At 62.0% G+C, this 54,058-nt stretch carries 65 protein-coding genes, 1 pseudogene and 1 other annotated feature (1 of these 67 cut by a window edge); of the genes and pseudogenes, 55 read left to right on the forward strand and 11 right to left on the reverse strand.

Going from position 1 to position 54,058, the window contains the following annotated elements; all coding sequences use genetic code 11:
- Positions 1-77: 77 nt before the first annotated feature.
- Positions 78-1,120 (reverse strand): annotated as a pseudogene (locus PCE31107_RS17255) (IS3 family transposase); the annotation flags it as partial.
- Positions 723-839: a sequence feature (AL1L pseudoknot), on the reverse strand. It overlaps the preceding pseudogene by 117 nt.
- Between PCE31107_RS17255 and PCE31107_RS23705 the strand changes: the two are divergent.
- Positions 1,119-1,328, forward strand: a complete 210-nt coding sequence (locus PCE31107_RS23705) for a hypothetical protein (protein ID WP_246181869.1) — start codon at positions 1,119-1,121, stop codon at positions 1,326-1,328. The pseudogene PCE31107_RS17255 and the gene PCE31107_RS23705 sit on opposite strands and share 2 nt — an antisense overlap.
- A 175-nt stretch (positions 1,329-1,503) precedes the next feature.
- On the forward strand, positions 1,504-1,659 hold the full coding sequence (locus PCE31107_RS23710; RefSeq protein ID WP_246181870.1) for an integrase core domain-containing protein: 156 nt from the start codon (positions 1,504-1,506) through the stop codon (positions 1,657-1,659).
- Between the two features lie 229 nt (positions 1,660-1,888).
- Here the strand turns inward: PCE31107_RS23710 and PCE31107_RS17265 are convergent, their stop codons facing one another.
- Positions 1,889-4,066: a TonB-dependent receptor family protein gene (locus PCE31107_RS17265; RefSeq protein WP_150610020.1), complete on the reverse strand. Its 2,178-nt coding sequence runs from the start codon at positions 4,064-4,066 to the stop codon at positions 1,889-1,891.
- A gap of 318 nt (positions 4,067-4,384) precedes the next feature.
- Here PCE31107_RS17265 and hpaH point away from each other — a divergent pair, with 318 nt between their 5' ends.
- The 7 genes from hpaH (at position 4,385) to PCE31107_RS17300 (ending at position 11,496) form a co-directional block, all read left to right on the forward strand.
- On the forward strand, positions 4,385-5,194 hold the full coding sequence (hpaH, locus tag PCE31107_RS17270; protein ID WP_150610021.1) for a 2-oxo-hept-4-ene-1,7-dioate hydratase: 810 nt from the start codon (positions 4,385-4,387) through the stop codon (positions 5,192-5,194).
- Between the two features lie 47 nt (positions 5,195-5,241).
- Positions 5,242-6,027 (forward strand): 4-hydroxy-2-oxoheptanedioate aldolase, encoded by a 786-nt coding sequence (hpaI, locus tag PCE31107_RS17275; protein ID WP_150610022.1) that lies wholly within the window; start codon positions 5,242-5,244, stop codon positions 6,025-6,027.
- 53 nt (positions 6,028-6,080) lie between these two features.
- The gene (locus PCE31107_RS17280) at positions 6,081-7,556 is read left to right on the forward strand and encodes an aldehyde dehydrogenase family protein (protein ID WP_150610024.1); all 1,476 of its coding nucleotides are present in this window, start codon (positions 6,081-6,083) and stop codon (positions 7,554-7,556) included.
- 39 nt (positions 7,557-7,595) lie between these two features.
- A complete protein-coding gene (locus PCE31107_RS17285) occupies positions 7,596-8,459 on the forward strand; it encodes a DODA-type extradiol aromatic ring-opening family dioxygenase (protein ID WP_150610025.1) in 864 nt (287 codons plus the stop codon).
- 12 nt (positions 8,460-8,471) lie between these two features.
- Positions 8,472-9,422 (forward strand): fumarylacetoacetate hydrolase family protein, encoded by a 951-nt coding sequence (locus tag PCE31107_RS17290; protein WP_150610026.1) that lies wholly within the window; start codon positions 8,472-8,474, stop codon positions 9,420-9,422.
- 4 nt (positions 9,423-9,426) lie between these two features.
- Entirely contained in the window at positions 9,427-10,416 is a 990-nt protein-coding gene (locus PCE31107_RS17295; protein WP_150610027.1) for a 2-dehydropantoate 2-reductase, read from the forward strand.
- A 147-nt stretch (positions 10,417-10,563) separates the two neighbouring features.
- Positions 10,564-11,496 (forward strand): LysR family transcriptional regulator, encoded by a 933-nt coding sequence (locus PCE31107_RS17300; RefSeq protein ID WP_150610029.1) that lies wholly within the window; start codon positions 10,564-10,566, stop codon positions 11,494-11,496.
- Between the two features lie 24 nt (positions 11,497-11,520).
- On the opposite strand, the gene PCE31107_RS17305 is transcribed toward PCE31107_RS17300, so the two are convergent.
- Positions 11,521-12,030, reverse strand: a complete 510-nt coding sequence (locus PCE31107_RS17305; RefSeq protein WP_150610030.1) for a hypothetical protein — start codon at positions 12,028-12,030, stop codon at positions 11,521-11,523.
- A 454-nt stretch (positions 12,031-12,484) separates the two neighbouring features.
- Here PCE31107_RS17305 and PCE31107_RS17310 point away from each other — a divergent pair, with 454 nt between their 5' ends.
- Positions 12,485-13,195 carry a dienelactone hydrolase family protein gene (locus tag PCE31107_RS17310; protein WP_150610031.1) on the forward strand — a complete coding sequence of 237 codons (711 nt, stop codon included), beginning with the start codon at positions 12,485-12,487 and terminating at the stop codon, positions 13,193-13,195.
- 292 nt (positions 13,196-13,487) lie between these two features.
- Here the strand turns inward: PCE31107_RS17310 and PCE31107_RS17315 are convergent, their stop codons facing one another.
- Complete coding sequence (locus PCE31107_RS17315; protein ID WP_150610032.1) at positions 13,488-13,796, reverse strand: DUF4148 domain-containing protein; 309 nt, start codon at positions 13,794-13,796, stop codon at positions 13,488-13,490.
- A gap of 151 nt (positions 13,797-13,947) precedes the next feature.
- Between PCE31107_RS17315 and PCE31107_RS17320 the strand changes: the two genes are divergently transcribed.
- Both PCE31107_RS17320 and PCE31107_RS17325 read left to right on the forward strand, forming a co-directional pair.
- A complete protein-coding gene (locus PCE31107_RS17320; protein WP_150610033.1) occupies positions 13,948-14,346 on the forward strand; it encodes a CopD family protein in 399 nt (132 codons plus the stop codon).
- Between the two features lie 123 nt (positions 14,347-14,469).
- A complete protein-coding gene (locus PCE31107_RS17325) occupies positions 14,470-15,261 on the forward strand; it encodes an AraC family transcriptional regulator (RefSeq protein WP_240756092.1) in 792 nt (263 codons plus the stop codon).
- Here the strand turns inward: PCE31107_RS17325 and PCE31107_RS17330 are convergent.
- Both PCE31107_RS17330 and PCE31107_RS17335 read right to left on the reverse strand, forming a co-directional pair.
- Positions 15,209-15,931 (reverse strand): HAD family hydrolase, encoded by a 723-nt coding sequence (locus PCE31107_RS17330; protein ID WP_150610034.1) that lies wholly within the window; start codon positions 15,929-15,931, stop codon positions 15,209-15,211. The two genes, PCE31107_RS17325 and PCE31107_RS17330, sit on opposite strands and share 53 nt — an antisense overlap.
- Before the next feature lie 224 nt (positions 15,932-16,155).
- Positions 16,156-17,403 (reverse strand): hypothetical protein, encoded by a 1,248-nt coding sequence (locus PCE31107_RS17335; protein WP_150610036.1) that lies wholly within the window; start codon positions 17,401-17,403, stop codon positions 16,156-16,158.
- A 413-nt stretch (positions 17,404-17,816) separates the two neighbouring features.
- On the opposite strand from PCE31107_RS17335, the gene rpsL reads away from it, so the two are divergent.
- The 35 genes from rpsL to dsbD all read left to right on the forward strand — a co-directional run bounded on the left by rpsL (position 17,817) and on the right by dsbD (position 39,502).
- A complete protein-coding gene (gene rpsL, locus PCE31107_RS17340; RefSeq protein ID WP_017232358.1) occupies positions 17,817-18,191 on the forward strand; it encodes a 30S ribosomal protein S12 in 375 nt (124 codons plus the stop codon).
- 126 nt (positions 18,192-18,317) lie between these two features.
- Positions 18,318-18,788, forward strand: coding sequence for a 30S ribosomal protein S7 (rpsG, locus tag PCE31107_RS17345; RefSeq protein WP_017232357.1), 471 nt, complete (start codon positions 18,318-18,320; stop codon positions 18,786-18,788).
- Between the two features lie 117 nt (positions 18,789-18,905).
- The gene (gene fusA / locus PCE31107_RS17350) at positions 18,906-21,008 is read left to right on the forward strand and encodes an elongation factor G (protein WP_130027429.1); all 2,103 of its coding nucleotides are present in this window, start codon (positions 18,906-18,908) and stop codon (positions 21,006-21,008) included.
- A gap of 82 nt (positions 21,009-21,090) precedes the next feature.
- On the forward strand, positions 21,091-22,299 hold the full coding sequence (gene tuf / locus PCE31107_RS17355; protein WP_130027428.1) for an elongation factor Tu: 1,209 nt from the start codon (positions 21,091-21,093) through the stop codon (positions 22,297-22,299).
- Between the two features lie 114 nt (positions 22,300-22,413).
- On the forward strand, positions 22,414-22,725 hold the full coding sequence (rpsJ, locus tag PCE31107_RS17360) for a 30S ribosomal protein S10 (RefSeq protein ID WP_017235803.1): 312 nt from the start codon (positions 22,414-22,416) through the stop codon (positions 22,723-22,725).
- Between the two features lie 205 nt (positions 22,726-22,930).
- The gene (gene rplC, locus PCE31107_RS17365; protein ID WP_026132333.1) at positions 22,931-23,587 is read left to right on the forward strand and encodes a 50S ribosomal protein L3; all 657 of its coding nucleotides are present in this window, start codon (positions 22,931-22,933) and stop codon (positions 23,585-23,587) included.
- 2 nt (positions 23,588-23,589) lie between these two features.
- Entirely contained in the window at positions 23,590-24,210 is a 621-nt protein-coding gene (gene rplD / locus PCE31107_RS17370) for a 50S ribosomal protein L4 (RefSeq protein WP_017235801.1), read from the forward strand.
- On the forward strand, positions 24,207-24,521 hold the full coding sequence (rplW, locus tag PCE31107_RS17375; RefSeq protein WP_017235800.1) for a 50S ribosomal protein L23: 315 nt from the start codon (positions 24,207-24,209) through the stop codon (positions 24,519-24,521). Before rplD ends, rplW begins: the two co-directional genes overlap by 4 nt.
- A gap of 2 nt (positions 24,522-24,523) precedes the next feature.
- Positions 24,524-25,351: a 50S ribosomal protein L2 gene (gene rplB, locus PCE31107_RS17380; RefSeq protein ID WP_017235799.1), complete on the forward strand. Its 828-nt coding sequence runs from the start codon at positions 24,524-24,526 to the stop codon at positions 25,349-25,351.
- Between the two features lie 13 nt (positions 25,352-25,364).
- Positions 25,365-25,640, forward strand: a complete 276-nt coding sequence (gene rpsS, locus PCE31107_RS17385; RefSeq protein ID WP_010804133.1) for a 30S ribosomal protein S19 — start codon at positions 25,365-25,367, stop codon at positions 25,638-25,640.
- Between the two features lie 10 nt (positions 25,641-25,650).
- Positions 25,651-25,980 (forward strand): 50S ribosomal protein L22, encoded by a 330-nt coding sequence (gene rplV / locus PCE31107_RS17390; RefSeq protein ID WP_017235797.1) that lies wholly within the window; start codon positions 25,651-25,653, stop codon positions 25,978-25,980.
- 9 nt (positions 25,981-25,989) lie between these two features.
- Positions 25,990-26,796: a 30S ribosomal protein S3 gene (rpsC, locus tag PCE31107_RS17395; RefSeq protein WP_017235796.1), complete on the forward strand. Its 807-nt coding sequence runs from the start codon at positions 25,990-25,992 to the stop codon at positions 26,794-26,796.
- A 2-nt stretch (positions 26,797-26,798) separates the two neighbouring features.
- Complete coding sequence (rplP, locus tag PCE31107_RS17400; protein WP_010804130.1) at positions 26,799-27,215, forward strand: 50S ribosomal protein L16; 417 nt, start codon at positions 26,799-26,801, stop codon at positions 27,213-27,215.
- Positions 27,216-27,229: 14 nt separating this feature from the next.
- Entirely contained in the window at positions 27,230-27,424 is a 195-nt protein-coding gene (gene rpmC, locus PCE31107_RS17405; protein WP_017235795.1) for a 50S ribosomal protein L29, read from the forward strand.
- On the forward strand, positions 27,421-27,693 hold the full coding sequence (rpsQ, locus tag PCE31107_RS17410) for a 30S ribosomal protein S17 (RefSeq protein WP_017235794.1): 273 nt from the start codon (positions 27,421-27,423) through the stop codon (positions 27,691-27,693). The genes rpmC and rpsQ overlap by 4 nt, the downstream gene beginning before the upstream one ends.
- A gap of 265 nt (positions 27,694-27,958) precedes the next feature.
- The gene (gene rplN / locus PCE31107_RS17415) at positions 27,959-28,327 is read left to right on the forward strand and encodes a 50S ribosomal protein L14 (RefSeq protein ID WP_010804127.1); all 369 of its coding nucleotides are present in this window, start codon (positions 27,959-27,961) and stop codon (positions 28,325-28,327) included.
- Between the two features lie 11 nt (positions 28,328-28,338).
- Positions 28,339-28,647 carry a 50S ribosomal protein L24 gene (gene rplX / locus PCE31107_RS17420; RefSeq protein WP_017235793.1) on the forward strand — a complete coding sequence of 103 codons (309 nt, stop codon included), beginning with the start codon at positions 28,339-28,341 and terminating at the stop codon, positions 28,645-28,647.
- A 19-nt stretch (positions 28,648-28,666) separates the two neighbouring features.
- Complete coding sequence (gene rplE / locus PCE31107_RS17425) at positions 28,667-29,206, forward strand: 50S ribosomal protein L5 (protein ID WP_010804125.1); 540 nt, start codon at positions 28,667-28,669, stop codon at positions 29,204-29,206.
- A 7-nt stretch (positions 29,207-29,213) separates the two neighbouring features.
- On the forward strand, positions 29,214-29,519 hold the full coding sequence (gene rpsN / locus PCE31107_RS17430; RefSeq protein ID WP_017235792.1) for a 30S ribosomal protein S14: 306 nt from the start codon (positions 29,214-29,216) through the stop codon (positions 29,517-29,519).
- A gap of 13 nt (positions 29,520-29,532) precedes the next feature.
- Positions 29,533-29,928 (forward strand): 30S ribosomal protein S8, encoded by a 396-nt coding sequence (gene rpsH / locus PCE31107_RS17435; RefSeq protein WP_017235791.1) that lies wholly within the window; start codon positions 29,533-29,535, stop codon positions 29,926-29,928.
- A 15-nt stretch (positions 29,929-29,943) separates the two neighbouring features.
- Positions 29,944-30,477, forward strand: coding sequence for a 50S ribosomal protein L6 (gene rplF, locus PCE31107_RS17440; RefSeq protein ID WP_026132332.1), 534 nt, complete (start codon positions 29,944-29,946; stop codon positions 30,475-30,477).
- An 11-nt stretch (positions 30,478-30,488) separates the two neighbouring features.
- Positions 30,489-30,854 carry a 50S ribosomal protein L18 gene (gene rplR / locus PCE31107_RS17445; protein WP_010804121.1) on the forward strand — a complete coding sequence of 122 codons (366 nt, stop codon included), beginning with the start codon at positions 30,489-30,491 and terminating at the stop codon, positions 30,852-30,854.
- A 13-nt stretch (positions 30,855-30,867) separates the two neighbouring features.
- Positions 30,868-31,386 carry a 30S ribosomal protein S5 gene (gene rpsE, locus PCE31107_RS17450; RefSeq protein WP_010804120.1) on the forward strand — a complete coding sequence of 173 codons (519 nt, stop codon included), beginning with the start codon at positions 30,868-30,870 and terminating at the stop codon, positions 31,384-31,386.
- A gap of 11 nt (positions 31,387-31,397) precedes the next feature.
- Entirely contained in the window at positions 31,398-31,580 is a 183-nt protein-coding gene (rpmD, locus tag PCE31107_RS17455) for a 50S ribosomal protein L30 (RefSeq protein ID WP_017235789.1), read from the forward strand.
- Between the two features lie 11 nt (positions 31,581-31,591).
- Positions 31,592-32,026 (forward strand): 50S ribosomal protein L15, encoded by a 435-nt coding sequence (gene rplO / locus PCE31107_RS17460; RefSeq protein ID WP_017235788.1) that lies wholly within the window; start codon positions 31,592-31,594, stop codon positions 32,024-32,026.
- 23 nt (positions 32,027-32,049) lie between these two features.
- Entirely contained in the window at positions 32,050-33,387 is a 1,338-nt protein-coding gene (gene secY / locus PCE31107_RS17465) for a preprotein translocase subunit SecY (RefSeq protein ID WP_017235787.1), read from the forward strand.
- Positions 33,388-33,396: 9 nt separating this feature from the next.
- Complete coding sequence (gene infA, locus PCE31107_RS17470; protein ID WP_007869286.1) at positions 33,397-33,615, forward strand: translation initiation factor IF-1; 219 nt, start codon at positions 33,397-33,399, stop codon at positions 33,613-33,615.
- A gap of 19 nt (positions 33,616-33,634) precedes the next feature.
- Positions 33,635-33,751, forward strand: a complete 117-nt coding sequence (gene rpmJ / locus PCE31107_RS17475; RefSeq protein WP_010804115.1) for a 50S ribosomal protein L36 — start codon at positions 33,635-33,637, stop codon at positions 33,749-33,751.
- A gap of 35 nt (positions 33,752-33,786) precedes the next feature.
- On the forward strand, positions 33,787-34,152 hold the full coding sequence (rpsM, locus tag PCE31107_RS17480) for a 30S ribosomal protein S13 (RefSeq protein ID WP_017235786.1): 366 nt from the start codon (positions 33,787-33,789) through the stop codon (positions 34,150-34,152).
- A gap of 17 nt (positions 34,153-34,169) precedes the next feature.
- Positions 34,170-34,574 carry a 30S ribosomal protein S11 gene (gene rpsK, locus PCE31107_RS17485; RefSeq protein WP_010804113.1) on the forward strand — a complete coding sequence of 135 codons (405 nt, stop codon included), beginning with the start codon at positions 34,170-34,172 and terminating at the stop codon, positions 34,572-34,574.
- A gap of 152 nt (positions 34,575-34,726) precedes the next feature.
- Positions 34,727-35,350, forward strand: a complete 624-nt coding sequence (gene rpsD / locus PCE31107_RS17490) for a 30S ribosomal protein S4 (RefSeq protein ID WP_017235785.1) — start codon at positions 34,727-34,729, stop codon at positions 35,348-35,350.
- A gap of 105 nt (positions 35,351-35,455) precedes the next feature.
- Complete coding sequence (locus PCE31107_RS17495) at positions 35,456-36,433, forward strand: DNA-directed RNA polymerase subunit alpha (protein ID WP_017235784.1); 978 nt, start codon at positions 35,456-35,458, stop codon at positions 36,431-36,433.
- Positions 36,434-36,598: 165 nt separating this feature from the next.
- Positions 36,599-36,991 carry a 50S ribosomal protein L17 gene (gene rplQ / locus PCE31107_RS17500; protein WP_017235783.1) on the forward strand — a complete coding sequence of 131 codons (393 nt, stop codon included), beginning with the start codon at positions 36,599-36,601 and terminating at the stop codon, positions 36,989-36,991.
- Positions 36,992-37,185: 194 nt separating this feature from the next.
- Positions 37,186-37,518, forward strand: coding sequence for a divalent-cation tolerance protein CutA (cutA, locus tag PCE31107_RS17505; protein WP_150610037.1), 333 nt, complete (start codon positions 37,186-37,188; stop codon positions 37,516-37,518).
- Positions 37,511-39,502, forward strand: a complete 1,992-nt coding sequence (dsbD, locus tag PCE31107_RS17510; protein WP_246181871.1) for a protein-disulfide reductase DsbD — start codon at positions 37,511-37,513, stop codon at positions 39,500-39,502. Before cutA ends, dsbD begins: the two co-directional genes overlap by 8 nt.
- 105 nt (positions 39,503-39,607) lie before the next feature.
- On the opposite strand, the gene hemB is transcribed toward dsbD, so the two are convergent.
- Both hemB and yihA read right to left on the reverse strand, forming a co-directional pair.
- The gene (gene hemB, locus PCE31107_RS17515; protein ID WP_150610038.1) at positions 39,608-40,606 is read right to left on the reverse strand and encodes a porphobilinogen synthase; all 999 of its coding nucleotides are present in this window, start codon (positions 40,604-40,606) and stop codon (positions 39,608-39,610) included.
- A gap of 596 nt (positions 40,607-41,202) precedes the next feature.
- The gene (gene yihA / locus PCE31107_RS17520) at positions 41,203-41,874 is read right to left on the reverse strand and encodes a ribosome biogenesis GTP-binding protein YihA/YsxC (RefSeq protein WP_150610039.1); all 672 of its coding nucleotides are present in this window, start codon (positions 41,872-41,874) and stop codon (positions 41,203-41,205) included.
- Between the two features lie 298 nt (positions 41,875-42,172).
- Here yihA and PCE31107_RS17525 point away from each other — a divergent pair, with 298 nt between their 5' ends.
- The 5 genes from PCE31107_RS17525 to msrQ all read left to right on the forward strand — a co-directional run bounded on the left by PCE31107_RS17525 (position 42,173) and on the right by msrQ (position 48,310).
- On the forward strand, positions 42,173-42,829 hold the full coding sequence (locus PCE31107_RS17525) for a c-type cytochrome (RefSeq protein WP_130027424.1): 657 nt from the start codon (positions 42,173-42,175) through the stop codon (positions 42,827-42,829).
- A 166-nt stretch (positions 42,830-42,995) separates the two neighbouring features.
- On the forward strand, positions 42,996-45,131 hold the full coding sequence (locus tag PCE31107_RS17530; RefSeq protein ID WP_246181872.1) for a cytochrome c biogenesis protein ResB: 2,136 nt from the start codon (positions 42,996-42,998) through the stop codon (positions 45,129-45,131).
- 11 nt (positions 45,132-45,142) lie between these two features.
- The gene (gene ccsB / locus PCE31107_RS17535; protein ID WP_150610041.1) at positions 45,143-46,327 is read left to right on the forward strand and encodes a c-type cytochrome biogenesis protein CcsB; all 1,185 of its coding nucleotides are present in this window, start codon (positions 45,143-45,145) and stop codon (positions 46,325-46,327) included.
- A 204-nt stretch (positions 46,328-46,531) separates the two neighbouring features.
- On the forward strand, positions 46,532-47,530 hold the full coding sequence (gene msrP, locus PCE31107_RS17540; RefSeq protein ID WP_130027422.1) for a protein-methionine-sulfoxide reductase catalytic subunit MsrP: 999 nt from the start codon (positions 46,532-46,534) through the stop codon (positions 47,528-47,530).
- A gap of 27 nt (positions 47,531-47,557) precedes the next feature.
- Positions 47,558-48,310, forward strand: coding sequence for a protein-methionine-sulfoxide reductase heme-binding subunit MsrQ (gene msrQ, locus PCE31107_RS17545; RefSeq protein ID WP_150610042.1), 753 nt, complete (start codon positions 47,558-47,560; stop codon positions 48,308-48,310).
- On the opposite strand, the gene lysA is transcribed toward msrQ, so the two are convergent.
- Together lysA and lptM are read right to left on the reverse strand one after the other, a co-directional pair.
- Positions 48,238-49,506, reverse strand: a complete 1,269-nt coding sequence (gene lysA, locus PCE31107_RS17550) for a diaminopimelate decarboxylase (RefSeq protein ID WP_150610043.1) — start codon at positions 49,504-49,506, stop codon at positions 48,238-48,240. The two genes, msrQ and lysA, sit on opposite strands and share 73 nt — an antisense overlap.
- 88 nt (positions 49,507-49,594) lie before the next feature.
- On the reverse strand, positions 49,595-49,822 hold the full coding sequence (gene lptM, locus PCE31107_RS17555) for an LPS translocon maturation chaperone LptM (RefSeq protein WP_085982717.1): 228 nt from the start codon (positions 49,820-49,822) through the stop codon (positions 49,595-49,597).
- 57 nt (positions 49,823-49,879) lie between these two features.
- Between lptM and cyaY the strand changes: the two genes are divergently transcribed.
- Complete coding sequence (cyaY, locus tag PCE31107_RS17560) at positions 49,880-50,200, forward strand: iron donor protein CyaY (RefSeq protein WP_130027419.1); 321 nt, start codon at positions 49,880-49,882, stop codon at positions 50,198-50,200.
- A gap of 94 nt (positions 50,201-50,294) precedes the next feature.
- Here cyaY and PCE31107_RS17565 read toward each other — a convergent pair whose 3' ends face one another.
- Positions 50,295-52,736: a penicillin-binding protein 1A gene (locus PCE31107_RS17565; protein ID WP_150610045.1), complete on the reverse strand. Its 2,442-nt coding sequence runs from the start codon at positions 52,734-52,736 to the stop codon at positions 50,295-50,297.
- Positions 52,737-52,980: 244 nt separating this feature from the next.
- On the opposite strand from PCE31107_RS17565, the gene pilM reads away from it, so the two are divergent.
- Positions 52,981-54,030: a pilus assembly protein PilM gene (pilM, locus tag PCE31107_RS17570; protein ID WP_150610046.1), complete on the forward strand. Its 1,050-nt coding sequence runs from the start codon at positions 52,981-52,983 to the stop codon at positions 54,028-54,030.
- Between the two features lie 2 nt (positions 54,031-54,032).
- A protein-coding gene (locus tag PCE31107_RS17575; RefSeq protein ID WP_150610047.1) for a PilN domain-containing protein crosses the window boundary here: on the forward strand, positions 54,033-54,058 show its beginning. Its footprint extends 634 nt past the window's final position; 26 of the gene's 660 nt are visible here — the first part of the coding sequence; the start codon lies at positions 54,033-54,035; its stop codon lies off the right edge, out of view.

The raw sequence follows: 54,058 nt of genomic DNA on the forward strand, positions 1-54,058 counted from the left end.
TTCATACCAACTCCTCATCTGAGCTGAGGAGCCATTATCCCTAGATTTGATTGGTACGAAATTTTCAGGACAGGTCACAGGCCGTTGATCGTTTCCGCCAGGGCGTTGTCATAACTGGCGCCGCGGCTGCCGACCGACGGCTCAATTCCAGCTTCGGCAAGTCGCTCGGTGTACCGAATGGAAGCATACTGCGCCCCCCTGTCGGAATGATGGATCAGCGTCCCGTCGTCGCCGGGTTGGCGGGCGTACAGCGCCTGTTCAAGCGCATCAAGTACGAAGTCGGTGCGCATGGTACGACTCACCCGCCAGCCAACGATGCGCCGCGCAAACACGTCGATGACGAACGCCACGTACAGCCAGCCTTGCCACGTCGAAACGTAGGTGAAATCGGAAACTCAGAGCTGATTTGGCCGGTCGGCCTTGAACTGCCGGTTGACCCGGTCCAGCGGGCACGGCGCGGATGTGTCGGGAACCGTTGTTCGGACCCGCTTTCCGCGAACCGCACCTTGCAATCCCAGTCGCTGCATCAATCTCTCGACCGTGCAACGGGCCACCCGGATGTGCTCCCGGTTCATCTGTTTCCAGACCTTATCCGCGCCGTAGACCCGCATGTTGGCGTGCCAGACACGCTGGATATCCGGGCACAGCACGTCATCACGCTTCGCTCGGGCGCAGCGCTTCGACGGATCGCGAAGCTGGGCAGCATGGCGCCAGTAAGCCGACGGGGCAATCCGCAAGACCTTGCAGATCGACTCGACCCCGAAGGTATCTCGATGCTGATCGATGAAGGATTTCAGGACTTGATACGGCGGTCGAGTTCCGCCTGGGCGAAAAACGCGCTGGCCAGCTTGAGAATCTCGTTGGTCTTGCGCAATTCCTTGTTCTCGCGCTCCAGCGCCTTCAAGCGCTCACGCTCGTTCGTGGTCAGGCCGGCACGTTCGCCGTTATCGATCTCGTCGCGCTTGACCCAATCGTTTAATGTTTGCGGCGTGCAGCCGATCATCGGCGCAATCGACTCGACCGTCGCCCACAGCGATGGATGCTCACTACGCTGCTCGCGCACCAGGCGCACTGCGCGCTCCCGGACTTCCGGTGAAAACTTGCTTGGCTTCTTGTTCATGGCCCCATTCTCTCAAGAGTTGGAGCCTCCTTCAAATCCGGGGCGATTCAAACCGATCAAGCCAATGATCGAGGAGTCAGCATCATTTGGTTATCGGACGGTCTTACCTGCTCGGGTCAACGAGAACACCGTGCAGCGGGTCTTTCAATTGAAAGCCTGGCAGGTCAAAAAACCCCAATCGGCTTCCGGCGCCGCATACAAGCGCTGATTGCTCGCTTCGGTACGTTGGGCCGAGTGCCAGCTCCACTCCGGTTACGTAGCGACTACGGGTTGGTCTTTACCAGTCGCAGTTACACCGCGCTGGCACGCAGTTACGGCCTGCGCCAGGAATTCGTCACCCCGATCGTCCACAGTAGAACGGCATAGTCGAGCGCGTCATCCGTATGCTCAAGAGGCAACGTGCACACCGCCATCGCTTCGAGACGCTGCAACACGCCAGCCGTGTGATCGGCGACTGGATTCAGTTCTACAACCATCGACGGCCGCATCAAGCGCTGAAGATGATGACCCTGGCCGAGGCTTTTGCTTTAGCCGCCTGACCTGAGCGGGTTCTGCTGGGTCATTACATCTTTCAAAACGCCGATGATCTGTGCTTCCGTGAACCGTGACTTCTTCATGACAAGGTTTCTCCCGCAGCCCTGTCGCTAACCTTACAGTGGGATATTTCTGTGGGGGAAGGTCCGGGTCATTACTCGATGTCGTTGCGGGATGGTCGCAGGCGCATCGATGGAAGCGGAGATTCTGGTTAATCGTCGCCACCACGCAGTTTCAGAAGCCGAAGTGGCCTTGCACGTAGACCATGCGCGGGGCGCCGACCATGCGACCGGCGTTGCCGTCGACGTTGCGCGTATAAAAGCGTTTGTCGAAGACGTTGTTCAGACCTACCGTGATGTCGGCGCTCCTGTAGCCGGGGATCTTGTACATCGCCTGCAGATTCCACAGGCGGAAGCCCGGGACTTTGCCATTGCTGCCGTCGGCCGATTCCGCATCGGTGTTCGCCAGATCCGAGTACTGCGCGCTCTGGTGTGTGGTTGAGACATTGAATGTCCACGCGCCGATGTCGTAACGTGCCCCGAGCGTGTCGGTGAAGCGCGAGTAGAACGGCACGTCGAGGCCGGCAGTCGCGCCCGATTTTTGAATCGCGCGCGTGTACGTGAAGTTCGCGTACACGTTCAAGCCGCGCAGCACGCTGTCGCGATCGAAGGTGTAATCGACGGCGGTTTCAATGCCGTCGTGGTTCGTCGCGCCAATGTTCTGGAAGACGGGCGGGGTCGAGCCGGGCACTTGCAGAATCTGGTTGTCGAACTTCATCTTGAACGCCGTGAGCTCTGCCTTCCAACGCGAGTCCGACCAGCGGGTGCCGATTTCATAGGTGCGGGCGAGCTCCGGCGTCAGCGGGTTCGCGGCCGACATCGAATTCAACTGCGTGTTCTGCACCGGTCCGAACGAGGTGCTGTAGTCCGCATAGACCGTCCACGCGCTGTTCACCAGGTACGACAGGTTCACCGATGGCAGCGGCTTGCTGTTGTCCGAGCGGAAGGTGTTGCCGGTCGACTTGTCGACGCGCTGCGAGTTGATGATCTCGTAACGCACGCCCGGCGTGAGTCGCCAGTTGCCCCAGGCGATGCGGTCGTCGAGGTAGAACGCGTTCGCGCTGGTGTAGTTGTAGAACGTCCGCGTGGCGGAGTTGCGACCGGTCGCAAGCGTGGTGGTCCAGTTGTTGTCGTCGCCACGCTCGTGCACGTAGCGATAGCCAACGGTCACGTCGTGCGCGGTCGGGCCGACGAACAGGCGCTGTGTGAAGCGTGGCTCGACACCGAACGTCTCGTAGTTGCGAGGCTGGTGCGTGGTCTGCGTGCCCGCTGCGTTGATCAGCGTGCTCTGACGATAGCTCTCGTTGTAGAACGTGCGGATCTCGAATTCCTGCGTCTCGGAGATCGTGTTCAGATAGCCGACGTCGAGGCCGGTGCGGTTGCCGCTCCAGTAGTCGTTCGGTCGCGTGTTCTGGAACGGATCGGCGTTGAATTGCGCAACGCTCAGGCCGCCGGGCGTCTTCGACTTCACGTCGTAATACGAGACCTTGCCGTACACCTGCTGGCTCGACGAGATGTCGTACCGCCATTTCAACGCGAGGTCGTTCACGCGCTCGTCGCTGCCCTTGCGCCAGTCGCGTCCGACCATGCCGGAATACAGCAGCGCGAGTCCCAGGCCGTTGTCCATTTGCGTGCCGAGGAACGCACCGTATTGGGTGTTGGCGCCACCACCGATCGTGTACACGTTCTCACGCACGGTGGCGTCGGCCGTAAGGCCCGGCGTGCTGGGGATCGCGCGCGTCTTGAAGTTGATCACGCCACCGACGTTCTGCGGCCCGTAGCGCACGGCACCGCCGCTGCGCACGACGTCGATGCTCTCGATGTTGAACAGGCTGACCGGCGCAAAGGACAACTGCGGCTGACCGTAAGGTGCGACGGCCATCGGAATGCCGTCGAGCAACACGGTCGAGCGCGGCGAGTAACGGCCGGTGAGGCCGCGCACGCCGATGTTCAGCGAGATGGCGCTGCCCGCGGTACCCGAGTTGTCGCTCGCCTGCACACCGGGGATGCGGCGCATGACATCACCAATGCTCGTCGCACCCGATGCCTCGATCTGCGCCTTCTTCACGACCGTACGCGCCCCGGGGAAGGTCTTCGCGCTGCTGTCGAGACCGGTCCCGAGCCAGTCGCCGGAAACGTTGACTGCGTCGAGTTCGACTTCGGCCCTGGATTCTGCTGCCGTCGCACCTGTGGCCTGCTGCGCATACGCGGTGCCGAGCGTTGTCACGAGCAGCGCGGCGGCGCTGGCGATGGCGTGCGGCAGACGAGGACGGGGGGGGAGGTGGGCGGCGCAGGGGCGGACGCGGGGGGTGTCGGCGGCCACATGTGCGCGGCGACGCAGAGACATCTTCATCTTGGCTGACCTTCTTGACGGCGAGAGTGTGGCGAACCCGAGCGTTGACCGGAACGGCAGCCGACAGCATTCGGTTCGGTTTGCGTAATGCCTTGTAATAAATCGTTGCGGATTATAAATGCAAATCACTCTCATTTCGTAATTAAGTTGGCGATGCCTGACTGGCGGAAGGTATCCGGCGGCGCTCGATTATCCAGTTTTGCTTATTAATAACCCTGAATCGATTGATTGTTCCTGGCGCCGGGGGCCGCAAGAATAGGCGTTATCGACCAATAAGATCGCGTTGCCCGTAGCGGGTGGCGCCATGGAGACCCCCCGATGCCGACGCTCGACGCCGCGACCTGCCAGGCGCTTGCCCGCGAACTGCACGACGCCGAACGCCGTCGCACGCCGGTCATGCAGTTCTCCCGCCGGTATCCCGAGATGACGACGGCCGACAGCTACGCGATCGCACAGGCGTGGCTGGCGTTGAAGTTCGCCGAAGGGCGTCGCGTGATCGGTCACAAGATCGGGCTGACGTCGCGCGCCATGCAAGTCGCCGCCCAGATCACGGAACCCGATCACGGCACGTTGCTCGACGACATGCTTGTGACCGATGGCGCGACACTCGATGCCTCGCGGTTCATCGTGCCGCGTCTCGAAGTGGAGTTGGCATTCGTTCTGGCCAAGCCGCTCAAGGGCCCTGGGGTTACCTTGTTCGACGTGCTCGACGCCACCGCGTGGGTGACGCCGGCGCTCGAATTGATCGATGGCCGCATCGAGCTGTTCGACCGCGACACGAAGGCGCCGCGCAAGGTCGTCGACACGATCGCCGACAACGCGGCGAATGCGGCCGTGATACTCGGTGGACGTCCCGTGAAGCCGGACGCGGTCGATCTGCGCTGGACGGGCGCGCTGCTCTACCGCAACGGCGTGATCGAAGAGTCGGGCCTGAGTGCGGCGGTGCTCAACCATCCCGGCAACGGCATTGCGTGGCTGGCCAACACGCTGGGCGCTTTCGACGAAGGCTTGCAAGCGGGCGAGATCGTGCTCGCCGGGTCGTTTACGCGACCCGTGGCTTGCGCGGCGGGCGACGTGTTTCATGCCGACTACGGCCCGCTCGGTGCAATCGGTGTGCGCTTCGTCTGACGGCGCCTAACGACCCCAATTGTCCGCACCTCACTGGAGAGGTTGTCATGAAAACTCCCCCGAATGCCTTCAAGCAGGCGTTGGCCCGCGGCGAGCGCCAGATCGGTCTATGGTTGGGACTCGCTACGCCGTACGCCGCCGAGTTGTGCGCAGACAGCGGTTTCGACTGGCTGGTGATCGACGGTGAGCACGCGCCCAACGATCTGCGCACGATGCTCGCAACGTTGCAGGCGGTGGCGCCATACCCGACACATCCCGTGGTGCGCTTGCCGCACGGCGACGCCACGCTCATCAAACAGGTGCTGGAAATCGGGGCGACGACGCTTCTGGTGCCGATGGTCGAGTCCGCTGACATGGCGCGCGCGCTCGTCAGCGCAACGCGCTATCCGCCGCAAGGCACGCGCGGCGTCGGCAGTGGGTTGGCGCGGTCATCGCGATGGAACCGCTACGACGACTATCTGCACGCGGCAAACGCGACGTCCTGTCTGCTCGTGCAGGTGGAGACGGCCGATGCGCTTGCGCAAGTCGACGACATTGCCGCCGTCGATGGCGTCGACGGTGTGTTCATCGGCCCGGCGGATCTTGCGGCGTCGATGGGGCATCTTGGGCACGCGACGCACCATGACGTGCGCCAGGCCATCGGAGACGGCATCGCACGCATTCGTCGGGCGGGCAAGGCGGCAGGGATTCTGTGCGCCGACGAGACGCTCGCCCGTCACTACCTCGACGTTGGCGTGACGTTCATGGCCGTGGGCGTCGATACCACACTGCTCGCGAACGCGAGCCGTTCGCTTGCGGCGAGATTCGCCATCGATGACGACGAAAAGCGCTGATCGGTGCGCCAGCCGCCGGGCGCGTCACCCCGACCTTTCCCACGAGATATGGCATGACTGCTATCCGATTTGACGTCGCCGGCGTGGCCGTTTCGCCGGATCACTATATCGACGGCCGGCGCGTGGCGTCGGACGACATGTTCGTGTGCGTCTCGCCCATCGACCAGACGCGTCTGGGTGAGATCGCCAGCGGTAACGCGACGCACGTCGATCTCGCGGTGGCGTCCGGCGCCATGGCATTTCCCGCGTGGGCAGCGCTCGGTGCGACAGGGCGCCTGCCCTATCTCCAGCGCTTTGCCGAAGCGATTGGGCGCCGGGCCGATGCGTTCGCCACGTTGGAGAGCATCGACGCCGGGGTGCTGCGCTCACGCATGGCGCAGGGGGTGGTGCCGCGCGCCATGCAGAACATCACGTGGTTCGCCGAGCATGCGATGACGTTGCAGGACCGTGTGATCGAGACGCCGCAGGCGCGTCATCTCGTGCGTCACGATCCTGCGGGTGTCGTGGCGGTCATCACGCCGTGGAACTCGCCGCTGATGCTCGCGACATGGAAGGTCGGCCCGGCATTGGCGTGCGGGAATACGGTAGTGCTCAAGGCGCCGGAGTGGGCGCCGCTTACGTCCTCGCTACTCGCGGACTGCGCGCACGAGGCGGGGCTGCCACCGGGCGTGTTGCAAGTGTTGCATGGCCCGGGGGCCGTGACGGGGGCGGCGCTCGTGAGCGACGCGCGGCTTGCGCGCATCTCGTTCACCGGCTCGGTCGCCACCGCCAAGTGGATCGCCACGGCGGCGGCAGCCAATCTCGTGCCGTGCAGTCTGGAGCTGGGCGGCAAGTCGGCCTTCATCGTGCTGGCGGACGCCGATCTCGACGCTGCTGCCGCCACCGCCGCGCTGATGTATCGCAACGCCGGGCAGGTGTGCCTGGCGGGCACGCGTCTGCTCGTGCATGCGGATGTGGCGCCGGCGTTTACCGACAAGCTACGCGTGCTGGTCGAGCGCCTCGTCGTGGGGGACCCGCGCGATGGGCAGACCGAGATCGGTCCGATCATCCACCTGCGGCAGCTCGAACGCGTGCAGGGCTTCGTCGATCGGGCCGTGACAACGGGCGCGCGCGTGCTGTGGGGCGGCACACGGCATACGTTCGGCGGGCAGTACTTCGCGCCGACGCTGCTCACCGATCTGCGTCAGCACGATGAGATCGTGCAACAGGAGGTCTTCGGCCCGGTGCTCACGCTGCAAACGTTCGCAAGCGATGACGAGGCCGTCGACATGGCTAACGGCACCGACTATGGGCTGGGCGGCGTTTGTTATGGCGACGAGGCGCACGCCATTGCGGTCGCGCAGCGCGTTCGCACGGGCTTTCTCTGGATCAACAGCTTCGGCATTCGTGATCTGGCGGCGCCGTTCGGCGGCACCAAGCGCTCCGGCATTGGCCGCGAAGGCGGCGACTGGAGCTTCGATTTCTTTTGCGACGTGAAGGATGTCGTCGTGCCGAAACAGCCGTTCAAGGCCAGCTTCAGCCATCGCTGATGCGCCCGCGGCATCACAACGAGAGAAGAGGAGAGCCCCATGGGACAGATCGTCGGCGCGGCGCTGGTCTCGCATCACCCAGGACTGATGCAGTGTGAGGAGTTCCGCGTCCTGCAGGGCGCGGGCACCGATTCGGACTTGATCGCCGGTTATGCGCGGGTGCGTGAGCGCGTCGTGGCGGCGCGTCCGGACGTCATCGTGATTTTCGACTCGCATTGGTTCACCACCGGTTATCACCTGATCGACGGCGGGGCGCATTATTCGGGCATGTACATCTCCGACGAGATGCCCTGGTATCTGCATGGCGTGCCTTACGATTATCGTGGGCATACCGAGCTGGCGCTGAGCGTCGAAGCCGTGGCGCGCGAGCGCGGCGTGCGCGCCCGCGCGGTGTCGCATCCCGACTTGCCGCGCCATTACCCGACGATCAACGTCATCAAACAGATGCGGCTCGACGCGTGGCCGGTCGTGACCGTGAGTTCGTGTCAGAACTGCGAGACGAAGCATTTCCTGCAATCGGGTGACGCGATCGGCGAGGCGATTCGCCGCAGTCCTCTGCGCGTGGTGATGCTGGCATCGGGTTCGTTGAGTCACCGGTTCAACGGCATCGACTGGCAGCCCCGGCATCCGCGCATCTTCCACGAGAGCAATGTGTCGCGCCCCGAGAACATCGAGAGCGACAAGCGTGCCATCGAGGCTTTTCGGGAGGGGCGTCACGACCGGATTCTGGCGAACTGGGACGAGGACTACCGCAAGCGCCCGTGGGAGGCGCACGGCGCGCATTACCTGCAGATGATCGGGGCGCTGGGCGGTGCGGCGAGCCGTCACCCGGGCACGGTGCTGTCCGAATACGAGAACGCACGCGGCACCGGCAACGTGCATGTCTGGTTCGATACGATTTGACAGGACGCGACCATGGACTTCGAATTTCCGCTGCGAGAATTGCCTGCCGTGATGCGCGGCCCGCGCGTCGAGCGTCGTCGCGTATCGCTGGGCGGCAGTGCGTTCTGGGGCACGATCGTCGAGGACGGTCGCGAGCGCGGGTTGTTGCGGCTCGACGATGGACGTACGGTGGACCCGCAGGCGGTGGCGCATCTGCCGCCGGTGGATCCGTCAAAGATCATCGCCGTGCATATCTCGTATCGCTCGCGTAGCATGGAGACGCGCAACCGGCCCAAGCCGACCGACACGCCGACGTACTTCACGAAGCCACCGACCTCGTTGAATGGGCACAACGGCCAGATCCTCAAGCCGGCGGATTGTCGGTATCTGAACTACGAGGGCGAGTACGCGGTGGTGATCGGGCGTACGTGCCGCAATGTGCTTCCCGATGAAGCGTGGGATTACATCGAGGGGTTCTGCCCGGCGCTGGACATGGGTTTGCAGGACTTTCGCGACACCGATCAAGGGTCGATGTTGCGCGTGAAGGGGGCCGATACCCTGTTGCCGATCGGCCCGGGCATCGTGCGCGGCGTGAACCTGTTCGAGCAGACGTTGCGCACCTATCGCAACGGACGCGTCGTGCAGGAAGCGCACATCGGTGACGAGACGATCTGGGGCCCGCACTACGTGATCGCAGACATTGCGCGACATATCACGCTGCTGCCGGGCGACGTGATCCTGATGGGCACACCCTGTCATTCCCGCTCGGTGGACGCGGGGGATCGGGTGGCGTGCGAGATCACTGGACTCGGTCGCCTTGTGGGGCAGGTCGTGGGGATCGATGCACCACGCGCGGCGGCGCTCGGTGTGGGGCACCCGCCGGGCGACAGTCCTGAAGTGCGCCGTGTGGCGCTGGGGTTTGACGAACGTGTGCCGGAGCGATTCAAGGAAAACTATCGACTCGCGGCGCAACCACAGGAGTGAAGGGATGAAGGTGACGATCATTGGCGCGGGCGCCATCGGCGGCTTGCTCGGGGCGCGACTGGCGGCGGCGGGGGAGGCGCGCGTGAGCGCGTTGGCGCGCGGTGCGACGCTGGCGGCGTTGCGCGAGCATGGCTGGCGCGTGAAGCAGGGCGAGACGGTGACGACTGCGCCCGTGGACGCGGCGCATCCCCTAGAAGACGCCAGCAAGCTCGGCGTGCAGGACCTGATCGTTATCGCGGTGAAGGGGCCCGCGCTTGCGCAGGTCGCGAGCGCCGTGGCGCCCCTGCTCGGCCCGCAAACGCTGGTGTTGCCCGCGATGAACGGCGTGCCGTGGTGGTTCTGCAAGGGGGTGGCGCCCTTTGGCGACGATCCGCTGACGAGCGTCGATCCGGATGGGGCGATTGGTGCGGCGATTCCGCTGGCCAACGTGATCGGGTGCGTGGTGCATGCGAGTGCGGCGACAGCGGCGCCGGGGGTGGTCGATCACAAGATGGGGCGTGGGCTCATCGTCGGCGAGCCGGGCGGCGGGGCGAGCGAGCGCGTGCAGCGGCTCGCGGGTTTGCTGACGCGAGCGGGTTTCGAAGTCAAGGCGTCGGAGCACGTGCGTCTCGACATCTGGTACAAGCTGTGGGGCAACCTGACGATGAACCCGGTGTCGGCGATCACGGGCGCGACGATCGACCGGTTGCTGGACGACCCGCTCGTGCGCGCGTTCTGCTCGGCCGCGATGGGGGAGGCGGCGGCGATTGGGGCCAGGATCGGCTGCGCGATCGATCAGTCGCCCGATGACCGGCATGCCGTGACGGCGAAGCTGGGGGCATTCAAGACGTCGATGCTGCAGGACGTGGAGGCGCACCGTCCCATCGAACTCGACGCGCTGGTGAGCGTGGTGCGCGAGATCGGTCAGCGCGTGTCGGTTCCTGCGCCCAACATCGACGCATTGCTCGGCCTGACGCGCCTGTTCGGGCGGGTACATGGCCTGTACCCGCAGTGACGGATTCCTTGGCGCGGACAGTGGCGTTCGGCAGGGCGGTCCTCGCTTCAATGGGAAGTGCGCAAGCCGATGGTGAGCACCACGCGTCTACGGGACAATCCATCGATGCCGGTTTATTCGTAGGCGAGACTTGACCATCGACACGACATGCCCCTGACCCGCATCACGCTCCGCCAGTTCGAGGCGCTGGTGGCCATTGCCGAATTGCACAGCTTCGCCGAGGCGGGCAATCGCCTGGGGCTCACCTCGTCGGCCGTGAGCCAACTCGTTGCCGAACTCGAATCGGTCGTGGGATTTCGGCTTTTCGACCGCACGACCCGACGAGTGGCGCTCTCCAGCGCTGGGCGCGATTTTCTCGCCTCGGCGGAGTCGGTGATTCGGCATGTGCAGGCGGCCGAGAAAACGGCTGACGACGTGCGCAACCGTGCTGCCGGCATCGTGCGCGTGGGCGCGCCGCTGGTGCTCGCGAGCATGGCGCTGCCCGCCGCGATTCGCGCTTATGCCGACCTGCGGCCCAAGGTCGTCGTGCGCGTGGTCGATACGCCGGTCGATGCGCTCGTCGATCGTGTGGCCAACGGCGACCTCGATCTGGCGATCGGTCCCAATCGCGCGACAGGTGCGCATGTTGCCGGGGCGCCAGCGTTCGACAGCCCGTGGGTGTTGTGGTGTGCGCCGGGTCACGCGCTTGCGCGACGCCGGCGCGTGCGCTGGACGGATCTGCGCGATACGCCGCTCGTTGCGGCGGGACGCGATCACGAACGCAGCGTCGCGCAGATGCGCTTGTCTGCGCCGCCCGATGCGCGCATTACACCTATCGACGTGGTCGATAACGTGACGACCGCGCTCGGCGTCGCGTCGCAAGGGCTGGCCGCCACCCTGACACCCGGCTACGTGGCAGCGCTCGCGCCGCCGTTCGGCCTGGTGATGCGCCGCGTGGTCTCGCCCGAGACGATTCGTCAGGTCTGTGTGTACCGACCGCTCTCGCGTGCAGCGTCGCCGGCGGCTGAGGGATTCGCGCAGTTCTTGCTGACGTGGCTGCCGCAATGGAACGCGAAAATCATGGCGGCGTCGCGGGATTGACGCGTTCGTTATCGCGTGGCTCCATCAGCGGCGCTTGGCGTCAAGTGACGGTGACGGTGACGGCGGCGGCGGCAATGCGGCGAGATCCTCGCGCAATTGCGCGCGCAATGTCGCGATGGCTGCCGTGGTGTCGGCCGGCTTCAACGCCTCGCGCGCGATGGCGTCGCGCAGATGACGGCGCAGCATCGGGTCGCGCGTTTGCGTGAGCGTCTCGCGATAGAACGGCAAGACATCTTCGGGATGACCGCCAATACGGTACCAGTGCGCAATTTCGTCGATGGTGCGAATGGCTGCGAAGGCAGGCGCGGGCCCACCCTGCGGACCCGGTCCGCCGACGGGCCGACCCATGCGCGGCGGTGGGGGCGGCATGTCGATGGCGTCGTGCATGTCGTGCTTGTTGTCGGCGTCGTCCGCCGGCGGCGCGCTCTGCGCTCGCGCAGTGCTCGACAACGTGTCGGCCGTGGCAATGCCGGTGGCTGTTAATGCCAGCGACATTGCAATGGTGCTGATGGCATGGCGTGTTGCTATCTTCATGATATGGATTCCGTATTAAATTCGCGCGCGGCAATATCGAACGCCTGTGGCAAGCGTAACGCGCATCCGTCGACCGGCCCGGGGGCGGTAACGACATGTAAGGGGCGTCACAGGGGATCGCGAGAGGGCTAAGGGACGAAACGCCGAAGGGACGAAGCGACGTTGCCTGCTCAGCGTGATCGGAAGGTTTGGGTTCGATCGTCGAAACGGCGCACCTCACCGCATGCGCGATACAAGGAGAGTGAGCCGAGAGATGCGAAAGTGGGCACGCGTCTTGCCCCCTGCAGGGCCTTGTGCGGTGGGCTTGGCCGAGCGCTGTGCGCAAGCGCGAAAGTGCCTATACTGATTCGGCCTGACTGCGCGCGGTCGCGCATGCGTGTCGCGCCCGATCCCTGCAGTGGCTCGGTGGTTGTCGCGCGCGGGCATTTCCCCTTTTTTTGATGGAGCAACTTCCGTGTCGAACAGTCAATGGATCCGTGTCGAAACCGTGGACGGCACCTTCGATGCCTATCTGGCATTGCCGCCGTCGGGGCCGATCGCAAAGGCACCGGGGATCGTGCTGGTGCAGGAAATCTTCGGCGTGAACGAACACATTCGCGGCGTTGCCGATCAATACGCGATGGACGGCTATGTGGTGCTCGCGCCGGATATCTTCTGGCGTGCCGCCCCGCGCGTCGAACTTGGCTACTCGGGCGACGACTGGGCGCGCGCGATGGAACTGCGCCAATCGATCGACATCGAGAAGGCCGTGACCGATATCGAAGCGACGGCCAAGGCGCTGCGCAGCAAGCTTGACGCCCATGCAAAGATTGCCGCCGTCGGCTATTGCTTCGGCGGACTGCTGTCGTACCTGAGCGCCGCACGCGGGCTGGTCGACGCCGCCGTGCCGTACTACGGTGGCGGCATTCACAACTATCTGGGCGAAGCCGCCGGGCTGAACGTGCCGGTGCAGTTCCACTACGGGGCGCTCGATAGCCATATCACGCCGGATATCGTGGCGTCGGTGAGCGAAGCGGTGAAGTCGCGTCCGAACACGGAAGTGTTCGTGTATCCCAACGCCGACCACGGTTTCAACTGCTGGGCGCGCGCGTCTTACCATCAGCCGTCGGCGGCGCTCGCCCACGGTCGCGCGCTCGAGTTTCTCGCGAAGTCGCTGTCGAAGTAAGCGTTGTCCGTCGTCTCATCAACGAGCAGAAGCCCGCTTAGGCGGGCTTCGTCGTTTCCTGTCACGGGATCGCGGGCTTCCTGAAGGCTGTCAGGTCCGCTAAAAAAGCCCGTCGCCGGAGCGACGGGCAAAGTCCTGTGCGTTGAACCACTACGCACAGCGACAGGAGTCTTGGGTCGGGGGGGCGACCGGAGATCACAGTGAGCGCCAGCAAGTGCCGACGCGTCGTTATGCGCAGAACGCGCGCCGCGCCGCGGCCCCTTTGGAGAGGCCCGCGGCGCGGCGAGTTACATTAGGAGCCGAAATAAGTCGAGCCGGCGCTTTGCTGGCCACCGACCGAACCCATCGTGATCGAGGCGCTGGCCGCCGTCGGTTGCGCGCTGGGCGCAGCCTTCGGGTACACGGCATCGTGTTGAACGACCAGGCCGGCTTGTTGCGCCTGGACCAGTTCCTGGCGGACTTGGGCACGACTCAGGACGCTGGTTTGCGGCACCCACGAGAATTCCGAGGGGCCGTCGAACGCGTCGCTGGCGAAAGCCGAGCCGGCCGAGAGGGCCAGCATTGCGGAAACCAGGGCAGAGGTAATGAGGGTGCGTTGCATGATGTTTTCTCCTGTCTTTTGAAAGAGGCGATGTGTTATTCATCGTCGACAGTTGAAGTGTATTGCTGCGCGATTTGGCGATAAAGATGAGTTATGTCAATCAACTGTTGCTGAATTTGAAATTATCAATCGAAGCCCTGAGGAGACCGCAATGCTCTATCTATGGATCAAGGCCATCCATCTGATTGCAGTGATCACGTTTATTGCTGGCCTGGTGGCGATGGCGTTGGGCGGGCGTCTGACGCAGCCCGAGTGGCGGCGCATCGCGCGGCGGGCGGATTACGGACTGGCGTCGCCCGCGTTGATCGTGGTGTGGATCACCGGCCCCGCGATGGCCATCATGGGGAACTGGTGGAGCGCGCCGTGGCTGATGGCCAAGCTGGTTTTGGTGGTGATCGTCTCGGGATTGCACGGACGCCTGTCCGCCACGCTCAGGCGACTAGAGCGCGATGGCGTGACGACGTCCCCGGCGCTCTTTCGGCGAGCGCTCCCCATTACGCTGGTCTCGATGGCCGCGATCGTCTTGCTCGTGATCGTCAAGCCGTTTTGAGCCGTGTTGGCTTTGCGCCGACGCGGCAAGGGATTCGGTTTGGTGGGCGGCGCTACCCGGTGTTACGCTGGCGGGATCGCCTAAAACGACCCAAAAATTACGCCTTTGAAAGGCCTGGTGCCGATGCCGATCACAAATGGGGTACCCCCGGGATTTCAGGGCCAAGACCGCCCCGTGGGCGCGTTGGCGAAGGATTACCCGGATGGCTTCGTCGTGCGCCCGCACAGCCACGGGCGCGCGCAACTGATGTACGCGAGTGCCGGCATTCTCGAAGTGCGCACCGAGACGTCGCTCTGGGTCATACCGCCGCAACGCGCGCTGTGGATGCCGGGGGAAGTCACGCATGAAGTGCGCATGCGGGGCCGAGTCGAAATGCGTACGATCTACGTCGACGTGGCGCGATGCGGGATGTCGGCGCCCAGCGCGCCGGTGGTCATCGGCGTATCCGCGCTGTTGCGCGAGTTGATCCTGCGCGCGATGGCGCTTCCTGCCGATTGGTCGCCCGACGGCAAGGACGCCCTCGTCATGGCACTGTTGCTCGAGGAAGTGGAATGGAAGAGCGAGTCGCCGCTGCACTTGCAGGTGCCGCGCGACGCCCGTCTGCGCAAGATCTTCGATATCTACCTGAACACGCCTTCGGATCCCCGCAGCCTGCAGGATTGGGCGCTGGATGTCGGCGCATCGAGCCGCACGTTGGAGCGGCGCTTTACGACAGAGTTCGGCTTGCCGTTTCGGGAATGGCGTCAGCACATGCGCCTGCTGGGTGCGCTGCCAATGTTGGGGGCTGGGCGGCCCATCACGCAGGTGGCGCTCGAAGTCGGTTATGACACCCCGAGCGCGTTTTCCACCATGTTCCGCCGCTTCATGGGCGTGACGCCAAGCGAATACCTGACGCGCGTCCGCGGCCCGGCGTGAGCCAGTGCATGGCATCCCACATATCGTCGTAGACGGGCACCCCTTCGGCGCATAGCGGCGAGCGCGAGCGGCGTGAGCCGATCCCAACGAAATCGATGCCGAGACGGCGCGCCACTTTCAGGTCCCACATCCCGTCGCCGATCGAGACGACCGCACGCGGATGCGTAATGCCGTAGCCGGCTTGTGCCCGCTTGATCGCCTGCGCGACGAGTTGTTCGCGTGAACTGTACTCGGAGGAGGTGATGAGCATCGCGTCGGTGTATTCGATGGCGACGGAACGCAGCTTCCGATGGCTGACCTGCCGGATGCCCCCCGTGGCGAACACGACCCCCCAGCGCGAGCGGTGTGCCGCGTCGACGAAGGCGCGAGCACCGGGGATTTCGGCCAGACCGTGCGCGTTGAGCAGCGCGGTGAAGCGCTCGTCGATCTCGTGCTCGAAGCGCGCCAGATCGTGCGGCTGCGGCAGCGCGCGTCCGTGCTCCGCGTGGGCGTGAATCAGAATGCCGGTGTCGGTGTGATGCGGGTAGCTGCCCCAGTCGGTGTTCAGGTCTTCGAATTCCAGCGACGTCATGGCGCCGAGCAGCGCGCGCTGATGAATTCGCTCCGAATCGGTCAGAGTGCCGTCGACATCGAGCACCAGAATGCTGTCTTTTTCGAAACTCGCCTGCATGGCTGATAGTGGGCTCGTGTCAGGGCAGGAGGACTCACCGCCTAAACCTCCGAGTGTACGAATTCGCGCCTCCGTGAAAAACGCGCGAGATGACACCACCTACGCCGGACACGACAGGCGAGGCTGCGAGATTTGATAGGGCGCGCAAATCTCCCCTCGATCGCGGCCTGGGCCGCGACCCCGCCCGTCATCCCTGGCGTGCGCCGGGCCAAGCGTTGTCCTGCTCAGCCGAAGCGAGGGCGTCCCAGCAAACGGTATTGCTTGTCCAGACGCTCAAGCATCGCGACGGCTTCCGCGATTTCGGCGACCGAAGGTTGTCGATCGCGCGGTGAACGGGCGAGGATCGGGGGCGCGCCAGTCTGTGGTGGCGTCTCGGCCTGCACCAATGCTTGGGCCTGGGGCGGCGTGCGTGCGGCGGTGGATGTTCGTGGCGGGGTGGCCGGGGGGCATGCTGGCTGTATGACGTGGCGATGCGATTCCGGTGCGAGACACTCGCGCGTTTCGCCGCGGGCGAAGTCGCGATAGCGTTGATGACCGTCATGAAGCCACTCCGCGAGTGTTCGTACGATGTCGTCGCCCGGCGCTACCGTGCGCATCTGCAAACGAGTGGCCTGCAAGTAGTCCGGAACGTCGCCGAAGAAGGCCGGCAGGTGCTCATCGGCGTGGGTGCGCGGATCCTGGCGAATCCGCTCAACGGTATTTGGCGTGGCGAGCGAGACGAGAAACGTGTGGACAACACCCCCGATCGGGAGACGGATGTAGGCGCCGAGCATGGTGTCGCGCACATCCGGGGCGCGGGTGACGTGACGAATGGACGGGGCGGTGAAGGGCGTCCTGACATGGTGGCGTCGGGCTTCGTGCTCGCTGGCCAGCACGCGCACGAACGTGACCCGCGGCATCTCCAGGTAGACGTCGGCGCGACGCAGCAGGTGATGCATGCTCGGCGATATCTCTCGAAGGCGCTGGGTGATCCGCCGCTCGATCTCCGAGACGGAGAATTTCCCCTGCGACTCCGCAGCGTAGGTCTCGGAAAATGCGTGCTCAAGACCGCGGGCATCGCGTCCGTCGCGCGCTAGCGCCGCGCGGACCGGCGCAGGGAGCGACGCTTCGCAGCCCGCCAGCATCAGACGACTCGCACTGACGTCGACGTTCGCGCCCGGTGTGAGGTCGAGCAGACAATTCTCACTGTCGTTGCGGCTGCCGACCACGCAAACTGGCCGCACGTCCGTCAGTCGCTCGGCGAAGACCCGTGCGCGGGTCGCGGGGGGCTGCGACCAGTCGAACGACGTGTCGTTGGCGACAGCGTCCGGACGGCGAGGTGTGACGCGTTGGGCGCTGGCTGAGACCGGCGCCGACGTGATCTGCCTGAGATCGGTTGTCATGCTGTGCGTGTGCGCGGCAAGGGGCGGATACGGCATTGCGTTCGACATTGCCAGCGCGGTCGTGAGCCATTCTCCAATCGCAAAATACATTGCGGTCACTCCAAGTTAATGTCACAGGACGCTTCCCGTGGTGGCCCGGAGTATTCCTGTTGCAACGAATTCGGTTGTCGCGTCGGGACGCCGACGTTTGCGCTTTGGCACGTGCGAGGATATTCCCCCGGCCCATGCCGACGCGTGGCGACCCAAGGCGGCGCTCGGCAACGCGTTAACAATCAACGACTTACGGGGCGAATTTGCGTACAAGTGCATTGACACTTGCCCTGGCCAGAGGTATAGTCGCAGGCTCCGGTTTTTCCGGCGGTATTCGCGTGTCCAATGCAAAATGCTTATGCATCAAGCGTTTAGGTGCGGGTAATCCGCAAGAATTGCCGGGTGAATGCGCAGTAAATCTGCATGACGGCCCGCCTTGGTTTTCATGCTTTTGACACATTTAGGAAATCACAATGCCAACGATTAACCAATTGGTCCGCAAGCCGCGCACCTCTGCTCAAATCAAGAGCAAGAGCCCGGCCCTGCAGGACTGCCCGCAGCGTCGCGGCGTGTGCACCCGTGTGTACACGACGACGCCGAAGAAGCCGAACTCCGCACTGCGTAAGGTTGCCAAGGTGCGCCTGACCAACGGTTTCGAAGTCATTTCGTACATCGGCGGTGAAGGCCACAACCTGCAGGAACACTCGGTCGTGCTGATTCGCGGCGGTCGTGTGAAGGACTTGCCGGGTGTGCGTTACCACATGGTGCGCGGTAGCCTCGACACGCAAGGCGTCAAGGACCGTAAGCAGTCCCGTTCGAAGTACGGCGCGAAGCGTCCGAAGGCCTAAGCGGCTCAGCGGACATACGTTCGGTGATGGTGGTACATCGTCACTGAGTAAGTGGTCACTCGGCCAGGAAGTGGCTAGTAGGTGACTCGGAGCGAAGCTCCAACTGAATTTATTAAGGAAGAAATCATGCCGCGTCGTCGCGAAGTCCCCAAGCGCGAAGTGTTGCCCGATCCGAAGTTCGGCAACGTTGATGTCGCTAAATTCATGAACGTGCTCATGCTTGCCGGCAAGAAGTCGGTCGCAGAGCGCATCGTTTATGGTGCTTTCGAGCAGATCCAAACCAAGGCGGGCAAGGATCCGCTGGAAATCTTCAACACCGCGCTCGGTAACGTGAAGCCGGTGGTTGAAGTCAAGAGCCGCCGCGTTGGCGGTGCAAACTATCAGGTTCCGGTCGAAGTGCGTCCGTCGCGTCGTATGGCATTGGCGATGCGTTGGTTGCGTGAGGCCGCGAAAAAGCGTAGCGAGAAGTCGATGGCCCTGCGCCTGGCAGGTGAGCTGATCGAGGCCTCGGAAGGCCGTGGCGGCGCCATGAAGAAGCGTGACGAAGTTCACCGCATGGCCGAAGCCAACAAGGCATTCTCGCACTTCCGCTTCTGACGCTGGCAAGCAGTACCTAGAGCAGAAACCGGGGCGGGTGCGCATGAGAAATTGCGCCTCGCCCGTTTGTGTTAGTAGCCCCCTCAAAAATGGCGGCTACATTGAAAGAGGCTTAAAGTGGCTCGTACAACCCCTATCGAGCGCTACCGCAACATCGGTATTAGCGCTCACATCGACGCAGGCAAGACCACGACGACCGAGCGCATTTTGTTCTACACCGGTGTGAACCACAAAATCGGTGAAGTGCACGATGGCGCCGCGACGATGGACTGGATGGAGCAGGAACAAGAGCGTGGCATCACGATTACGTCGGCTGCCACGACCTGCTTCTGGTCCGGCATGGCGAACAATTACCAGAAGCACCGCATCAACATCATCGACACCCCGGGTCACGTCGACTTCACGATTGAAGTCGAGCGCTCGATGCGTGTTCTCGATGGCGCGTGCATGGTCTACTGTGCCGTGGGTGGCGTGCAGCCCCAGTCGGAAACCGTTTGGCGTCAGGCCAACAAGTACGGCGTGCCGCGTCTGGCGTTCGTCAACAAGATGGACCGTACCGGCGCGAACTTCTTCAAGGTCTACGACCAGTTGAAGACTCGCCTGAAGGCCAACCCGGTGCCGGTGGTGGTGCCGATCGGCGCGGAAGAAAGCTTCACGGGCGTGGTCGACCTCATCAAGATGAAGGCGATCATTTGGGACGAAGCGTCGCAAGGCATGAAGTTCGACTACGTCGAAATTCCGGCCGAGCTGCTGGCGGAAGCCCAGAAGTGGCGCGAAGGCATGGTCGAGGCCGCTGCCGAGTCGAGCGAAGAGATGATGAACAAGTACCTGGAAGAGGGTGACCTCTCCGAGGCTGACATCATCGAAGGCCTTCGTCTGCGTACCATCGCCTGCGAAATCCAGCCGATGCTGTGCGGCACCGCGTTCAAGAACAAGGGTGTGCAGCGTATGCTGGACGCCGTGATCGACTTCCTGCCGTCGCCGGTCGACATTCCGCCGGTCAAGGGTACGGACGAGAAGGAGCAGCCGATCGAGCGTCGCGCTGCGGACGACGAGAAGTTCTCGTCGCTGGCCTTCAAGATCATGACGGACCCGTTCGTCGGCCAGCTGATCTTCTTCCGCGTCTATTCGGGCGTGGTGAACAAGGGCGACACACTGCTGAACTCGGTCAAGGGCAAGAAGGAACGCCTGGGCCGTATCGTGCAGATGCACGCGAACCAGCGCGAAGAAATCGACGAAGTGCGCGCAGGCGACATCGCCGCAGCCGTCGGTTTGAAGGATGCGACCACGGGTGACACGCTGTGCGACCCGACCGCCCCGATCGTGCTCGAGCGCATGGTGTTCCCGGAGCCGGTGATTTCGCAGGCTGTCGAGCCGAAGACCAAGGTCGACCAGGAAAAGATGGGCCTCGCCCTGAACCGCCTGGCGCAGGAAGACCCGTCGTTCCGCGTGCAGACCGATGAAGAATCGGGTCAGACCATCATTTCGGGCATGGGCGAGCTCCACCTCGAAATTCTGGTTGATCGCATGAAGCGCGAGTTCGGCGTGGAAGCCAACATCGGTGCGCCGCAGGTTGCCTACCGCGAAACCATTCGCAAGTCGGCCGCGGACGTCGAAGGCAAGTTCGTCAAGCAGTCGGGCGGTCGCGGCCAGTTCGGTCACGCTGTCATCACGCTGGAGCCGAACGAGCAAGGCAAGGGCTACGAATTCTTCGACGAGATCAAGGGCGGTGTCATTCCTCGCGAATACATCCCGGCGGTCGACAAGGGGATTCAGGACACGCTCAAGAGCGGCGTTCTGGCCGGCTTCCCGGTGGTGGACGTCAAGGTTCGCCTGACGTTCGGTTCGTACCACGATGTGGACTCGAACGAAAACGCGTTCCGCATGGCCGGTTCGATGGCTTTCAAGGAAGCCATGCGCCGCGCCAGCCCGGTCATTCTCGAGCCGATGATGGCCGTGGAAGTGGAAACGCCGGAAGACTACATGGGTAACGTGATGGGCGACTTGTCGTCGCGTCGCGGCATTATCCAGGGCATGGACGACATGGTCGGCGGCGGCAAGATCGTGCGCGCCGAAGTTCCGCTGTCGGAAATGTTCGGTTATTCGACGTCGCTGCGTTCGGCCACGCAAGGCCGCGCCACGTACACGATGGAGTTCAAGCACTACGCTGAAGCTCCGAAGAACGTGAGCGAAGCCATCATCAGCAACAAGAACAAGTAATTGAATTGTCGGGTGTCTGCACCACGAGGTGCAGCGCCCGGCGCACTGTTTAATCGTCTATTCAGTATCTGAGGATTCGGAAATGGCAAAGGAAAAGTTTCAGCGGACCAAGCCGCACGTCAACGTTGGCACCATCGGTCACGTCGACCACGGCAAGACGACCCTGACGGCCGCTATTGCAACGGTTCTGTCGTCGAAGTTCGGCGGCGAAGCCAAGAACTACGCTGACATCGACGCGGCACCGGAAGAAAAGGCACGCGGTATTACCATCAACACCGCGCACATCGAGTACGAAACGGCGAACCGCCACTACGCACACGTTGACTGCCCGGGCCACGCCGACTACGTCAAGAACATGATTACCGGTGCTGCCCAGATGGACGGCGCCATTCTGGTTTGCTCGGCTGCCGACGGCCCGATGCCGCAAACGCGCGAGCACATCCTGCTGGCCCGTCAGGTTGGCGTGCCGTACATCATCGTGTTCCTGAACAAGTGCGACATGGTCGACGACGCCGAGCTGCTCGAGCTGGTCGAAATGGAAGTTCGCGAACTCCTGTCGAAGTACGACTTCCCGGGCGACGATGTGCCGATCATTCACGGTTCGGCCAAGCTGGCGCTGGAAGGCGACAAGGGTCCCCTGGGCGAAGAAGCCATCATGAAGTTGGCTGAAGCCCTTGACACGTACATCCCGACGCCTGAACGCGCCGTGGACGGCACGTTCCTGATGCCGGTGGAAGACGTGTTCTCGATCTCGGGTCGCGGCACTGTGGTGACCGGTCGTATCGAGCGCGGCATCATCAAGGTCGGCGAAGAAATCGAAATCGTCGGTATCGCCATGGACGGCGACAAGCCGAAGATCGACAAGACGACCTGCACGGGCGTGGAAATGTTCCGCAAGCTGCTCGACCAAGGTCAGGCAGGCGACAACGTCGGTATCCTGCTGCGCGGCACGAAGCGTGAAGACGTCCAGCGTGGTCAGGTTCTGGCCAAGCCGGGTTCGATCAAGCCGCACCGCAAGTTCTCGGGCGAGGTCTACATCCTGTCGAAGGACGAAGGTGGTCGTCACACCCCGTTCTTCAACAACTATCGTCCGCAGTTCTACTTCCGTACGACGGACGTGACGGGCTCGATCTCCCTGCCGGAAGGCAAGGAAATGGTCATGCCGGGCGATAACGTGTCGATCAAGGTTGACCTGATCCAGCCGATCGCCATGGAAGAAGGTCTGCGTTTTGCAATCCGCGAAGGTGGCCGTACGGTCGGCGCCGGCGTGGTTGCGAAGATCGAAGACTAATGACGGATTGACGGATGACGGGGGCGTTGACGCTCCCGTCACCGAAGCTGTGCTTGCTCTTTGTGATTTACCCGGCACCCGAACGAGGGCTGCCATGCTCTTTGGAGAATTGACATGCCGAACCAAAAAATCCGCATCCGCCTGAAGGCTTTCGATTACCGCCTGATCGACCAGTCGGCCGCCGAAATCGTTGAAACCGCCAAGCGCACCGGCGCGATCGTCAAGGGCCCGGTGCCCCTGCCGACGCGCATCGAGCGTTTCGACATTCTGCGTTCGCCGCACGTCAACAAGACCTCGCGCGACCAGCTCGAAATCCGCACGCACCAGCGCCTGATGGACATCGTCGATCCGACGGACAAGACCGTTGACGCACTGATGAAGCTGGACCTGCCGGCTGGCGTGGACGTCGAGATCAAGCTGCAGTAAGGCTTGCAAGCGCGTTTGCGCTGGAAAGCCCCGCCAATACTGACTCGGCGGGGCTTTTATTATGCGATTTACCAACACTTGTCAAGCGATAAAGGCTCGTCTATAATGTCGGGCTCAAGTGTAGTTTTTAAAAGATGGCCCACATCCGTGGACCATCCTTTTATCATTTAGCCCCGGCCAATCGCAGTCGGGAATGGAGAAAATCATGAGCCTTGGCCTTGTCGGTCGCAAGGTTGGCATGACGCGTATTTTCACGGACGACGGTGATTCGATTCCCGTCACCGTGCTCGACGTGTCTAACAACCGTGTGACGCAAATCAAGACGGATGAAACGGACGGCTACACTGCCGTTCAAGTCACTTTCGGTAACCGTCGCGCCACGCGCGTGACCAAAGCCGCCGCCGGCCACTACGCGAAAGCGGGTGTCGAAGCCGGTGAAATCCTCAAGGAATTCCGCGTCGAAGCTGCCAAAGCTGCTGAACTGCAGCCGGGCGCAGCCGTTGGCGTCGATCTCTTCCAAGTGGGCCAGAAGGTCGACGTGCAAGGCGTGTCGATCGGTAAGGGCTACGCCGGTACCATCAAGCGCTACAACTTCGCTTCGGGCCGCGCTTCGCACGGTAACTCGCGTTCGCACAACGTGCCGGGTTCGATCGGTATGGCGCAGGATCCGGGCCGTGTGTTCCCGGGTAAGCGCATGACGGGTCATCTGGGCGACGTCACCACGACGGTGCAGAATCTCGAAATCGCGCGCATTGACGCTGAACGTGGCCTGATCTTCGTGAAGGGTGCCGTTCCGGGCGCCAACGAAGGCAAGGTTTTCGTGACCACGGCAGTCAAGGCCAAACTCGCGAAGGGAGCGTAACAATGGAACTGAAGCTCCTGAATGAGCAAGGTCAGGAAGGCGCTGCGGTCAACGCGTCGGACGTCGTGTTCGGCCGTGACTACAACGAAGCGCTGATCCATCAGGTTGTGGTGGCTTACCAAGCCAACGCCCGCAGCGGCAATCGTGCGCAGAAAGACCGTGAACAGGTCAAGCACACGACCAAGAAGCCGTGGCGTCAGAAGGGTACGGGCCGCGCTCGTGCCGGTATGTCGTCGAGCCCGTTGTGGCGCGGCGGTGGCCGTATCTTCCCGAATTCGCCGGAAGAGAACTTCACCCACAAGGTCAACAAGAAGATGTACCGCGCCGGTGTGTGCTCGATTCTGTCGCAGCTCGCCCGTGAAGGTCGTCTGTCGGTGGTCGAGGACATCAAGCTGGATGCGCCGAAGACCAAACTGCTCGCTGAAAAGATCAAGGCCATGGGTCTTGAGTCGGTGCTGCTGATCACGGATAGCGTGGACGAGAACCTGTTCCTGGCCTCGCGCAATCTGGCTCACGTTGCCGTCACCGAGCCGCGTTTCGCCGACCCGCTGTCGCTCATCTACTTCAAGACGGTGCTGGTGACGAAGGGCGCGATCGCCAAGATTGAGGAGATGCTGTCATGAGCGACGTGCGTAAAAATGACCATCGTCTGTACCAGGTCCTGCTCTCGCCGGTGATCTCCGAAAAGGCGACGCTGGTGGCTGACAAGAACGAACAAGTGGTGTTCCAAGTTGCACGCGACGCGAACAAGCAAGAAGTGAAGGCTGCGGTTGAGCTTCTCTTCAAGGTGGAAGTCGAGTCGGTGCAGATTCTGAACCGCAAGGGCAAGCAAAAGCGCTTTGGCCGCTTCATGGGTCGTCGCGACCATGAAAAGAAGGCCTACGTGAGCCTGAAGCCGGGTCAGGAAATCAATTTTGAAGCGGAGGCCAAGTAATCATGGCACTCGTCAAAACGAAACCGACGTCGCCGGGCCGCCGTTCGCTGGTCAAGGTCGTCAACAAGGATCTGCACAAGGGCAAGCCGTTCGCCCCGCTGCTCGATACCAAGAGCAAGACCGCTGGCCGTAACAACAACGGTCACATCACCACCCGTCATATGGGTGGCGGTCACAAGCAACACTACCGTATCGTCGATTTCCGTCGCAACAAGGACGGCATCACGGCGAAGGTTGAGCGTCTGGAATACGATCCGAACCGCAGCGCGAACATTGCTCTGCTGTGCTACGCCGACGGCGAGCGTCGTTACATCCTTGCACCGAAGGGCATGACCGTCGGCCAGCAAGTGGTGAGCGGCTCGGAAGCCCCGATCAAATCGGGTAACACCCTGCCGATCCGTAACATCCCGGTCGGTACGACGATTCACGGCATCGAACTTCTGCCGGGCAAGGGTGCGCAAATCGCCCGTGCCGCCGGCACGTCGGCCATGCTGCTGGCTCGCGAAGGCACGTACGCTCAAGTGCGTCTGCGTTCGGGTGAAGTGCGTCGCGTGCACATCGAGTGCCGCGCGACCATCGGTGAAGTCGGTAACGAAGAGCATAGCCTGCGCCAATTGGGCAAGGCCGGTGCAAAGCGTTGGCGTGGTATTCGCCCGACCGTTCGCGGTGTGGCGATGAACCCGGTGGATCACCCGCACGGTGGTGGTGAAGGTCGTACGGCGGCTGGTCGTCATCCGGTCAGCCCGTGGGGTCAGCATACCAAGGGTAAGCGTACCCGCTCGACCAAGCGCACCGACAGCATGATCGTTCAGCGTCGCAAGAAGCGTTAATTGGAGCTAGCAAATGACTCGTTCTGTTAAAAAAGGTCCGTTTTGCGACGCTCACCTGCTGAAAAAAGTGGAAGCGGCGGCTGCATCGCGTGACAAAAAGCCGATCAAGACCTGGTCGCGTCGTTCGACCGTCCTGCCCGATTTCATCGGCCTGACGATCGCTGTGCATAACGGCCGTCAACACGTGCCGGTGTACGTGACGGAAAACATGGTCGGCCACAAGCTGGGTGAGTTCGCTCTCACCCGTACCTTCAAGGGCCATGCGGCCGACAAGAAGGCGAAGAAATAAGGGGCCGACCATGGAAGTAAAAGCAATTCATCGCGATGCTCGTATCTCAGCGCAAAAAACGCGTCTGGTCGCTGACCAGATCCGTGGACTGCCGCTGGAGCGTGCACTCAATGTCCTGACCTTCTCGCCGAAGAAGGCCGCGGTCATCATCAAGAAGGTGCTCGAGTCGGCTATCGCCAACGCCGAGCACAATGAAGGTGCTGACATCGACGAACTGCGCGTCAAGGGCATTTTCGTCGACAAGGCGACCTCGCTCAAGCGTTTCACCGCGCGCGCTAAGGGCCGTGGTAACCGCATCGAGAAGCAAACCTGTCACATCACTGTGACGCTGGGCAACTAAGGGGTCACGATGGGACAGAAAATTCATCCGACTGGCTTCCGTCTGGCGGTCAGTCGTAACTGGGCTTCGCGTTGGTACGCCAACAACCAGAACTTCGCTCAGATGTTGAAGGAAGACATCGGCGTTCGCGAATACCTGAAGAAGAAGCTGAAGAACGCTTCGGTCGGCCGCGTCATCATCGAGCGCCCGGCACGTAATGCTCGCATTACGATTTTCAGCTCGCGTCCGGGTGTTGTGATCGGCAAGAAGGGCGAGGACATCGAAATCCTCAAGGCCGAGCTGCAAAAGCGCATGGGCGTGCCCGTGCACGTGAACATCGAGGAAATCCGCAAGCCGGAAACCGATGCGCAGCTCATCGCCGATTCGATCGCTCAGCAGCTCGAGCGCCGTATCATGTTCCGTCGCGCCATGAAGCGTGCGATGCAGAACGCGATGCGTCTGGGTGCCCAAGGCATCAAGATCATGAGCGCGGGCCGTTTGAACGGTATCGAAATCGCCCGTACCGAGTGGTATCGCGAAGGCCGTGTGCCCCTGCACACGCTGCGTGCCGACATCGACTACGCAACTTCGGAAGCGAAGACGACGTACGGCATCATCGGTATCAAGGTGTGGGTGTACAAGGGTGACACGCTGGGCCGCAACGACGCTCCGGTGGCTGAAGAGCCGGCCGAAGACAAGCGTCCGCGCCGCAACGCGCGTCCGGGCGGCGACCGTCGCCCCCGTCGTGACGATGCTGGCGATAAGGCCGGCGCGAAGCGCGGTGGTGCACGACGCCCGGCTGGCAAGCCTGAAGGCGACGCCAAGACTGGAGAATAATCATGCTGCAACCGAAACGCAGAAAGTATCGCAAAGAGCAGAAGGGCCGTAACACTGGCGTTGCCACGCGTGGTAACGAAGTGTCGTTCGGCGAATTCGGTCTGAAGGCGGTCGGTCGTGGGCGTCTGACGGCTCGTCAAATCGAAGCCGCGCGTCGTGCCATGACTCGCCACATCAAGCGCGGTGGTCGTATCTGGATCCGTATCTTCCCGGACAAGCCGATCTCGCAAAAGCCGGCAGAAGTGCGTATGGGTAACGGTAAGGGTAACCCGGAGTACTACGTCGCCGAGATTCAACCGGGCAAGATGCTGTACGAAATGGACGGTGTGGATGAAGCGTTGGCGCGCGAGGCGTTCCGCCTGGCTGCTGCCAAGCTGCCGATTCAGACGACGTTCTTCGTACGTCGCCTTGGCGCCTGAGGGGAGAATTTGAAATGAAAGCATCCGAACTTCGTGCCAAGGATCTCGACGGCCTGAACAAGGAACTGTCGGATCTGCTGAAGGCCCAATTCGGTCTTCGCATGCAAGCGGGCACCCAACAGCTGAGCAACACCAGCCAGCTGAAGAAGGTGCGCAAGGACATCGCGCGTGTGCGTACCGTGTTGACTGAGAAGGCGAGCCAGAAATGAACGATACCGCTAAGACCGCGCTGAAGCGTACCCTCGTGGGTAAGGTTGTCAGCGACAAGATGGACAAGACGGTTACCGTGCTGGTCGAGCGTCAAATGAAGCACCCGCTCTACGGCAAGTACATCGTGCGCTCGAAGAAGTACCACGCGCACGATGAGACCAACCAGTACAAGGAAGGCGATACGGTCGAGATTCAAGAATCCCGCCCGCTGTCGAAGACCAAGGCCTGGACGGTCTCCCGTCTCGTGGAAGCCGCTCGCATCATCTAAAGCGCGCTGAAGCGAAGGCTTGACTTGCAAGTCCGGAATTATCGATGTATAATTCCGGACTTTCCGCTTCTTTCGCTAAAACCGGTCTTTGGTTTCGCAAGGGAGTGGATGGCTTCCGAAGCCGATTCGTATCCTCTACGAGTCTGGTCGAGGTAGCAAAGTTGTCCACTTTTGAACGACTCAACCCAAACGGCACCCTTTGGTGCTGACGGGGACCAAGACTGACCGATGCGTATGTGTCGGATTAAGTTGGGAAGATAACACCATGATTCAAACTGAAACCCGGCTCGAAGTAGCCGACAACACCGGTGCGCGCGAAGTGATGTGCATCAAGGTGCTGGGCGGCTCCAAGCGTCGCTACGCCGGCATTGGCGACATCATCAAGGTCAGCGTGAAGGATGCTGCCCCGCGTGGTCGTGTCAAGAAGGGCGAAATCTATAACGCAGTGGTCGTGCGCACCGCCAAGGGCGTGCGTCGCCAGGACGGCTCGCTGGTCAAATTCGACGGCAACGCCGCCGTGCTGCTTAACACCAAGCTTGAGCCGATCGGCACCCGTATCTTCGGGCCGGTTACGCGTGAACTGCGTACCGAACGCTTCATGAAGATCGTGTCGCTGGCCCCGGAAGTGCTGTAAGGAGCCGACACATGAACAAGATTCGCAAGGGTGACCAGGTCATCGTGCTGACGGGTAAGGACAAGGCCAAGCGTGGCACGGTCCTGGCCATTGATGGCGACAAGTTGGTCGTCGAGGGCGTGAACGTTGCCAAAAAGCACGTCAAGCCGAACCCGATGAAGGGTACGCAAGGTGGCGTGGTCGACAAGACGATGCCGATCCACGTGTCGAACGTGGCGCTGGTGGATGCCAATGGCAAGCCGTCGCGCGTGGGCATCAAGGTCGAAGACGGCAAGAAGGTCCGCTTCCTCAAGACGACCGGTACGGTCGTCGGTGCCTAAGTCGCAGGGAGTATAGATAATGGCCCGTTTGCAAGAATTCTATAAAGACAAGGTTGTCGCCGAGCTGACAAAGCAGTTCGGTTACAAGTCTGTCATGGAAGTGCCGCGCATCACCAAGATCACCCTGAACATGGGCCTTGGTCAAGCCGTTGCTGACAAGAAGATCATTGAGCACGCCGTTGGCGACCTGACGAAAATCGCCGGCCAAAAGCCGGTGGTGACGAAGGCTCGCAAGGCAATTGCCGGTTTCAAGATCCGCGAAGGTTACCCGATCGGTACGATGGTGACGCTGCGCGGCGAGCGTATGTTCGAATTCCTGGATCGTTTCATCACCGTGGCTCTGCCGCGCGTGCGTGACTTCCGTGGTATTTCGGGTCGTGCGTTCGATGGTCGTGGCAACTACAACATCGGTGTGAAGGAACAGATCATCTTCCCCGAAATCGAGTACGACAAAATCGACGCGCTGCGTGGTCTGAACATCAGCATCACCACGACCGCGAAGACTGACGAAGAAGCCAAGGCTCTTCTGTCGGCGTTCAAATTCCCGTTCCGTAACTGAGGTAATCGTGGCTAAACTGGCACTTATCGAACGCGAAAAGAAACGCGCCCGTCTGGCGCAGAAGTTTTCTGCCAAGCGCGCCGCCCTCAAAGCGACCATCGAAGACACCAGCAAGTCGGAAGACGAGCGTTATGAAGCACGTCTGGCGCTGCAACAGCTGCCGCGTAACGCCAATCCGACGCGTCAACGCAATCGTTGCGACCTGACTGGCCGTCCGCGCGGTACCTTCCGCAAATTCGGCCTGGCCCGTAACAAGATCCGTGAAATCGCCTTCCGTGGCGAAATCCCGGGCGTGACCAAAGCAAGCTGGTAATAGGAGAAGCACCATGAGCATGAGCGATCCTATCGCCGATATGCTGACTCGCATCCGCAACGCTCAGATGGTTGAGAAAGCATCGGTGAAGATGCCCTCTTCCAAGCTGAAGGTCTCGATCGCCAAAGTCCTGAAGGACGAAGGCTACATCGAAGACTTCGCGGTTGAAGCAGAAGAAACGAAGGCAGTGTTGAACATCGCACTGAAGTACTACGCTGGCCGTCCGGTGATCGAGCGCCTCGAGCGCGTGTCCCGCCCCGGTCTTCGTGTGTACAAGAGCCGCAACGACATCCCGCAGGTCATGAATGGCCTCGGCGTTGCAATCGTCTCGACCCCGAAGGGCGTGATGACTGATCGCAAGGCACGCGCCACCGGCGTGGGCGGCGAAGTCATCTGCTACGTCGCCTAACCGAGGAGCGTTGAAATGTCTCGAGTAGGTAAGAGTCCCATTGCATTGCCGAAGGGCGTAGAAGCAACGCTGGCAGGCAATGTGCTGACGATCAAGGGTGCCCTGGGTTCGCTGACCCGCGGTGTGAATGCCCTCGTGAACGTCAAGATCGAAGACGGCACCATCACCTTCGCCCCGGCCGACGAAAGCCGCGAAGCGAATGCGTTGTATGGCACCGAACGTGCACTGGTCAACAATATGGTGACCGGTGTGAGCAAGGGTTTCGAAAAGAAACTGCAACTCGTTGGCGTGGGTTACCGCGCCAAGGCTGAAGGTGCAAACCTGAAGCTCGAGCTGGGTTTCTCGCACGATGTCGTGCATGCCATGCCGGAAGGCGTGAAGGCCGAGACCCCGACGCAGACGGAGATCATCATCAAAGGCGTTGATAAGCAACGCATCGGACAAGTGGCTGCGGAAGTTCGCGGTTACCGTCCGCCCGAACCCTACAAGGGCAAGGGCGTCCGCTATGCGGACGAGGTGGTGATCCTCAAGGAAACCAAGAAGAAGTAAGGGTGCGAAACATGGACAAGAAACAATCTCGTGTGCGCCGTGCTCGCCAGACTCGTATCAAGCTGGCAGCTCAAAAGGTGCATCGCCTTTCCGTGCATCGCACCAACGTGCACATCTACGCGCAAGTTTTTTCGGAAGACGGCACGCAAGTGCTGGCCAGCGCTTCGACGCTGGAAGCCGAAGTGCGCAAGGAACTGGGCGACAAGGAAGGCAAGGGTGGCAACGCTGCGGCCGCTGCGCTGATCGGCCGTCGTATCGCCGAGAAGGCGAAGGCTGCCGGCATCGAAAGCGTGGCTTTCGACCGCTCGGGCTTCCGCTATCACGGTCGCGTCAAGGCTCTGGCCGACGCTGCCCGTGAAGCCGGCCTCAAGTTCTAAGTAAGGATCCGTCATGGCAAAGATGCAAGCGAAAGTTCAGGCTGACGAACGCGACGACGGCCTTCGCGAGAAGATGATCGCGGTCAACCGTGTCACGAAGGTTGTGAAGGGTGGCCGTATTCTCGGTTTTGCCGCGTTGACCGTGGTTGGTGACGGCGATGGCCGCATCGGCATGGGCAAGGGCAAGGCGAAGGAAGTGCCGGTTGCCGTTCAAAAGGCAATGGAACAAGCCCGCCGCAATATGTTCAAGGTGCCCCTGAAGAACGGCACCCTGCAACACAACGTTCTCGGCCAGCATGGCGCCTCGCGCGTCCTGATGTCGCCGGCGAAGGACGGTACCGGTGTTATCGCCGGTGGCCCGATGCGCGCGGTGTTCGAGGTGATGGGCGTGACCAACGTGGTAACGAAGAGCCTTGGCTCGACGAACCCGTACAACCTGGTCCGCGCCACGCTCGACGGCCTGAAGAAACAATCGACTCCTGCTGACATCGCCGCCAAGCGTGGCAAGTCGGTGGAAGAGATCCTCGGCTAAGGGTGATCAATATGTCGCAGCAAACTGTGAAAGTTAAGCTGGTCAAGAGCCTGATCGGTACGCGTGAAGAACATCGCGCGACCGTGCGGGGCCTGGGCCTGCGTCGAATCAATTCGGTCAGCGAGTTGCAGGATACGCCCGCTGTGCGGGGCATGATCAACAAGGTCTCGTACCTTGTGGCGATCGTCGACTGAGCGAGGGCAAAATGGAATTGAATTCGATTAAGCCGGCAGAAGGCGCCAAGCACGCCAAACGCCGCGTTGGCCGTGGCATCGGTTCGGGTCTGGGTAAAACCGCCGGCCGTGGTCACAAGGGTCAAAAGTCGCGTTCGGGCGGCTTCCACAAGGTTGGCTTCGAAGGCGGTCAAATGCCGCTGCAACGTCGCCTGCCGAAGCGTGGTTTCAAGTCGCTGACGCGTCGTTTCGTGGGCGAAGTTCGCCTGTCGGACCTGAACAACCTGCCGGTCGACGAGATCGATCTGTTGGTTCTGAAGCAGGCCGGTCTGGTGAGCGAGCTGTCGCTGTCGGCCAAGGTCATCGCCTCGGGCGAGATCACCCGCAAGGTCGTTGTGAAGGGTCTGGGCGTCACCAAAGGTGCGCTCACGGCAATTCAAGCGGCTGGCGGTTCGGTTGCAGAGTAAGTTAGGTCACCCCGGAGCCAGCATTGGCCAAGTCTCCTAATCTCGCTAAGCCTGGTACGCAGGGCCCGAAGTATGCGGATCTGCGCCGGCGGCTGGTTTTCCTGCTGCTGGCGTTGATCGTCTACCGTATTGGTGCGCATATCCCGGTGCCGGGCATCGACCCCGATCAGCTGGCGCAGTTGTTCCAGCGCCAGTCGGGCGGGATCCTGGGCATGTTCAACATGTTCTCGGGTGGCGCGTTGTCGCGTTTCACGATCTTCGCGCTGGGGATCATGCCGTACATTTCGGCGTCGATCATCATGCAGCTGTTGGCGATGGTTTCGCCGCAGTTGGAAGCCTTGCGCAAGGAAGGTCAGTCCGGACAGCGCAAGATCACGCAGTACACCCGGTATTTCACGGTGCTACTCGCGCTCTTCCAGGCCGCAGCGATCGCAGTGACGTTGGAGAGCGAGCCGGGGCTCGTCGTCGATCCGGGCATGCTGTTCCGCCTGACGACGGTGATCACGCTCGTGACCGGCACGATGTTCCTGATGTGGCTTGGTGAGCAGATCACCGAACGCGGCCTGGGTAACGGTATCTCGATCATCATCTTTGGTGGTATCGCGGCCGGTCTGCCGAACGCTGTGGGCGGTTTGTTCGAGCTTGTCAGCACGGGTTCGATTGGTCCGTTCTCGGCCATCGTGATCTGCGCCCTCGTGGTACTCGTGACGTTCTTCGTCGTGTTTGTCGAACGAGGTCAGCGCAAGATCCTCGTGAACTACGCCAAACGTCAGGTAGGCAACAAGGTGTACGGCGGCCAGGCTTCGCACCTGCCGCTCAAGCTGAACATGGCAGGCGTGATTCCGCCGATCTTCGCATCGTCAATCATCCTGTTCCCGGCAACGATCGCGAATTGGTTCGGCGCAGGCGAAAGCACGCGCTGGCTCAAGGATTTCGCGGCGAAGTTGTCGCCGGGTCAGCCGATCTACGTGATGCTCTACGCTTTGGCGATCGTGTTCTTTTGCTTCTTCTACACCGCATTGGTGTTCAACAGCAAAGAGACCGCGGACAACCTGAAGAAGAGCGGCGCGTTTGTACCGGGCATCCGTCCGGGCGATCAGACGGCGCGGTACATCGACAAGATCCTGACGCGCCTGACACTGGCCGGTGCGGCTTACGTCACGCTGGTGTGTTTGCTGCCTGAGTTTCTGGTGTTGCGTTGGAACGTCCCGTTCTACTTCGGTGGAACCTCACTGCTGATTATCGTGGTGGTGACGATGGATTTCATGGCTCAAGTGCAGTCGTATGTGATGTCGCAACAGTATGAGTCGCTGCTCAAAAAGGCGAATTTCAAGGGCGGCAATAACATGACGCTTCGCTGACCTTGGGTCATGTCGAAAGACGACGTTATTCAAATGCAGGGCGAGGTCGTTGAAAACCTCCCCAATGCCACCTTCCGGGTAAAGCTGGAAAATGGCCATGTAGTACTCGGACATATTTCCGGCAAGATGCGGATGCACTACATCCGAATCTTGCCTGGAGATAAGGTGACGGTAGAGTTGACGCCCTACGATCTGTCGCGTGCGCGGATCGTCTTCCGGGCGAAGTGATTAGAGAGAGGGAATTGTCATGAAAGTTTTGGCATCTGTTAAGTGCATCTGCCGCAATTGCAAGTTTGTGAAGCGCAAAGGCGTGCTGCGCGTGATCTGCAGTTCGGATCCGCGCCACAAGCAACGTCAGGGCTAATCGGCCTTTAACGCTATTTAGTTGGGGAATTACGAATGGCTCGTATCGCAGGGGTTAACATCCCGAACCACCAGCACACCGCAATCGGCTTGACGGCCATTTACGGTGTCGGCCGCACGCGCGCTCGCCAGATTTGCGACGCCGCCGGTGTGCCGTTCTCGAAGAAGGTCAAAGACCTCGACGACGCTGATCTCGAAAAGCTGCGTGATCAAGTCGGTCAACTGACGGTCGAGGGCGACCTGCGCCGTGAAGTGACCATGAACATCAAGCGCCTGATGGACCTGGGCTGCTATCGTGGTATGCGTCACCGCAAGGGCTTGCCGCTTCGCGGTCAGCGTACCCGTACCAATGCGCGTACCCGCAAGGGCCCGCGTAAGGCCGGCGTCTCGCTGAAGAAGTAACCAGAGGATAGGAACTCATGGCTAAGCAACAGAACAACGCCGCTTCGCAGCGCGTTCGCAAGAAGGTCAAGAAGAGCGTTGCCGAAGGCGTCGTGCACGTCCACGCTTCGTTCAACAACACCATCATCACGATCACCGATCGTCAGGGCAACGCACTGGCATGGGCGACCTCGGGTGGCCAGGGCTTCAAGGGTTCGCGCAAGTCGACCCCGTTCGCTGCCCAGGTTGCTGCCGAGTCGGCTGGCCGCGTGGCACTGGAATACGGTGTGAAGAACCTGGAAGTTCGCATCAAGGGCCCGGGCCCGGGTCGCGAATCCGCGGTTCGTGCGCTGAACGCGCTGGGTATCAAGATCACGGCCATCTCGGACGTGACGCCGGTCCCGCACAACGGCTGCCGCCCGCCGAAGCGTCGTCGCATCTAAGACGTAGAAGCAAATCCTGCTATAATCGCGGGTTCGCGCACGGTCTCGGCCGTGCGCGTAGCAATTTCTAAGACCACCGTCCGGTACACAGGTACCGGACTTGCGTAGTGGACAAGGTTCGCTGCGTCAGATTTTGAGATAAAGGAACAACCGTGGCACGTTATATCGGCCCGAAGGCCAAACTCTCCCGCCGTGAAGGTACTGACCTCTTCCTGAAGAGCGCACGCCGCTCGCTCGCCGACAAGTGCAAGCTGGATAGCAAGCCGGGTCAGCATGGTCGCACCTCGGGTGCTCGTACGTCGGATTACGGCAACCAACTGCGCGAAAAGCAGAAGGTCAAGCGTATCTACGGCGTGCTTGAGCGCCAGTTCCGTCGCTATTTCGCGGAAGCCGATCGCGTCAAGGGCAACACGGGTGAAAACCTGCTGCAACTGCTCGAGTCGCGCCTCGACAACGTCGTGTACCGCATGGGCTTTGGCTCGACGCGTGCTGAAGCGCGCCAGCTGGTCGGCCACAAGGCGATCTCGCTGAATGGTGTTGTTTCCAACATCCCGTCGATCAAGGTCAAGGCCGGCGACGTGATCACTGTGCGCGACGCTGCCAAGAAGCAAGTGCGTATTCAAGAGGCACTGTCGCTGGCGGAGCAAGTCGGTTTCCCGATCTGGGTTTCGGTTGACGCCAAGAAGATGGAAGGCACTTTCAAGGCACTGCCGGAACGTAGCGATATCGCAGGCGACATCAACGAAAGCCTGATCGTTGAATTGTATTCGCGTTAATATCCGTATGCTGACGCGCCTCACGGCGCGTTTTTGCGTTCCGTGCAGGTTGTCACGCATCAGCCTTATCGGTGTAACGAGCCGAGGGTATTGAAAAGGAAACCTATGCAAACCAGTTTGTTGAAGCCCAAGATCATTGCGGTTGAGCCGGTCGGTGAGCATCACGCCAAAGTCGTGATGGAGCCGTTCGAACGTGGCTATGGCCACACCTTGGGTAACGCGCTTCGCCGCGTGCTGTTGTCGTCGATGGTCGGTTATGCCCCGACCGAAGTGACGATCGCCGGCGTTGTGCACGAATATTCCACCATCGACGGTGTACAGGAAGATGTCGTTAACTTTCTGTTGAACCTGAAGGGTGTGGTGTTCAAGCTGCATAACCGTGACGAAGTCACCGTTACGCTGCGCAAGGATGGTGAAGGTGTGGTGCGTGCTTCGGATATCGAAGTGCCGCATGATGTAGAACTGATCAATCCCGACCACGTGATCGCGCATCTGGCCAAGGGCGGCAAGCTCGACGTACAGATCAAGATCGAAAAGGGTCGTGGTTATGTCCCGGGTAACGTGCGCCGTTACGGCGACGAATCGGCCAAGGTGATTGGCCGCATCGTTCTGGATGCGTCGTTCTCGCCGGTCAAGCGCGTGAGCTACGCGGTCGAATCGGCCCGCGTGGAGCAGCGTACGGACCTGGACAAGCTCGTGATGAACATCGAAACCAACGGTGTGGTGTCGCCGGAAGAAGCGATCCGTCTGTCGGCTCGCATCCTCGTCGACCAACTGTCGGTGTTCGCTGCGCTGGAAGGCACGGAAGCCGCCAGCGAAGCACCGTCGCGTGCGCCGCAGATCGATCCGATCCTGCTGCGCCCGGTGGACGATCTCGAGTTGACGGTGCGTTCGGCCAACTGCTTGAAGGCTGAAAACATCTACTACATCGGCGACCTGATCCAGCGTACCGAGAACGAATTGCTCAAGACCCCGAATCTGGGTCGCAAATCGCTCAACGAGATCAAGGAAGTGCTTGCCTCGCGTGGCCTCACGCTGGGCATGAAGCTCGAAAACTGGCCGCCGGCCGGTCTCGAGAAGTAAAGATGTAACGACATGGCCGCCCTGGGGCGGCCGTGTCGCTACGTAAGTGCGGCGCGTCGGAATGTCCTTGATGTTCCGATACGGCCGATAGCGAAGGTACCGGCCCGCGGTGGTTGTCACCGATAGAAGAGCTAGGTCGAAAACTCTGTTTAAAGGAAAGTTGAAATGCGTCACCGTCATGGTCTTCGTAAGCTGAACCGTACCAGCAGCCACCGTCTGGCAATGCTGCGCAATATGTCGAACTCGTTGATCCAACACGAAGCGATCAAGACCACGCTGCCGAAGGCGAAGGAACTGCGCAAGGTCGTCGAGCCCCTCATCACGCTGGGTAAGAAGGATTCGCTGGCCAACCGTCGTCTGGCGTTCAACCGCCTGCGCGATCGTGACATGGTCACCAAGCTGTTCAACGAACTGGGCCCGCGCTTTGCGAACCGTCCGGGCGGCTACCTGCGCATCCTGAAGATGGGTTTCCGCGTGGGCGATAACGCACCGATGGCGTTCGTCGAACTGCTGGACCGCCCGGAAGTCGACACGGAAGCGCCGGAAGTGGCTGAGTAAGCGACACGCGCAACGGTCTTTTCAAGGCCGTGAGCCGTAAAAAGAAGCCAGGTCAACGACCTGGCTTTTTTCATTTTTTGGCGTCGTCCGAACCCGTCTGCTCGCCAGTCTGGAAATCGCTGGCCGATCGGGCACATTTCGCGGCGTCGGTGTACAGTGAACGATCCACACGCTCGAATGGTCTACGCCACATCATGGACGCCCTTCTTATCGTCACGACGACGTTTCCCGACGAGGCCAGCGCTAACGCCGCCATCGACGGCATGCTGGCCGAGCGGCTGGCGGCGTGCGTGCAGCAAATGGCACCGGTGCGTTCGAGCTATCGCTGGCAAGGCAAGCGCGAGACGAGCGTTGAAGTGCCGCTCATGATCAAAACGACCGCAGCGCGTTACAGCGCGCTGGAGCAATACATTAAAGAACATCATCCCTACGACGTGCCTGAGATTGTGGCGTGGCCCGCCACGGCAGCGCTGCCAGCCTACGCGCGGTGGGTTGAGGATGAGACGCGGGAGGCGTTGCATGTCTGACGTGAAGACGATGGCGGGACGGGGGATCCCGCAAGGCAGTCGCAATGGGCACGGCCCGATGCAACATCGGGTCTTGTGGCGATGGTCGGTCGCATTACTGCTGGTGGCGGCAGTTCTGTTGCTCGGGGCCAAGCGGGTCTACGCCGCTGACGATTTTCTCGACCCGGATGTCGCCTTCAAGGTATCGAAGACGGAGCAGCCCGGGGCGGTGCTGCTGCATTTCGAAGTGGCCAAGGGCTACTACCTCTATCGAGAACGGTTTGCTTTCGCCGCCGACAATCCTGCCGTCACGCTTGGCGTACCGGTGTTCCCGAAGGGTGAAGTCAAACGCGACGAGACTTTCGGCAAGGACATGGAGGTGTATCACGAGCCCATCGACGTTCGCATCCCGGTGAGTCGGGCGGGGGCCCCGTTTACGCTGAACGTCACCATGCAGGGCTGCGCCGAGAAGGGGCTGTGCTATCCCCCGATGGACAAGCCGTTGAAGATTTCCGCAGCCGCGATTGGCGGCGCGAATCGCGAGACTTCAGCCGGCGAATCAACGTCGGTTCCCACAACGCCGGCCTTGCTCGGCGGCATGGCGCAAGCGTCGAGCGGTGGGAAGATCATCACGTCGCCGAAATCCGTATCGACAGTCCCCAACGCTGACACGGCCAACGGCTGGTTGTCCGCGCGAGACGACTATAGCGAGGCTGAGCGGATCCTCACCGGCGGCAGCTTCGTGCTGGCATTGGCGATCTTCTTCGCGCTGGGTGTCGGGTTGGCGTTCACGCCGTGTGTGTTGCCGATGGTCCCGATTCTCCTGTCGATCGTCGCAGGGCAGGGAGCCAGTCGAGGCAAGGCCGTGCGTCTGGCTATTGCCTATGCGCTCGGCATGTCCGTGGTGAACACCGTCATTGGTGTGGCCGCTGGATTGCTGGGGCAAGGTCTGATCGCGTTCCTGCAGGCGCCGTGGGTGCTGGTCTCGTTCGCGCTGCTCATGATCGTCCTGTCGTTGTCGATGTTCGGCATGTACGAGATTCAATTGCCGTTGGCGTTGCGCGCTCGAATCGATGACGCCGCTCGCAAGCAGGCATCGGGTCAATGGATCGGCGCGGCGATGATGGGCGTACTATCGGGACTGATCGTGAGCCCATGTGTGACCGCCCCGCTGGCGGCCGCGCTCGCCTTTATCGCGAAGACGGGAGATGCGGTCTTCGGTGGCGCAACGCTCTTCGCATTGTCGCTCGGGATGGGATTGCCGCTTGTGCTCCTCGCGGGCGGCGGTGGCGCATTGCTGCCGCGTGCGGGGGCATGGATGGGCGGCGTGAAACGCTTCTTCGGCTTCCTGCTTCTCGGTGTTGCGCTGTGGATTGTGCGGCCATTGCTGACCACGCCCGTTCTGTTGTTGGGATGGGGGGCCTTGCTGTTGGTGGCCGCCGCGTTCATGCACGTTTTCGATCGACTGCCCGATGGTGTCGGCGCTGCACGGCGCGTGCTCAAGGGGTTAGGCGTTGTGGTCGCCCTTCTTGGCGCCGCGGCGTTGGTGGGGGCGGTAACCGGGGCGCGTGATCCGCTTGCGCCACTCGCGGGGTTAACGGTGGCCACCTCGGGGCGCACCAACGCACCCGTGGACGAGGGCGCCAAGTTCCGGCGCGTACGCAGCGTTGCAGAGCTCGATCAGGTCATCGCGACGGCGGGGCGTCCGGTGATGTTCGACTTCTATGCGGACTGGTGCATTAGCTGCAAGGAAATGGAGCGCTCCGTTTTCACGGATCCACGTGTCAAAGCCCGTCTCGATCAGGTGGTGCTCGTGCAGGCGGACGTCACGGCCAACAACGCTGATGATCAGGCGCTGCTCAAGCGCTTCGGACTGTTCGGCCCGCCAGGCATTATCTTCTTTGATGGCAGCGGTAACGAGAGGACGGGGATGCGCGTGATCGGCGCACAGTCGGCGGATCAGTTCCTGCGCAGTCTGGACAAGGCCCTCGGCCCGGCCGCCTGAGCGCTGCGGCCGGAATCCGAGCGCTGCCGCCCGAACCCGAGCGCTGCCGCCCGAACCCGAGCGCGGGTCGTCGCGAACGGATTCGGTGGTGCGGCCAAGCACTGCTTAGGCTTGCGCGCGAATCAGCCTTGCTGCGTCGAGCGCGAAGTACGTCAGGATGCCATCGGCGCCAGCACGTTTGAAGGCGAGCAGCGACTCCATCATGACCTTGTCGTGATCGAGCCAACCGTTTTGCGCAGCGGCCTTGAGCATCGCGTACTCGCCGCTGACCTGATAAGCGTACGTGGGGAAGCGGAACTCGTCCTTCACGCGGCGTACGATGTCCAGGTACGGCATGCCGGGCTTGACCATCACCATGTCCGCACCTTCCTCGATGTCGAGCGCGACTTCACGCAGCGCTTCGTCGGAGTTGGCGGGATCCATCTGGTACGTCATCTTGTTGCCCTTGCCCAGATTCGATGCCGACCCGACGGCGTCGCGGAACGGCCCGTAAAAGGCCGATGCGTACTTGGCCGCATAGGCCATGATTCGCGTGTGGATGTGGCCAGCGTCTTCGAGCGCTTCGCGAATAGCGCCGATGCGCCCGTCCATCATGTCGGAGGGGGCGACGATGTCCACGCCCGCTTCCGCCTGAGTGAGGGCTTGCTTTACGAGAATGCCGGTCGTCACGTCGTTGATGACGTAACCGTTTTCGTCGAGCACGCCATCCTGACCATGGCTCGTGTACGGGTCGAGGGCGACGTCCGTCAATACACCCAGATCCGGGAAGTGGCGCTTGAGCTCGCGCACGGCGCGCGGGACCAGACCGTCCGGGTTGGCGGCTTCGATGCCTTCGGGTGTTTTGAGCGTTGCCTCGATATTCGGGAACAGCGAGATCACCGGGACGCCGAGCGTGACACAGGTGTCGGCCACGCGCAGCAGTTCGTCGACCGAGACGCGTTCGACGCCGGGCATCGAGGCGACGGCCTCGCGGCGGTTTTCGCCTTCAAGGATGAACACGGGATAAATGAGGTCGTCGCACGTCAGGTGGTTCTCTCGCATCAGACGGCGCGAGAAGTCATCGCGTCGCATGCGGCGCGGGCGAAGCAGGGGGAAGGAACTCATGCGAAGGGTCCTTTGGACGGAGAATGGTGCGTCGAAGATTCCGGTGAAATCGGTCGCGTGGGCGTCCCGAAAGCGGCGCGTCATTGCCGCTGGCTCGGCGATCCAGTCCGCGGGAAGGTGCGCAAAAAAGGGCACTTGCCGGGAAACTTTCGAACGCATGGTATATCATACCAACCGGATGTTCGCACTGCGTGTGACGTCCCCCGCTTCTCCTCCCTGAGCGGGCGCCTGTCGTTCTACGATAAGGCTCATTTAAACCCGCCGTGCCTACACGGCGGTTTTTTTATGGGCGCGCGAATCGTCACCGCGAAGCCCCGGTTGGCCGCGCTTTCCGGCTGATGCGAGAGGCCTCATCCGTTCGGCTGAGGGGCTGTTGTGCCATCACTTGGGCTCGCCAATTTCCATCGACCTCACGAAGCGCTACGCGGCTTGCCGCGACGATTTGTCGCGCTCCGCGGAGGCCCTGTCTGCCGTCTACCTTGGCGGCTTGACCAAACGCTGCGTTGCACGTGCGGTGTGGTGTTGTCTGGGCGGCGGTGGAGACGGGCAACGAGGACGCGCTCGATCCCTCGTTGGCACGACGGATCAGGTCACGGTCACACTTTCTTGGCGTCGTCGCGGGCCGGTATGGCGAGCCAGTCTTCGAGCACGCGTTGTGCCTCCTCGAGACCGGTACGCTTGAGCGATGAGAACAGTTGCGCCGTGAATTGCGGTTTCGTGGCGGGATCGTCGGAAGGCAATCCGTCGGTGCGAGGCATTGCGGCCAGACGCGTTCGCGTTTCGCGAAGCACGACCGTTGCTTCCTGGCGCGTGAGTTTGTCCACCTTGGTCAGTAACACATGGATGGGACGTCCGGTCGTCTTGAACCAGTCGATCAACTTGCAATCGAGTTCCGTGAACGGCCGGCGCGAGTCCATCAGCAGGACGAGACCGCGTAATTGCGGTCGCTGCACCAGATAGTCCCCGAGGAGCTGCTGCCAGTGCACCTTCACGCCACCGCCGACCTCGGCGTAGCCATAGCCGGGCAAATCGACGAGATAGCCGTACAGATGCTCAAGGTGCGCGATCTCGAAGTAGTTGATGTGCTGCGTACGGCCTGGCGTCTTGCTCGAGAAGGCCAGCCGCTTCTGGTTGCACAGGATGTTGAGCGCGCTGGACTTGCCCGCGTTCGAGCGGCCCGCGAAGGCGACCTCGGGCACGGCCGTGGGCGGCAGGTCGCGCAGATGATTGACGGTCGTGAAGAAGCGGGCTTGATGAAGTAGGGACATGACGGAGACCGAGGAGCGCCGCAGCCACGGGAACCGGGCTGCAACGCGGACGCAGGGCACGCAAGACGGTGGGTCTGATGCCCCCCGGCGATGGCTCGGGAAGCCCCGTTCTGCGGCCTTCTACATGGAAATCCCCTAAAGTCGGGGAAAGACTTTATTGTACAATATGAAAGTTAACCTTGGCCTGGCCAAGGCTTGTCCGAACGTCTCGCGCGCCGTGAGGTTGGAGGAGAAACGCGGCGCCGGACGGTGAGTTCGAACGACCGATTTCCCGACAAAACAGATATAAGGTGTGCGAATGAACCGAGGAGTGTGGAAGTCTCTCGCTGCAACACCGTTGGCACTGGCGTGCTTTCTTCTGAGCGGTGCTGGACAAGCCGCCGAGGCGCAGGCGCCCGCCAAACCCGACCTGAACCGGGGACAGGCCATTGCCAGTCAGGTTTGTGCCGCCTGCCACGCAGCAGACGGCAACAGCGCCGGCGGCGCGTATCCGAAGCTTGCCGGTCAGCACGCCGAATATCTCTACAAGCAACTCACCGAATTCAAGGCCCAGCCCGGCAAAACGCCGGTGCGTAATAACGCCATCATGGCCGGCATGGTCGCCGCACTGTCCGATCAGGACATGCGCAATGTCTCCGCCTATTTCGCCTCGCAAACCATGAAACCGGGTGCCGCGCACGACAAGGACACCGTGCCGCTGGGCCAGAAGATCTACCGCGGCGGGCTGGCCGAAAAGGGCGTTCCCGCCTGCGCCTCATGCCACGGCCCGACCGGCGCCGGCATGCCGTCGCAGTACCCTCGACTGTCCGGCCAGTGGGCGGAATACACCGCCGCCCAGTTGGTGGCGTTCCGCGACGAGGTTCGCAAGAACAATGCGCCGATGCATACGGTCGCCTCGCGTTTGTCGGACAAGGAAATCAAGGCAGTCGCGGATTACATCGCCGGTTTGCGCTGATCGGCAGGCCCTGCCCTGACATCATGTGAACGTCGGGGTATATTCGCTGACTTATAGCGAAACCAGCCATGGCGCTGCAGGGCGACCGGGTCGAACTGGTTTAGCATACACAGGGTGGCGGGCGCGTAAGAGACGCGTCCCCGCCCTTTTTGTTGTCGGAAACAGGATGAGCCTCAGTACCTCCGGAATGCAGATCAAGGGCGCGCAGCGATGGGTGCGCGACGGCGTCGAGCTGGTCAGCTCGATGCGTTTCGCCATCAGCCTGCTGAGCGTGCTTGCGATTGCCAGCATCGTTGGCACCGTGCTCAAGCAGGGCGACCCTTACCCCAACTACGTCAATCAGTTCGGTCCATTCTGGGCCGGCATCTTCCGCTCGCTCGGTCTGTACACCGTGTACAGCGCGTGGTGGTTCCTGCTGATCCTTTTCTTCCTGATGGCGTCGACGACGCTGTGCATCGTGCGCAATGCGCCGAAGATGATCGCGGACATCCGGAGCTGGCGAGATCACGTGCGCGAGGGCAGTCTACGTGCCTTCGGCCATAAGGCTGAATACACCGGCCCGGCGTCGCGCACCGAACTCGTGTCGCGTCTCACGGGCTATCTCGGACGTCGCAGTTATCGTTTCGTCGTGCGCGAGCGCGATGGCGCGACGCTTGTTGCGGCCAAGACCGGCGCGATCAACAAGGTCGGCTACATCTTCGCGCACAGTGCGATCGTGATCATTTGCCTGGGCGGGCTGGTCGACAGCGATCTGCTCATTCGTCTCCAGATGGTGCTGTTCGGCAAGTCGCCGCTGCAGGGCAACGCTGTGATTGCCCAGATTCCCGAGACACACCGTCTCTCGCCGAACAATCCGGCGTTTCGCGGCTACGCGTTCGTGCCGGAGGGTGGCAAATCGAACACGGCGATTCTGAATTTCCAGGACGGCTCGGTCGTGCAGGACCTGCCATTCTCTGTCGAACTGAAGAAATTTCACGTCGATTACTACTCGACCGGCATGCCTAAGTTGTTCGCGAGCGATATCGTGGTCACCGACCCGGAGACCGGCAAGTCGATGAACGCGACGGTGAAGGTCAACGAGCCGTTCATCTACAAGGGCGTCGCGATCTACCAGTCGAGCTTCGAGGACGGTGGCAGCAAGCTGAAATTGACCGGGTATCCCATGCACGGCGTGTCCGACCGGACGTTCGCATTTTCGGGGAACGTGGGCGGTTCGACGCAACTGCGCAGCGGCGTCGCGGGTCAGGATGAATACACCGTCGAGTTCAGCGATTTCCGCGCGATCAACGTCGAGAACATCAGCAATGGCGCCGGCGAGCGCGACGTGCGCGGCGTGGCGCGCAAAACATTGCGCGACGATCTGAACGCGCGACTGGGCTCGGGGGCTCGCCCCGATGTGGGCAAGGATCTGCGCAACGTCGGGCCGTCGGTACAGTACAAGGTGCGCGACCGCAGCGGGCAGGCGAAGGAGTACCGCAACTATATGCTGCCGATTCTGGTGGACGATGGCGAGCGGGTCTTCATGACCGGCGTGCGCGACACGCCAGACGGCCCGTTCCAGTATCTGCGCATCCCGGCGGACGCTGACGGCTCCGTCAAGCAGTGGATGCTGCTGCGCGCCGCGCTTCAGGACGATGGGGCCCGGGCCGAAGCTGCCCGGCGGTTTGCTGCTCAATCACTGCCGTCGCAAACGTCGGCGGCATTGCGAACACAGCTGCAGGAAAGCGCCAAACGCGAGTTGGATCTGTTTGCCGGCGCGATTCCAGCAAGCAAAACCAGCCAGACGAAGGGCGGCCTGCAGGCGATTGCGGAGTTCGTCAACGAGAAGGTTCCTCAGGATCAGCAATCGAGCGCGGCCGACATGTTCCGTCGTATTCTCGACGGTACCGTCTGGCAACTGTGGCAGGTCGCGCGAGAACAGGCCGGGCAGCCGGCCATGACGCCCACGCCCGAAAACGAGCGTTTCGTGCATACGGCGACCAATGCACTGTCCGACAATTTTCTGTACGACGCCCCGGTTTTCCTGCAGCTCGATTCGTTCGATCAGATTCAGGCGAGCGTCTTCCAGCTCACGCGCTCGCCGGGTAAGAAGATCGTGTATCTTGGCAGCTTGCTGCTGGTACTCGGCATCTTCTCGATGTTTTACGTGCGCGAGCGGCGTCTGTGGTTGTGGTTGAAAGACACGCCGGACGGCGGCAGTTCGGTATTGATGGCGGTGTCGACCACGCGCCGCACACTGGATTTCGAAAAGGAATTCGCCCGTACGAAGGCGGAGATCGACGAGATCGTCACAAAACGATAAGGGTGAGACAGATGGAGTTATCGCAAAACTATTCGGAAGTCTCGTGGCTGCGCCGCCGCAGCGTTGGCGACTGGCTGTTCGCGCTGGCGCTGGCGATCGGGGCGGGCTTTGCTCTGAATCGCTACGGCCATTACATGGATTACTACGAGCACACGATTCTGGTGCTCTGCGTGCCGGCTTTCGCGCTGTTGGGCTGGCACTGGCGGTCCGTGCGGTGGCTGATGGCCGGAATCGCGATTCTCGCCCTTTCGGGCATCGGGTTGTATCACCATGATCTGGCGCGCGCCGATCAGGCCTTCCTGCTCAAGTATTTCCTTTCGAGTCAGTCGGCCATCCTGTGGATGAGTGCGCTGTTCTTCCTGGCGACGAGCTTCTACTGGGGCGGCTTGGTCGCACGCTCGCCGTTCGGTGCGAGCGTCGGCTCGACGCTGTGCTGGGCCGCCGTACTGCTTGGCTTCACCGGCATGATGGTGCGTTGGTACGAATCGTATCTCGTGGGCGCCGACGTCGGCCATATCCCGATTTCGAACCTGTACGAAGTGTTCGTGCTCTTCTGCATGATCACGGCGCTGTTCTACCTTTACTACGAACATCACTACGAGACGCGCGCGCTTGGGCCGTTCGTGCTGCTCGTGATCAGCGCGGCGGTCGGTTTCAATCTCTGGTACAGCGTGGCGCGTAGTGCCTATGAGATCCAGCCGCTGGTGCCGGCGTTGCAGAGCTGGTGGATGAAGATCCACGTGCCCGCGAATTTCATCGGTTACGGCACGTTCTCGCTTGCGGCGATGGTCTCGGTGGCGTATCTGCTCAAGTCGAGCGAAAACAAGCGTCTGGCCCTGGCCGGCAAGCCGCTCGACAGCGGATTCTTCTCGTCGCGCCTGCCGTCGCTCGAACTGCTCGACGACCTGATGTACAAGGCGATTGCCGTCGGTTTCGCGTTCTTCACGATCGCCACGATTCTCGGCGCGCTGTGGGCGGCCGACGCATGGGGCGGTTACTGGAGCTGGGATCCGAAGGAGACCTGGGCGCTGATCGTGTGGCTGAACTACGCGGCGTGGCTGCACATGCGGCTGATGAAGGGATTGCGGGGTGTGGTGGCGGCCTGGTGGTCGTTGACCGGCCTGTTGATCACGACCTTCGCATTCCTCGGCGTGAACATGTTCCTCTCGGGGCTGCACAGCTACGGTCAACTCTGACGTGTGTCGTCGCGTCGGGCGCGACTCCAAAGCCGCCGCACGCGGGTGCCGGCGGCTTTTTTCGTCATGCCGTAAGATTTTGCGCACCGGGAGGGAGGGAACGACGCCGTCCCGGTGCCAGTCTCAAAGTTGACATGGGCAGGTGAGTCCGCAAATTTACGGAATCGGCAACGGTGCCGGAAAGGCCAGGCACGAGGGGGCATCATGAGTCAAGATCAGTCGCGGCTGCGCGGGGCGGATATTCCGGCGAGCGACATTACGCCTCGCGAGGTTGTGACCGCGCGCCGGCGCTTTCTGCGCGCGTCGGGTGCCGGGTTGACGGGGTTGGGCGGCGCTGCCCTCGGCGTGCTGCCGCAGCGCTCGGCCTTCGCGGCTGACAGTCCTGGCGTCGGACTGGCGAAACTGACGGCAGCGCGCAACGCGCGTTACGTCATCACCGACAAGACGACCGATATCAACGACGTCACCACCTACAACAACTTCTACGAGTTCGGCACCGACAAGTCCGATCCGTCGCGCCGCGCCAGCACGCTCAAGCCGCACCCGTGGCAGGTCGCGATCGAGGGTGAGGTCCGGCAGCCGAAGGTCTTCGACATCGATGCGCTGCTCAAGCTCGCGCCGCTCGAGGAGCGTGTCTATCGCCACCGCTGCGTGGAGGGGTGGTCGATGGTGATCCCCTGGGTCGGCTACTCGCTGTCCGAACTCATCCGCCGAGTGCAGCCGACGGGCAACGCGAGGTATGTGGAATTTGTGACGCTTGCCGATCCGAAGCAGATGCCGGGGCTGTCGTATCCGGTGTTGAGTTGGCCGTATGTGGAGGGACTGCGGATGGACGAAGCGATGCATCCGCTGTCACTGCTGACTTTCGGATTGTATGGGGAGGTGCTGCCCAACCAGAATGGCGCGCCGGTGCGCATGGTGGTGCCATGGAAGTATGGGTTCAAGAGCGCCAAATCGATCGTCGCGATTCGTTTCGTCGAGAAAATGCCACTCACGAGCTGGAATCGCGCGGCGCCGGACGAGTATGGCTTCTACTCGAACGTGAATCCCACCGTCGATCATCCGCGCTGGAGTCAGGCGACCGAGCGTCGCATTGGCGAGGGCGGTATTTTCACGCCCAAGCGCAAGACGCTGATGTTCAATGGTTACGGCGATCAGGTGGCCAGCCTGTACCAGGGCATGGATCTGCGAAAATTCTTTTGAACGGACGCGCCGCGTCGATTTGCCGATATGTCGATAACGTCACGTAATCCGGGTGAGGATTCCGGCGTTGCCGCGCAGGCGCGGGAGGCCGGCCGTCACGCGCCTCGGCAGCAACGGTGGTTGTCGTGGGTGAAAGTCGCTGTGTTCGTGCTCGCGCTGTCGCCGTGGCTGCGACTTGTCGCGTATGGCATGACGGACCGCCTGGGGGCCAATCCGGTCGAGTTCATCACCCGATCGACAGGCACCTGGACGCTGGTCATGCTGTGCATCACGCTCGCGATCACGCCGATGCGCCGCCTGTCGGGGCTGCCGTGGCTATTGCGACTTCGCCGCATGCTTGGGTTGTTTGCGTGCTTCTACGGCACACTGCATTTCGCGACGTATGTGTGGCTGGATCAGTGGTTCGCTTGGGCGAGCATCGTGCGCGACGTGTCGGGCAAGCGCCCCTTCATTACCGTCGGATTTGCTGCGTTCGTGCTGATGGTGACGTTGGCGCTCACGTCGCCGCACGCGGTGGTCCGGCGCATGGGCGGGCGGCGCTGGCAGCGGTTGCATCGCCTGATCTATGCGATTGCCGTGCTGGCGATCCTGCACTACTGGTGGATGAAAGCGGGCAAGAACGATCTGGCCCAGCCGGCGGTCTACGCGATCGTGGTCGCGAGCCTGCTCGGCGCCCGTGTGCTGTGGGCGCTTCGCAGGCGGCGGGCTCAGGCGTGGTCGGGCAGCAGTCGTTCGCCCGCGAAGAGCGATTCGACCGTCTCACGTTCGCGAACGAGGTAGGCTTCGTTGCCGTCGACCATGACTTCAGCGGCGCGCGGGCGCGTATTGTAGTTGGAACTCATCGTGAAGCCGTAGGCGCCTGCCGAGCGAATGGCGAGTAGATCGCCGGGTGCAATCGCCAAGGCGCGGTCATGCCCCAGCCAGTCGCCGCTTTCGCACACGGGACCCACGACGTCGTAAATCACGCCGTCGACGGCACGTCGCTCGACCGGATCGATGCCGTGATAGGCCTCATACATCGCCGGACGCGCCAGATCGTTCATCGCCGCATCGACGATGGCGAAATTCTTCGTCTCACCGTGCTTGAGGAACTCCACGCGAGTAAGCAGGACACCGGCGTTGCCGACGAGCGAGCGGCCCGGCTCGAACAGCACTTGACGGTGCCCGTGGCCGCGCTTGGCGATGTGATCGAGCAGCGTGGTGGCGAACGCGGTGATGTCGGGTGGCGTTTCGTCCGTATAAGTGATGCCCAGGCCGCCGCCCACGTCGATGTGATGCAGCGAGATGCCCGCCGCTTCGAGCTTTTCGACCAGATCGAGCACCTTGTCGGTGGCGTCGAGATACGGCGAAATCTCCGTGATCTGCGAGCCGATATGGCAGTCGATGCCGACGACTTCGAGGTTCGGCATGGCGGCGGCGGCGCGATAGGCGTCGAAGGCTTCTTCGTAGGCCACACCGAACTTGTTGCCGCGCAGGCCGGTGGAAATGTACGGATGCGTCTTGGCGTCGACGTTCGGGTTCACGCGCAGCGAAACGCGAGCGCGCTTGCCCGCTTGCCCGGCCACGTCATTGAGTCTGTCCAGCTCGGGACGCGATTCGACGTTGAAGCAGAAAACGTTCTTTTCCAACGCGTAGCGCATTTCGTCGGCGTGCTTGCCGACACCCGAGAACACGGCGCGCTTCGGATCGCCGCCCGCCGCGATCACGCGAGCGAGTTCACCGGCGGACACGATATCGAAACCTGCACCGAGCTTGGCGAACACGCCTAGCACGGCGAGGTTCGAGTTCGCCTTGGCCGCGTAGTGCACGGCGGCGTTGCGGCCTTCGCAAGCCTTGGCATACGCCTGATAGGCGCTTGTCAGAGCCGCTTTCGAATAGACGTACAGCGGCGTGCCGAAACGCTCGGCGAGGGCCGGCAGTGCAACGCCCTCGGCATGGAGTACGTCGTTGCGGTAGGAAAAGATGGCGTCGGACATCGCGAAAACTCGGTAATCAACTAGGGCACGCCGCGGAGGCGGATGGCTTCCGGCCGGCTGAATTCGGCCTGTTCCGCATTGTCGTGGCTTATTCCGGCTTCGCCGCCGGAAGCGACGCGGCCGGCGGCACGTCCACCGACGGGCCTCGCTGTGGCTCGGGCACGAGCGGTGGCGGGGGCAGCGGGGCCCCCGGCGGCGGCGTCGGTTTCACCGGGCGGGCGGGAATGTACAACGGCCCGGCCTGACCGCAACCGGCCAATACGCTCAACAGGGCAATCGACGCTACAATCGCGCAGGTTCGAATAGGTGCAGTCATGGGGGTATCGCCGCGTGGTGCGGCATGCAAACGATGACGCAAACCGTGGAGTTTAGCATGACGGAAAGTGAATTCCTGGCGCTGGCCGAAGCTGTGTTGGCGCAGGTCGAGGCGACTGTCGAGGACAGCGACGTAGATATCGATTGCGAACGAACGGGCAACGTCCTGACGCTCGAATTCGAAGACGGCAGCAAGATCATCGTCAACCTGCAAACGCCGATGAGCGAAATCTGGGTGGCCGCGCGTTCGGGCGGCTACCACTACCGTCTCAAGGGCGACGAATGGCGCGATACGCGCGACGGCACCGAACTGTTTGAGGCCCTGTCGCGCTTCGCGTCACAACAGGCGGGCGAAACGGTAACGTTGCAGGCCGACTGACAGCGAAACCGCAGCGCGGCGGGCGCACCGAAATCGAGGCCGCCGTGCGGACCCGGCGGTCGGGGAGATTGCCGCGCCGCCGCCCATTCACCCTTCAGGGCTTGTTGTTGAACATGTCCAGGATGCGCTGACGCTCCTGACGGTCCACCGGCGCGGGACTCGGCTGGGCGGGCATATGACCGGGCAGCGGTCCCGCCGACGGCCCCAAACCCGCCGAGCCGTCCGGCACGGTATCGGCGCTCAGGCCGACGGTACTCACCGCGCGTCCGGGTGGATAGTCGTCGAAGTAGTAATCGCCATTCGCCTGAATGATCCCCGGTGGTACTGCACGTGTCGACTCCGGCACGCCACGCAAGGCTTTGGCCATGTAGTCGATCCAGATCGGCAGCGCCAGACCGCCCCCGGTTTCGCGGTCCCCCAGATTACGTGGCTGATCGAAGCCGATCCAGGCAACGCCAACCAACTGCGACTGAAAGCCGGCAAACCAGGCGTCGTGCGAGTCGTTTGTCGTTCCCGTCTTGCCTGCCAGATCACTGCGTTTGAGCACATTGGTCTTGGCGGCCGTGCCGCGCGTCGCAACGTCGTGCAACATCGAATCCATAATGAAAGCGTTGCGCGCCGAAATGGCCCGGATCGATTCGTCGCCCGCAGTGGACGGCTTTTCCTCCATGATCACGTTGCCCTTCGAATCGGTGATGCGCGCCACGATGAACGGATTCACGCGGAAGCCGCCATTGGCAAACACGGCGTAGGCGCTCGCCATTTGCAGTGGCGTGACCATCCCCGCGCCCAGCGCCATCGGCAGATAGGCCGGATGCTTGTCCGCCTCGAAGCCGAAGCGTCCAATGAATTTTTGCGCGTAGCCTGGGGTAATGCTCTGCAGGATACGAATCGACACGAGGTTGCGCGAGCGCATCAGCGCGACGCGCATCGGCATCGGCCCATCGAAGCCGCCTCCGTAGTTCTTCGGCTCCCACGGCTGCCCGCCTGTCTGCGCCGCCGAGAAGTACAACGGTGCGTCGTTGATGATCGTTGCCGGTGCGAAGCCCTTTTCGAGCGCCGCCGAGTAAATGAACGGCTTGAAACTGGAGCCCGGCTGACGCCAGGCTTGCGTGACGTGGTTGAACTTGTTTCGGCTGAAGTCGAAGCCGCCGACGAGCGAGCGAATCGCGCCGTTCTGCGGGTCGAGCGACACGAATGCCGCTTCGATGTCCGGCATCTGCACAATCCGCCAGTTGTGCTTCGCATCCTGCGTCACACGGATCACCGAGCCCGGGCGAATCTTCTGCTTCGGCTGGGCCTTCGCGCTCAATCCCGCTGCCGCGAAGCGCAGGCCCTCGCCGGTCACGGTCACGTCGTCACCGTTCAGGAGCACGGCTTTGACCTGCTGCGGCGATGACGAGAGCACGACGGCGGCGACCATATCGCCGCTGTCCGGATGCTCGACCAGCGTGTCGTCGATCAGTTGTTCGCGCTCGTCCTGGTCGTTTGGAAGGTCGATATTGGCTTCGGGTCCGCGATAGCCATGACGTAACTCGTAGGCCATGACGCCGGCGCGCAGCGCTTCGTAGGCAGCTTCCTGATCGGCCGAATTGATCGTTGTGTAGACGTTCAAGCCGCGCGTGTAGATCTCGTCCTTGAACTGCGCGTAGAGCAGCTGGCGAACCATTTCGGCCACGTACCCGGCATGAACGCTGAACTCGCTGCCCAGCCCGCGTACCACCAGTTCCTGCGCGATGGCCTGGTCGTACTCGGACTTCGAGACGTACCCAAGGTCGTACATTCGCTTGAGGATGTACTCCTGGCGGATGCGGGCGCGCTTGTAATTGACGATCGGGTTATAGGCCGAAGGGGCCTTGGGCAGGCCGGCGAGCATGGCGGCCTCGGCGAGCGTGATGTCCTTCAGATCCTTGCCGAAATAAACCCGCGCAGCGCTGGCGAACCCATAGGCGCGTTCGCCGAGATAGATCTGATTCATATACAGCTCGAGAATCTGATCCTTCGTGAGGCGCGACTCGATCTTGTAGGCGAGAAGCGCTTCGTAGATCTTGCGCGTGTAGGTCTTTTCGCTTGAGAGGAAGAAGTTGCGCGCGACTTGCATCGTGATCGTGCTGGCGCCTTGCGCGGATCCGCCACGCGCGAAGTTGGCGACGCCCGCGCGGAAGATGCCGATGAAGTCGACCCCGCCGTGCTGATAGAAGCGGTCGTCCTCGATGGCGAGGACGGCCTTCTTCATCACGTCGGGAATATCGGAGAAGCGCACCAGATTACGGCGCTCCTCACCGAACTCGCCGATCTGGATGTCGTCGGCGGTATAGATGCGCAGCGGAATCTTCGGCCGGTAGTCGACGATCGTGTCGAGCGACGGCAATTGCGGCGTCATCACCACCAGGATGTACCCCGCGAGCAGCGCGCCACAGACGACCACCGCGGCGAACAGGCCAGCGAACCACAGCGTAATGCGCAGCCAGAGAGAGCGGCGCGGCTTGGGTGGGCGCTTGTCGCGGGGTGTCTCGGTTTGGGGTGTGCTTGCCATGGGGGAACCGGAAAAATCAATGAACCGATTATAACGAACGACTCGACGCCTCTCGCCGCAGGCCCCCGAAATCGGAGTTCTGGCCTATGGGGTATAGGAGTGGGACGAGAAAGTACCGGCGCGGATTCCTAAACCGCGTCGCGTTTGCCCGGCGGCCGTGAGGATTCAGACTGGTCCGATTGGGCTGCTGCGTCGCGCTGGATAGCATCGATGACATCGACTGGGTGAGAAACGGGAGGATGTCATGATCGAAGCAGTTCTGCGCGGTGTGCGCCACATGGGCAGCCAAATGGCGGCGGCGTTGCCGCGTGCCGGGGGCGGCGGTTGCGGTATTCATTTCGACGCCGGCGGCATGCATTTCGTTCGCCTGACCCGGGTGGCCGGACCCGCGCAGTTGCGTCTGGACGCCTGCGGGACTGCCGTGCTCGAGGACGACATATTGCGCGGCGCATCGATCGTCAAACCGGAGGCCGCCGCGCGTCGGCTGGAGGAGCTGTTGGAGCGACTCGGCATCCATGCGCAGGATCTGCGCGACGACACCCTCGTACTGGCACTGCCCGCCCACGGACTGAAAACGCAGGTCGTCGAGTGTCCGGAGGATTTGCCACCGCGTGCGTTGCGAGCGTGGTGCGAGCGCCGTGCCGCCTTGCTGCTGCCCGGTGACGGCGATCCCGCCTTGCGCCATCGCGTGGGCGTGACGTGGGCCGACCCGGGCAACTATCGGCTGCGTTTGTACGCCTGTGAGGCGGAATTGGTCGATAGCCGCGTCGCGGTGCTCGAAATGTCGGGACTTCGGGTGCACGCGACCGATGCGGCGCACGAGGCCGGGCGGCGGGCTTTCCGGTGGGCATGGCCGGTCGGTGGAGAAGCCATCGCGCAGGCGTCGCCGCACGCACCGATGGGGTTGCTGCAAATCGACGCGCATCACCTCGATTTATCGGTCTTCGATGGACACACTTGCGTGGCTGACGTCAGAGAACGTTTCGACGGTATCGGTGGCCATCCGGACGCGTTGGCAAGCGTGGTGCGCGAGTTGTCGGGCAAGCTGCCCGTCGCCGTAGGCGTCATGCATATCGCGACGCAAGGCGCGAGTCCTGGGGAACTCGTGGCGATCTGCGACGCGCTCGGCGCGGCCTGCGGTATCCCTGTGCGGCCATTCGATCCGCTGAGACGATTCGAATCGTCGCGTCCGTCCGGGCCACGACGCCAGACTTTCGCGCAGCGGACTGCGCTTGCCGTGCCGTGCGGACTGGCGTTGCGTGCCATGTCGATGAGGGGCGTGACATGCGAATGAAGGTGCAATTTCCTCCACTCGATTTCCT

Source organism: Pandoraea cepalis, assembly GCF_902459625.1.
GTDB classification, from domain to species: Bacteria; Pseudomonadota; Gammaproteobacteria; order Burkholderiales; family Burkholderiaceae; genus Pandoraea; species Pandoraea cepalis.

Coding starts and splice junctions, on each gene's coding strand:
- PCE31107_RS23705 (WP_246181869.1), top strand. CDS start 1,119: ATGGCCCCATTCTCTCAAGAGTTGGAGCCTCCTTCAAATCCGGGGCGA.
- PCE31107_RS23710 (WP_246181870.1), top strand. CDS start 1,504: ATGCTCAAGAGGCAACGTGCACACCGCCATCGCTTCGAGACGCTGCAA.
- PCE31107_RS17265 (WP_150610020.1), bottom strand. CDS start 4,066: ATGAAGATGTCTCTGCGTCGCCGCGCACATGTGGCCGCCGACACCCCC.
- hpaH (WP_150610021.1), top strand. CDS start 4,385: ATGCCGACGCTCGACGCCGCGACCTGCCAGGCGCTTGCCCGCGAACTG.
- hpaI (WP_150610022.1), top strand. CDS start 5,242: ATGAAAACTCCCCCGAATGCCTTCAAGCAGGCGTTGGCCCGCGGCGAG.
- PCE31107_RS17280 (WP_150610024.1), top strand. CDS start 6,081: ATGACTGCTATCCGATTTGACGTCGCCGGCGTGGCCGTTTCGCCGGAT.
- PCE31107_RS17285 (WP_150610025.1), top strand. CDS start 7,596: ATGGGACAGATCGTCGGCGCGGCGCTGGTCTCGCATCACCCAGGACTG.
- PCE31107_RS17290 (WP_150610026.1), top strand. CDS start 8,472: ATGGACTTCGAATTTCCGCTGCGAGAATTGCCTGCCGTGATGCGCGGC.
- PCE31107_RS17295 (WP_150610027.1), top strand. CDS start 9,427: ATGAAGGTGACGATCATTGGCGCGGGCGCCATCGGCGGCTTGCTCGGG.
- PCE31107_RS17300 (WP_150610029.1), top strand. CDS start 10,564: ATGCCCCTGACCCGCATCACGCTCCGCCAGTTCGAGGCGCTGGTGGCC.
- PCE31107_RS17305 (WP_150610030.1), bottom strand. CDS start 12,030: ATGAAGATAGCAACACGCCATGCCATCAGCACCATTGCAATGTCGCTG.
- PCE31107_RS17315 (WP_150610032.1), bottom strand. CDS start 13,796: ATGCAACGCACCCTCATTACCTCTGCCCTGGTTTCCGCAATGCTGGCC.
- PCE31107_RS17320 (WP_150610033.1), top strand. CDS start 13,948: ATGCTCTATCTATGGATCAAGGCCATCCATCTGATTGCAGTGATCACG.
- PCE31107_RS17325 (WP_240756092.1), top strand. CDS start 14,470: ATGCCGATCACAAATGGGGTACCCCCGGGATTTCAGGGCCAAGACCGC.
- PCE31107_RS17330 (WP_150610034.1), bottom strand. CDS start 15,931: ATGCAGGCGAGTTTCGAAAAAGACAGCATTCTGGTGCTCGATGTCGAC.
- PCE31107_RS17335 (WP_150610036.1), bottom strand. CDS start 17,403: ATGTATTTTGCGATTGGAGAATGGCTCACGACCGCGCTGGCAATGTCG.
- rpsL (WP_017232358.1), top strand. CDS start 17,817: ATGCCAACGATTAACCAATTGGTCCGCAAGCCGCGCACCTCTGCTCAA.
- rpsG (WP_017232357.1), top strand. CDS start 18,318: ATGCCGCGTCGTCGCGAAGTCCCCAAGCGCGAAGTGTTGCCCGATCCG.
- tuf (WP_130027428.1), top strand. CDS start 21,091: ATGGCAAAGGAAAAGTTTCAGCGGACCAAGCCGCACGTCAACGTTGGC.
- rpsJ (WP_017235803.1), top strand. CDS start 22,414: ATGCCGAACCAAAAAATCCGCATCCGCCTGAAGGCTTTCGATTACCGC.
- rplC (WP_026132333.1), top strand. CDS start 22,931: ATGAGCCTTGGCCTTGTCGGTCGCAAGGTTGGCATGACGCGTATTTTC.
- rplD (WP_017235801.1), top strand. CDS start 23,590: ATGGAACTGAAGCTCCTGAATGAGCAAGGTCAGGAAGGCGCTGCGGTC.
- rplW (WP_017235800.1), top strand. CDS start 24,207: ATGAGCGACGTGCGTAAAAATGACCATCGTCTGTACCAGGTCCTGCTC.
- rplB (WP_017235799.1), top strand. CDS start 24,524: ATGGCACTCGTCAAAACGAAACCGACGTCGCCGGGCCGCCGTTCGCTG.
- rpsS (WP_010804133.1), top strand. CDS start 25,365: ATGACTCGTTCTGTTAAAAAAGGTCCGTTTTGCGACGCTCACCTGCTG.
- rplV (WP_017235797.1), top strand. CDS start 25,651: ATGGAAGTAAAAGCAATTCATCGCGATGCTCGTATCTCAGCGCAAAAA.
- rpsC (WP_017235796.1), top strand. CDS start 25,990: ATGGGACAGAAAATTCATCCGACTGGCTTCCGTCTGGCGGTCAGTCGT.
- rplP (WP_010804130.1), top strand. CDS start 26,799: ATGCTGCAACCGAAACGCAGAAAGTATCGCAAAGAGCAGAAGGGCCGT.
- rpmC (WP_017235795.1), top strand. CDS start 27,230: ATGAAAGCATCCGAACTTCGTGCCAAGGATCTCGACGGCCTGAACAAG.
- rpsQ (WP_017235794.1), top strand. CDS start 27,421: ATGAACGATACCGCTAAGACCGCGCTGAAGCGTACCCTCGTGGGTAAG.
- rplN (WP_010804127.1), top strand. CDS start 27,959: ATGATTCAAACTGAAACCCGGCTCGAAGTAGCCGACAACACCGGTGCG.
- rplX (WP_017235793.1), top strand. CDS start 28,339: ATGAACAAGATTCGCAAGGGTGACCAGGTCATCGTGCTGACGGGTAAG.
- rplE (WP_010804125.1), top strand. CDS start 28,667: ATGGCCCGTTTGCAAGAATTCTATAAAGACAAGGTTGTCGCCGAGCTG.
- rpsH (WP_017235791.1), top strand. CDS start 29,533: ATGAGCATGAGCGATCCTATCGCCGATATGCTGACTCGCATCCGCAAC.
- rplF (WP_026132332.1), top strand. CDS start 29,944: ATGTCTCGAGTAGGTAAGAGTCCCATTGCATTGCCGAAGGGCGTAGAA.
- rplR (WP_010804121.1), top strand. CDS start 30,489: ATGGACAAGAAACAATCTCGTGTGCGCCGTGCTCGCCAGACTCGTATC.
- rpsE (WP_010804120.1), top strand. CDS start 30,868: ATGGCAAAGATGCAAGCGAAAGTTCAGGCTGACGAACGCGACGACGGC.
- rpmD (WP_017235789.1), top strand. CDS start 31,398: ATGTCGCAGCAAACTGTGAAAGTTAAGCTGGTCAAGAGCCTGATCGGT.
- rplO (WP_017235788.1), top strand. CDS start 31,592: ATGGAATTGAATTCGATTAAGCCGGCAGAAGGCGCCAAGCACGCCAAA.
- infA (WP_007869286.1), top strand. CDS start 33,397: ATGTCGAAAGACGACGTTATTCAAATGCAGGGCGAGGTCGTTGAAAAC.
- rpmJ (WP_010804115.1), top strand. CDS start 33,635: ATGAAAGTTTTGGCATCTGTTAAGTGCATCTGCCGCAATTGCAAGTTT.
- rpsM (WP_017235786.1), top strand. CDS start 33,787: ATGGCTCGTATCGCAGGGGTTAACATCCCGAACCACCAGCACACCGCA.
- rpsK (WP_010804113.1), top strand. CDS start 34,170: ATGGCTAAGCAACAGAACAACGCCGCTTCGCAGCGCGTTCGCAAGAAG.
- PCE31107_RS17495 (WP_017235784.1), top strand. CDS start 35,456: ATGCAAACCAGTTTGTTGAAGCCCAAGATCATTGCGGTTGAGCCGGTC.
- rplQ (WP_017235783.1), top strand. CDS start 36,599: ATGCGTCACCGTCATGGTCTTCGTAAGCTGAACCGTACCAGCAGCCAC.
- cutA (WP_150610037.1), top strand. CDS start 37,186: ATGGACGCCCTTCTTATCGTCACGACGACGTTTCCCGACGAGGCCAGC.
- dsbD (WP_246181871.1), top strand. CDS start 37,511: ATGTCTGACGTGAAGACGATGGCGGGACGGGGGATCCCGCAAGGCAGT.
- hemB (WP_150610038.1), bottom strand. CDS start 40,606: ATGAGTTCCTTCCCCCTGCTTCGCCCGCGCCGCATGCGACGCGATGAC.
- yihA (WP_150610039.1), bottom strand. CDS start 41,874: ATGTCCCTACTTCATCAAGCCCGCTTCTTCACGACCGTCAATCATCTG.
- PCE31107_RS17525 (WP_130027424.1), top strand. CDS start 42,173: ATGAACCGAGGAGTGTGGAAGTCTCTCGCTGCAACACCGTTGGCACTG.
- PCE31107_RS17530 (WP_246181872.1), top strand. CDS start 42,996: ATGAGCCTCAGTACCTCCGGAATGCAGATCAAGGGCGCGCAGCGATGG.
- ccsB (WP_150610041.1), top strand. CDS start 45,143: ATGGAGTTATCGCAAAACTATTCGGAAGTCTCGTGGCTGCGCCGCCGC.
- msrP (WP_130027422.1), top strand. CDS start 46,532: ATGAGTCAAGATCAGTCGCGGCTGCGCGGGGCGGATATTCCGGCGAGC.
- msrQ (WP_150610042.1), top strand. CDS start 47,558: ATGTCGATAACGTCACGTAATCCGGGTGAGGATTCCGGCGTTGCCGCG.
- lysA (WP_150610043.1), bottom strand. CDS start 49,506: ATGTCCGACGCCATCTTTTCCTACCGCAACGACGTACTCCATGCCGAG.
- lptM (WP_085982717.1), bottom strand. CDS start 49,822: ATGACTGCACCTATTCGAACCTGCGCGATTGTAGCGTCGATTGCCCTG.
- cyaY (WP_130027419.1), top strand. CDS start 49,880: ATGACGGAAAGTGAATTCCTGGCGCTGGCCGAAGCTGTGTTGGCGCAG.
- PCE31107_RS17565 (WP_150610045.1), bottom strand. CDS start 52,736: ATGGCAAGCACACCCCAAACCGAGACACCCCGCGACAAGCGCCCACCC.
- pilM (WP_150610046.1), top strand. CDS start 52,981: ATGATCGAAGCAGTTCTGCGCGGTGTGCGCCACATGGGCAGCCAAATG.